The 56,365-nt window shown below is 48.6% G+C and carries 59 protein-coding genes and 1 riboswitch (1 of these 60 cut by a window edge); of the genes, 52 read left to right on the top strand and 7 right to left on the bottom strand.

Features of this window, described 5'->3' with window-relative positions:
• From ACJMM4_RS08530 to ACJMM4_RS08520, 3 genes are all read right to left on the bottom strand, one after another.
• On the bottom strand, nucleotides 1-1,159 hold the 5' portion of the coding sequence (locus ACJMM4_RS08530) for a sodium-dependent transporter (protein WP_405384011.1). 212 nt of this gene lie to the left of the window's left edge; the window shows 1,159 of its 1,371 coding nt (coding positions 1-1,159); its start codon is at nucleotides 1,157-1,159; its stop codon lies off the left edge, out of view.
• A gap of 134 nt (nucleotides 1,160-1,293) precedes the next feature.
• Complete coding sequence (locus ACJMM4_RS08525) at nucleotides 1,294-1,722, bottom strand: DUF3887 domain-containing protein (protein ID WP_405384009.1); 429 nt, start codon at nucleotides 1,720-1,722, stop codon at nucleotides 1,294-1,296.
• Between the two features lie 116 nt (nucleotides 1,723-1,838).
• Nucleotides 1,839-2,141, bottom strand: coding sequence for a hypothetical protein (locus tag ACJMM4_RS08520; protein WP_405378713.1), 303 nt, complete (start codon nucleotides 2,139-2,141; stop codon nucleotides 1,839-1,841).
• Between the two features lie 153 nt (nucleotides 2,142-2,294).
• Between ACJMM4_RS08520 and ACJMM4_RS08515 the strand changes: the two genes are divergently transcribed.
• From ACJMM4_RS08515 to ileS, 13 genes are all read left to right on the top strand, one after another.
• Nucleotides 2,295-2,489, top strand: a complete 195-nt coding sequence (locus tag ACJMM4_RS08515) for a hypothetical protein (protein WP_405378715.1) — start codon at nucleotides 2,295-2,297, stop codon at nucleotides 2,487-2,489.
• Nucleotides 2,490-2,504: 15 nt separating this feature from the next.
• Nucleotides 2,505-3,806, top strand: a complete 1,302-nt coding sequence (locus tag ACJMM4_RS08510) for an amidohydrolase (RefSeq protein ID WP_405378717.1) — start codon at nucleotides 2,505-2,507, stop codon at nucleotides 3,804-3,806.
• A 26-nt stretch (nucleotides 3,807-3,832) separates the two neighbouring features.
• Nucleotides 3,833-4,453 carry a hypothetical protein gene (locus tag ACJMM4_RS08505; RefSeq protein WP_405384007.1) on the top strand — a complete coding sequence of 207 codons (621 nt, stop codon included), beginning with the start codon at nucleotides 3,833-3,835 and terminating at the stop codon, nucleotides 4,451-4,453.
• Nucleotides 4,454-4,491: 38 nt separating this feature from the next.
• The gene (fsa, locus tag ACJMM4_RS08500) at nucleotides 4,492-5,139 is read left to right on the top strand and encodes a fructose-6-phosphate aldolase (RefSeq protein WP_405378721.1); all 648 of its coding nucleotides are present in this window, start codon (nucleotides 4,492-4,494) and stop codon (nucleotides 5,137-5,139) included.
• An 11-nt stretch (nucleotides 5,140-5,150) separates the two neighbouring features.
• On the top strand, nucleotides 5,151-6,188 hold the full coding sequence (locus ACJMM4_RS08495) for a copper amine oxidase (protein WP_405378723.1): 1,038 nt from the start codon (nucleotides 5,151-5,153) through the stop codon (nucleotides 6,186-6,188).
• 298 nt (nucleotides 6,189-6,486) lie between these two features.
• On the top strand, nucleotides 6,487-7,881 hold the full coding sequence (locus ACJMM4_RS08490) for an alanine/glycine:cation symporter family protein (RefSeq protein ID WP_405384005.1): 1,395 nt from the start codon (nucleotides 6,487-6,489) through the stop codon (nucleotides 7,879-7,881).
• 186 nt (nucleotides 7,882-8,067) lie between these two features.
• On the top strand, nucleotides 8,068-8,769 hold the full coding sequence (locus ACJMM4_RS08485; RefSeq protein WP_405378727.1) for a YggS family pyridoxal phosphate-dependent enzyme: 702 nt from the start codon (nucleotides 8,068-8,070) through the stop codon (nucleotides 8,767-8,769).
• Between the two features lie 22 nt (nucleotides 8,770-8,791).
• A complete protein-coding gene (locus ACJMM4_RS08480) occupies nucleotides 8,792-9,364 on the top strand; it encodes a cell division protein SepF (RefSeq protein WP_405378729.1) in 573 nt (190 codons plus the stop codon).
• Nucleotides 9,352-10,176: a pyrroline-5-carboxylate reductase gene (gene proC / locus ACJMM4_RS08475; protein WP_405378731.1), complete on the top strand. Its 825-nt coding sequence runs from the start codon at nucleotides 9,352-9,354 to the stop codon at nucleotides 10,174-10,176. Before ACJMM4_RS08480 ends, proC begins: the two co-directional genes overlap by 13 nt.
• Before the next feature lie 5 nt (nucleotides 10,177-10,181).
• On the top strand, nucleotides 10,182-10,967 hold the full coding sequence (locus ACJMM4_RS08470) for an RNA-binding protein (RefSeq protein WP_405378733.1): 786 nt from the start codon (nucleotides 10,182-10,184) through the stop codon (nucleotides 10,965-10,967).
• 11 nt (nucleotides 10,968-10,978) lie between these two features.
• Entirely contained in the window at nucleotides 10,979-11,800 is an 822-nt protein-coding gene (locus ACJMM4_RS08465) for a DivIVA domain-containing protein (protein ID WP_405378735.1), read from the top strand.
• 15 nt (nucleotides 11,801-11,815) lie between these two features.
• Nucleotides 11,816-12,487, top strand: coding sequence for a histidine phosphatase family protein (locus ACJMM4_RS08460; protein ID WP_405384003.1), 672 nt, complete (start codon nucleotides 11,816-11,818; stop codon nucleotides 12,485-12,487).
• A gap of 356 nt (nucleotides 12,488-12,843) precedes the next feature.
• Nucleotides 12,844-15,633, top strand: a complete 2,790-nt coding sequence (ileS, locus tag ACJMM4_RS08455) for an isoleucine--tRNA ligase (protein WP_405384001.1) — start codon at nucleotides 12,844-12,846, stop codon at nucleotides 15,631-15,633.
• A gap of 418 nt (nucleotides 15,634-16,051) precedes the next feature.
• On the opposite strand, the gene ilvA is transcribed toward ileS, so the two are convergent.
• Nucleotides 16,052-17,266 carry a threonine ammonia-lyase gene (gene ilvA, locus ACJMM4_RS08450; RefSeq protein ID WP_405383998.1) on the bottom strand — a complete coding sequence of 405 codons (1,215 nt, stop codon included), beginning with the start codon at nucleotides 17,264-17,266 and terminating at the stop codon, nucleotides 16,052-16,054.
• 340 nt (nucleotides 17,267-17,606) lie between these two features.
• On the opposite strand from ilvA, the gene prmA reads away from it, so the two are divergent.
• The 11 genes from prmA to pgeF all read left to right on the top strand — a co-directional run bounded on the left by prmA (nucleotide 17,607) and on the right by pgeF (nucleotide 27,671).
• Entirely contained in the window at nucleotides 17,607-18,545 is a 939-nt protein-coding gene (gene prmA, locus ACJMM4_RS08445) for a 50S ribosomal protein L11 methyltransferase (protein ID WP_405383996.1), read from the top strand.
• Entirely contained in the window at nucleotides 18,546-19,289 is a 744-nt protein-coding gene (locus ACJMM4_RS08440; protein ID WP_405383994.1) for a 16S rRNA (uracil(1498)-N(3))-methyltransferase, read from the top strand.
• A 6-nt stretch (nucleotides 19,290-19,295) separates the two neighbouring features.
• Nucleotides 19,296-20,609, top strand: a complete 1,314-nt coding sequence (mtaB, locus tag ACJMM4_RS08435) for a tRNA (N(6)-L-threonylcarbamoyladenosine(37)-C(2))-methylthiotransferase MtaB (RefSeq protein ID WP_405383992.1) — start codon at nucleotides 19,296-19,298, stop codon at nucleotides 20,607-20,609.
• A 92-nt stretch (nucleotides 20,610-20,701) separates the two neighbouring features.
• Nucleotides 20,702-21,040 (top strand): histidine triad nucleotide-binding protein, encoded by a 339-nt coding sequence (locus tag ACJMM4_RS08430; RefSeq protein WP_405378751.1) that lies wholly within the window; start codon nucleotides 20,702-20,704, stop codon nucleotides 21,038-21,040.
• 130 nt (nucleotides 21,041-21,170) lie between these two features.
• The gene (gene rpsU / locus ACJMM4_RS08425; RefSeq protein WP_021720854.1) at nucleotides 21,171-21,347 is read left to right on the top strand and encodes a 30S ribosomal protein S21; all 177 of its coding nucleotides are present in this window, start codon (nucleotides 21,171-21,173) and stop codon (nucleotides 21,345-21,347) included.
• Nucleotides 21,348-21,362: 15 nt separating this feature from the next.
• Entirely contained in the window at nucleotides 21,363-21,812 is a 450-nt protein-coding gene (locus tag ACJMM4_RS08420; RefSeq protein WP_405378754.1) for a GatB/YqeY domain-containing protein, read from the top strand.
• A 97-nt stretch (nucleotides 21,813-21,909) separates the two neighbouring features.
• Nucleotides 21,910-22,923: a flotillin-like protein FloA gene (gene floA / locus ACJMM4_RS08415; RefSeq protein ID WP_405383991.1), complete on the top strand. Its 1,014-nt coding sequence runs from the start codon at nucleotides 21,910-21,912 to the stop codon at nucleotides 22,921-22,923.
• A gap of 12 nt (nucleotides 22,924-22,935) precedes the next feature.
• Complete coding sequence (locus ACJMM4_RS08410) at nucleotides 22,936-23,613, top strand: hypothetical protein (RefSeq protein ID WP_405383989.1); 678 nt, start codon at nucleotides 22,936-22,938, stop codon at nucleotides 23,611-23,613.
• Nucleotides 23,614-23,646: 33 nt separating this feature from the next.
• A complete protein-coding gene (gene pap, locus ACJMM4_RS08405; RefSeq protein ID WP_405383987.1) occupies nucleotides 23,647-25,122 on the top strand; it encodes a polyphosphate:AMP phosphotransferase in 1,476 nt (491 codons plus the stop codon).
• Between the two features lie 9 nt (nucleotides 25,123-25,131).
• Nucleotides 25,132-26,856: a radical SAM protein gene (locus tag ACJMM4_RS08400; protein WP_405383985.1), complete on the top strand. Its 1,725-nt coding sequence runs from the start codon at nucleotides 25,132-25,134 to the stop codon at nucleotides 26,854-26,856.
• Nucleotides 26,856-27,671, top strand: a complete 816-nt coding sequence (gene pgeF, locus ACJMM4_RS08395) for a peptidoglycan editing factor PgeF (RefSeq protein ID WP_405383983.1) — start codon at nucleotides 26,856-26,858, stop codon at nucleotides 27,669-27,671. Before ACJMM4_RS08400 ends, pgeF begins: the two co-directional genes overlap by 1 nt.
• Before the next feature lie 175 nt (nucleotides 27,672-27,846).
• Here pgeF and ACJMM4_RS08390 read toward each other — a convergent pair whose 3' ends face one another.
• Nucleotides 27,847-28,065, bottom strand: coding sequence for a hypothetical protein (locus ACJMM4_RS08390; RefSeq protein WP_405383981.1), 219 nt, complete (start codon nucleotides 28,063-28,065; stop codon nucleotides 27,847-27,849).
• 173 nt (nucleotides 28,066-28,238) lie between these two features.
• Here ACJMM4_RS08390 and ppsA point away from each other — a divergent pair, with 173 nt between their 5' ends.
• From ppsA to dapA, 25 genes are all read left to right on the top strand, one after another.
• Nucleotides 28,239-30,623: a phosphoenolpyruvate synthase gene (gene ppsA, locus ACJMM4_RS08385; protein ID WP_405383979.1), complete on the top strand. Its 2,385-nt coding sequence runs from the start codon at nucleotides 28,239-28,241 to the stop codon at nucleotides 30,621-30,623.
• Nucleotides 30,624-30,798: 175 nt separating this feature from the next.
• Nucleotides 30,799-31,254: a prepilin peptidase gene (locus tag ACJMM4_RS08380; protein ID WP_405383977.1), complete on the top strand. Its 456-nt coding sequence runs from the start codon at nucleotides 30,799-30,801 to the stop codon at nucleotides 31,252-31,254.
• 16 nt (nucleotides 31,255-31,270) lie between these two features.
• Nucleotides 31,271-32,344, top strand: a complete 1,074-nt coding sequence (locus ACJMM4_RS08375; protein WP_405383975.1) for a hypothetical protein — start codon at nucleotides 31,271-31,273, stop codon at nucleotides 32,342-32,344.
• Complete coding sequence (locus ACJMM4_RS08370) at nucleotides 32,341-32,925, top strand: hypothetical protein (protein ID WP_405383973.1); 585 nt, start codon at nucleotides 32,341-32,343, stop codon at nucleotides 32,923-32,925. The genes ACJMM4_RS08375 and ACJMM4_RS08370 overlap by 4 nt, the downstream gene beginning before the upstream one ends.
• Nucleotides 32,926-33,032: 107 nt before the next feature.
• Nucleotides 33,033-34,157 carry a DNA recombination protein RmuC gene (locus ACJMM4_RS08365; RefSeq protein WP_405383971.1) on the top strand — a complete coding sequence of 375 codons (1,125 nt, stop codon included), beginning with the start codon at nucleotides 33,033-33,035 and terminating at the stop codon, nucleotides 34,155-34,157.
• Nucleotides 34,150-34,386: a hypothetical protein gene (locus ACJMM4_RS08360; protein WP_405383969.1), complete on the top strand. Its 237-nt coding sequence runs from the start codon at nucleotides 34,150-34,152 to the stop codon at nucleotides 34,384-34,386. The genes ACJMM4_RS08365 and ACJMM4_RS08360 overlap by 8 nt, the downstream gene beginning before the upstream one ends.
• 9 nt (nucleotides 34,387-34,395) lie before the next feature.
• On the top strand, nucleotides 34,396-34,899 hold the full coding sequence (locus ACJMM4_RS08355; RefSeq protein ID WP_405380656.1) for an NUDIX domain-containing protein: 504 nt from the start codon (nucleotides 34,396-34,398) through the stop codon (nucleotides 34,897-34,899).
• Between the two features lie 113 nt (nucleotides 34,900-35,012).
• Complete coding sequence (locus tag ACJMM4_RS08350) at nucleotides 35,013-35,753, top strand: YebC/PmpR family DNA-binding transcriptional regulator (protein WP_405380642.1); 741 nt, start codon at nucleotides 35,013-35,015, stop codon at nucleotides 35,751-35,753.
• 69 nt (nucleotides 35,754-35,822) lie between these two features.
• A complete protein-coding gene (gene ruvC / locus ACJMM4_RS08345) occupies nucleotides 35,823-36,317 on the top strand; it encodes a crossover junction endodeoxyribonuclease RuvC (RefSeq protein ID WP_405380639.1) in 495 nt (164 codons plus the stop codon).
• Nucleotides 36,318-36,923, top strand: coding sequence for a Holliday junction branch migration protein RuvA (gene ruvA / locus ACJMM4_RS08340; RefSeq protein WP_405380637.1), 606 nt, complete (start codon nucleotides 36,318-36,320; stop codon nucleotides 36,921-36,923).
• Nucleotides 36,924-36,950: 27 nt separating this feature from the next.
• Nucleotides 36,951-37,958, top strand: a complete 1,008-nt coding sequence (ruvB, locus tag ACJMM4_RS08335; RefSeq protein WP_405380635.1) for a Holliday junction branch migration DNA helicase RuvB — start codon at nucleotides 36,951-36,953, stop codon at nucleotides 37,956-37,958.
• 5 nt (nucleotides 37,959-37,963) lie between these two features.
• A complete protein-coding gene (locus ACJMM4_RS08330) occupies nucleotides 37,964-38,563 on the top strand; it encodes an epoxyqueuosine reductase QueH (RefSeq protein ID WP_405380633.1) in 600 nt (199 codons plus the stop codon).
• Nucleotides 38,563-39,840 (top strand): SpoIID/LytB domain-containing protein, encoded by a 1,278-nt coding sequence (locus ACJMM4_RS08325; RefSeq protein WP_405383967.1) that lies wholly within the window; start codon nucleotides 38,563-38,565, stop codon nucleotides 39,838-39,840. The genes ACJMM4_RS08330 and ACJMM4_RS08325 overlap by 1 nt, the downstream gene beginning before the upstream one ends.
• A 13-nt stretch (nucleotides 39,841-39,853) precedes the next feature.
• The gene (gene queA / locus ACJMM4_RS08320; protein WP_405380629.1) at nucleotides 39,854-40,882 is read left to right on the top strand and encodes a tRNA preQ1(34) S-adenosylmethionine ribosyltransferase-isomerase QueA; all 1,029 of its coding nucleotides are present in this window, start codon (nucleotides 39,854-39,856) and stop codon (nucleotides 40,880-40,882) included.
• Nucleotides 40,883-40,906: 24 nt separating this feature from the next.
• Nucleotides 40,907-42,022 (top strand): tRNA guanosine(34) transglycosylase Tgt, encoded by a 1,116-nt coding sequence (gene tgt / locus ACJMM4_RS08315; protein WP_405380627.1) that lies wholly within the window; start codon nucleotides 40,907-40,909, stop codon nucleotides 42,020-42,022.
• A 78-nt stretch (nucleotides 42,023-42,100) separates the two neighbouring features.
• Nucleotides 42,101-42,373 (top strand): preprotein translocase subunit YajC, encoded by a 273-nt coding sequence (gene yajC / locus ACJMM4_RS08310; protein WP_405380625.1) that lies wholly within the window; start codon nucleotides 42,101-42,103, stop codon nucleotides 42,371-42,373.
• A gap of 1 nt (nucleotide 42,374) precedes the next feature.
• Complete coding sequence (locus ACJMM4_RS08305) at nucleotides 42,375-42,953, top strand: 5-formyltetrahydrofolate cyclo-ligase (RefSeq protein ID WP_405380624.1); 579 nt, start codon at nucleotides 42,375-42,377, stop codon at nucleotides 42,951-42,953.
• A 37-nt stretch (nucleotides 42,954-42,990) separates the two neighbouring features.
• Nucleotides 42,991-44,235: a protein translocase subunit SecD gene (gene secD / locus ACJMM4_RS08300; RefSeq protein WP_405380622.1), complete on the top strand. Its 1,245-nt coding sequence runs from the start codon at nucleotides 42,991-42,993 to the stop codon at nucleotides 44,233-44,235.
• Nucleotides 44,235-45,119 (top strand): protein translocase subunit SecF, encoded by an 885-nt coding sequence (gene secF, locus ACJMM4_RS08295; protein WP_405380620.1) that lies wholly within the window; start codon nucleotides 44,235-44,237, stop codon nucleotides 45,117-45,119. The genes secD and secF overlap by 1 nt, the downstream gene beginning before the upstream one ends.
• A 313-nt stretch (nucleotides 45,120-45,432) precedes the next feature.
• On the top strand, nucleotides 45,433-47,520 hold the full coding sequence (locus ACJMM4_RS08290; RefSeq protein ID WP_405380618.1) for a polyribonucleotide nucleotidyltransferase: 2,088 nt from the start codon (nucleotides 45,433-45,435) through the stop codon (nucleotides 47,518-47,520).
• Between the two features lie 57 nt (nucleotides 47,521-47,577).
• Nucleotides 47,578-48,030: a dUTP diphosphatase gene (locus ACJMM4_RS08285; RefSeq protein WP_405380616.1), complete on the top strand. Its 453-nt coding sequence runs from the start codon at nucleotides 47,578-47,580 to the stop codon at nucleotides 48,028-48,030.
• Between the two features lie 147 nt (nucleotides 48,031-48,177).
• Nucleotides 48,178-48,342: riboswitch (Lysine riboswitch) on the top strand.
• A gap of 80 nt (nucleotides 48,343-48,422) precedes the next feature.
• Nucleotides 48,423-49,193, top strand: a complete 771-nt coding sequence (gene dapB, locus ACJMM4_RS08280) for a 4-hydroxy-tetrahydrodipicolinate reductase (RefSeq protein WP_405380614.1) — start codon at nucleotides 48,423-48,425, stop codon at nucleotides 49,191-49,193.
• A gap of 23 nt (nucleotides 49,194-49,216) precedes the next feature.
• A complete protein-coding gene (locus ACJMM4_RS08275) occupies nucleotides 49,217-50,248 on the top strand; it encodes an aspartate-semialdehyde dehydrogenase (RefSeq protein WP_405380612.1) in 1,032 nt (343 codons plus the stop codon).
• A gap of 35 nt (nucleotides 50,249-50,283) precedes the next feature.
• On the top strand, nucleotides 50,284-51,504 hold the full coding sequence (gene dapG / locus ACJMM4_RS08270) for an aspartate kinase (RefSeq protein ID WP_405380610.1): 1,221 nt from the start codon (nucleotides 50,284-50,286) through the stop codon (nucleotides 51,502-51,504).
• Between the two features lie 10 nt (nucleotides 51,505-51,514).
• Nucleotides 51,515-52,411 (top strand): 4-hydroxy-tetrahydrodipicolinate synthase, encoded by an 897-nt coding sequence (gene dapA / locus ACJMM4_RS08265; protein ID WP_405380609.1) that lies wholly within the window; start codon nucleotides 51,515-51,517, stop codon nucleotides 52,409-52,411.
• Nucleotides 52,412-52,482: 71 nt separating this feature from the next.
• Here the strand turns inward: dapA and ACJMM4_RS08260 are convergent, their stop codons facing one another.
• Entirely contained in the window at nucleotides 52,483-52,962 is a 480-nt protein-coding gene (locus ACJMM4_RS08260) for a YbaK/EbsC family protein (RefSeq protein WP_405380607.1), read from the bottom strand.
• 24 nt (nucleotides 52,963-52,986) lie between these two features.
• Nucleotides 52,987-54,726: an NFACT family protein gene (locus tag ACJMM4_RS08255; protein ID WP_405380605.1), complete on the bottom strand. Its 1,740-nt coding sequence runs from the start codon at nucleotides 54,724-54,726 to the stop codon at nucleotides 52,987-52,989.
• Between the two features lie 204 nt (nucleotides 54,727-54,930).
• Here ACJMM4_RS08255 and ACJMM4_RS08250 point away from each other — a divergent pair, with 204 nt between their 5' ends.
• From ACJMM4_RS08250 to ACJMM4_RS08240, 3 genes are all read left to right on the top strand, one after another.
• Nucleotides 54,931-55,830 carry a YicC/YloC family endoribonuclease gene (locus ACJMM4_RS08250; RefSeq protein ID WP_405380603.1) on the top strand — a complete coding sequence of 300 codons (900 nt, stop codon included), beginning with the start codon at nucleotides 54,931-54,933 and terminating at the stop codon, nucleotides 55,828-55,830.
• 14 nt (nucleotides 55,831-55,844) lie between these two features.
• Nucleotides 55,845-56,105, top strand: coding sequence for an extracellular matrix/biofilm regulator RemA (gene remA / locus ACJMM4_RS08245; RefSeq protein WP_405380601.1), 261 nt, complete (start codon nucleotides 55,845-55,847; stop codon nucleotides 56,103-56,105).
• 4 nt (nucleotides 56,106-56,109) lie between these two features.
• The coding region (locus tag ACJMM4_RS08240) for a guanylate kinase (RefSeq protein WP_405383965.1) at nucleotides 56,110-56,365 on the top strand (256 nt) is incomplete at its 3' end.

Below are 56,365 nucleotides of genomic sequence, written 5' to 3'. Positions count from 1 at the left end.
CGAGAAAGTCTTCCAAATCAAGGATGCAGCTGCCTTTGCCCATGGGCTGGATATTGCTCCACAGGTTGAAGCCCAATACGCAGGGCAAGGAAAGGACGATAATGCCTACGATGCACCAACGGATAACGCGACGGCGCTCCCAGCCGCTTAAATCGCACAGGCAGGAAGTAATATTTTCAAATACGGCGATAACCGTGGACATAGCGGCGAAGAGCATAAAGAGGAAGAACAGGGTGCCCCACAGTTGGCCGCCTGCCATAGCGTTGAATACGTTGGGCAGAGTTACGAACAGCAGGCCGGGACCACCACCGGGGGTGATGCCAAAGCTGAAGCAGGCAGGGAAGATAATGAGGCCGGAAATAATGGCAACAAAGGTATCCAGCGCCATAATCCACATAGCTTCGCCTGTCAAACGTTGTTCCTTGCCAATGTAGCTGCCAAAGATAGCCAAAGCACCGATACCCAAGCTGAGGGTGAAGAAGGCTTGACCCATAGCAGCGAAGATAACTTCTTGAATACCATGCTCTACAACTTTACTAAAGTCCGGGTACAAGTAATATTTAAGACCTGCAGCGCTGTTAGGCAGCATGATGGAGTTTACTGCCAATACCAGCATGAGGATGAGCAGGCAGGTCATCATGTTCTTGGTGATGCGCTCGACACCGTCTTTAATGCCAAGATAGCAAACACCGAAGCACATCAGGACAATAATCACCATATTGACGCCCATGGTTACAGGATCTGCCAACAGGCTGCCAAAGATATTAGCTACGCCGTTAGCATCGAGGCCTACAAAACCGCCTACAGCCATTTTGTACAGGTAGTACAGCATCCAACCGGAAACAGTGGTGTAGAACATCATCAAGATAACATTGCCGGCAATAGCACCGTATTTATACCAATGCCATTTGGTGCCTTTGGGTTCTAGCATGTCGAAGGATAACGCTGCGCTACGCACGCTGGCGCGGCCTACGGCGAACTCCGCTACCATAATGGGCAGGCCCAAAAGCAGCAGGAAGCACAGGTAGATGAGTACGAAGGAGGCACCACCATACTGACCTGTAATAAAGGGGAAACGCCATACATTGCCAAGCCCGATGGCGCAGCCCGCCGAAATTAAAATAAAACTGATTCGGGAAGAAAAACTTTCTCTTTCCACTAAATTCATCCTTTCCATCATAGGTACGTACCTATTGTGTAAATTATCTGTATTCTCATAATTATATAGGAAATAATAAGGATATTCAAGTATAAAAATAGCCTCGGAGCAAATCCGAGGCTAAAAGGTATCAATTATTTCTTTTCTTGGTTTTCTGCAGGTTTATTAGCATTGAAAGCGAAGTCGGTGAGTTTATTTTGTTTATCGAATTGGAAAATCATAACTACGCTTTTTTCTTTGGAGAAGGATGCCAAATAAATTACGCGGTCTGCTTGGTCAAAACGTTGGAAAGTGAAGAATTTTGCCTCTTTCAGGTTACCGAATTTTTCTTTTACCGCTTTTTGCAAAGCATCATAGCCTTTTTCTCCTAAAGTTTCATTAAGCTTAGCGCTGAGCAGAGGAGAAACAGCAGTGTAAGCGGGAACAGGCTCACCGTCAAAAGCATCAATGAAAGTAGTAGCAGCTTTTTGTTGTTTGTTCAGGTCGCTACCATCGCTAGCGAAGCACACGGTTGCACTTGCCAAGGTAAAGAGCATGGTTAAGAGTACGAGTAATTTTTTCATAGTTAAAATCTCCTTTAAAATATATTTTATGTGAGAGCTAACACATTATGACAATTTTGTAAATGACACAGGAAAAACACAGCTTGCCTAAAGTTTTATGCTATAATGCTAAAAACTTATTTTTTAGGCAGTTTGTAGTTTCGCAGTGCTTCCAGCAGTTCAGCGGAGTTTGCGGGATATTGTGCACATAAATTTTTCAGTGCGGCAAAATTTTTCAACTCCACGCCCCATAGGAAGCAGTCCGCATCATCATAGGCAGCTACAACGATGAAGTTTTTCTCATTGACAGGAGTTTTACCCAAATCATCAGTGAGCATAATGTAGTTCGTGCCAAAATCCATACCGTAGACGGTGATGTTTTCTTCAGGAGTAGTGTCCTCCCAAAAGCCCAATTTTTCGAAGTCAAGAGCGCTTAACATAATGCACCTCTTTCTTAATATGATTTCTATCCTACATTGTACCATACTTTTGGCAAAATTTGTGTAAGATTTTGTGAAAAAAAGGGAGCAAGCTGTTTTAGCAGTGGCTTTTGTGTTATAATTAGTTGTTGTTAAATATGCAGGAGGTGCGCTATGAAAAGAAAAGCAGAGCAACTGTTGCAGGTGGAGTTTATTTGTCCTGCCTGTGGCAAGCATCTGGCGTGGGCGTTGCCAACTGCTGCCATAAGCTGTCCGTACTGCGGAATGTGGGTTACTGATAAAAATAGGCACAAACCGCAGGGAGAAGTCTATCTGCCTGTGGACAGCGAGCAAACGGTACTTTTTTGAATGGGGGTTTTTGATATGTCAACTGTTTGGGAACAAGCACAAGCTATGAAAGAAGAGATGGTAGCACGCCGCAGAGATCTGCATACGCATCCGGAAACAGGTTGGACTGAGTTCCGCACTGCTGCCATGGTTATTAAAGAACTGCGCAGTTTGGGTTATGCAGTTACTTTTGGTGCAGATGTTATTGATGAAAAATCTATGATGGGCGTGCCCAGCGCTGCTGAATTGGAAAAATATATGGAACGCGCTATTGCTGAAGGTGCGGATGCAGAATTGGTTAAAGCAATGGCTGGTGGTAAGACCGGTGTAGTGGCAGTGCTTAAAACCGGCAAGCCGGGCAAAACTGTTGCTTTCCGCTTTGACATGGACTGCAACGATGTGGACGAAGATGACAGTGCAGATCACCGTCCTGCTAAGGAAGGTTTTGCTTCCCAACATCTCCATGCAATGCACGCTTGCGGCCATGACGGCCACGTAACCATTGGCTTGGCTGCTGCGAAGCTAATTGCAGAACATAAGGATGAACTTGCAGGTACCATTAAATTGATTTTCCAACCTGCGGAAGAAGGTGTACGTGGCGCTTACGCTATGGTAAACGCAGGTGTTGTTGATAATGTAGATTATTTATTCGGCGGTCACATCGGTTTCAAAGCTACTGCTGACAACGAACTAGTTACTATGACCGATGGTTTCCTTGCTACCACCAAACTGGATGCGGTGTTCAAAGGCGTATCTGCTCATGCAGGCGCAGCACCGGAGCAAGGCAAGAATGCTTTACTGGCGGCGGCACAGGCTGCAATTTCTTTGAGCACTATTTCCCGTCACAGCCAAGGCTCTAGCCGCATTAATGTAGGCGTGCTCAACGCAGGCACAGGTCGTAATGTAGTGCCCGATATTGCATCTTTGAAGTTGGAAACTCGTGGCGCTACTACCGAAATTAACAACTTTATGGTTAGCGAAGCTCGCCGTATGTTGCAGGCTTGCGCAGATATGTACGATGTTACCTTGGAAGTATCCATGGCTGGCGGTGCTCCTGCTTGCTTGGCTGATGCAGAACTTGGTCACGAAGTTGCAGAATTGGCGAAAGCTAAATGTCATTATGACGGTATTAGCGAATATGTGGATATGGGTGGCAGCGAAGACTGCGGTTACTTTATGGAACGCGTACAACAAAATGGTGGTCGAGCACTGTATATGATGTATGGTACTCATATTGCTGCAGGCCATCACAACCGCCACTTTGATTTCAATGAAGAATGTCTGTGGAAAGCAGCAGCTACTTTGACAGAGCTGGCTATCCACTATACCAACAAATAATTTACTGATTTACTGAGGAGGTACTCATGAAGCTTTATCAAAAAATAGCAATGTTTATGACCTGTATGTGCCTGATGGGCGTTGCTAATGCAGCAGGTCTTGCCCACGTACATCGCGGCGAAGCGGTGTCCCGCAGCGGGCTCTTGGTGAAGCCTGATGTGGTGCGTGCTCCCCAAATGCAAGTGTTATGCGGCACTATTGCCCAAGTGGAGGGCGACCGTGTTCTGGTGAAAGCGGAAGACGGCAACAGCGTGGAAGTGCTTTACGACCGTTCTACCTATATTGTGGACGGTGCTAGCGGTAAATTGCGCCTGCCCTTGGCGTTGCAGGCAGGGCAAAAAGTAGTTGCCTACCATTCTGCACGTATGACTCGCAGCCTGCCTCCCCAAGCACAAGGCTATGCACTGGTTTTGGGTGCGCAGGAAGAATATCTGCCCAAGTTTATGGTGGCGGATCAAGTGGAGCAAGGCGATGGCTTTGTGAAAGTGCTTAGCGCCAACCACGATATTATTGTAACTGTTACTCCGGAAGCTTGTGCTGCTTATGGCGAAATCAAGGCAGGGGACAAGCTGTTGGTGTGGAGCAAGATGATGACCATGAGCATCCCTGCTTACACTAATGGAGAAAAGGTTGTCGTATTGCCCTAAGATAAAGGGTAAATCATAATCGGAAAGAGGTTTTTGTGATGAAAATTTTCATGGATACTGCTAATGTGGAAGAAATTGCCCGCTTTGTAGATTGGGGCGTTGTTTATGGCGTAACCACCAACCCTAGCCTGATTGCTAAAAGCGGTCGTACCCAGGCGGAGGTTATTCCGGAAATTGCTGCTTTAGTGGAGGGCCCTGTTAGTGCCGAAGTTATCAGCACTGAATGTGCAGGCATGGTAGAGGAAGCACGCAAGCTAGTTAAAATTGCTAAGAATATCGTTATCAAGATTCCCTGCATTCCTGAAGGTTTGAAAGCAGTAAAGATTTTGGCTGCAGAAGGCATTAAGACCAATGTAACCTTAGTGTTCAGCATGTCCCAGGCTTTGATGGCTGCTCGTGCAGGTGCAACCTATGTAAGCCCCTTCATCGGTCGTTTAGATGATATTGGTGAAGATGGCGTACAATTGGTAGCAAATATTGTGAAAGCATTCAAACTTTACGGCATTGAAACCGAAGTTATTGCTGCCAGCATCCGCAATTTGGAACACGTGGACAAGGTTATGCTCACCGGTTGCCAGATCGCTACCATTCCTACCAAGGTTTTGGAACAGATGATTAAGCATCCTTTGACTGATAAGGGCTTGGCACAATTTATGGCTGATTATCAAAATAGCTTAAAAAAATAAGGTGACCTTGAATGTTTTTTATGAAATTGCTTGCTGCCTTGGGCATAGCTTGTGCCTTGGGCGGCAGTGCTTCTGCCCAAACACCTGTGACTATTCCCGAAGATTATCCTGCTAAGGAAGTGGATGCAGAGTTTACGGCAGATGGACCTACGTTGCTTTTTTCTGATAGCCCGGAAATGGTTTATAAGACGGGCGTGCTCTATCGTGATACGGTGAAGGGCAAGCTGCGCTTGTTCTTCCATCATGTGAACGCGGTGGAGCAGGATAAAAAATTGGCAGTGTTGGTTAAAAATGAAGACCAGTTGCGCCCTGCTGCCTATAAGATTACCCGTAGCGGCGTAGGAAATTTGTCCTACAACTATATGGAAGCAGGCAAGGAAGCGCAGCAGTTATACTTTGCTGATGCCCAAAAGACACAGCAGGGAAAGCTGGGCTTTGGAGAACAAGTAGAACTTTTAAGTGGCAAAGGCGTTGTTGTACCGCAAAATATGCTGCTGACAGGCACTGTGGACTTTGAACTAACGCGTCCTGCCCAAGTAACTGTGCTGATGGGCGAAAAAGCCAGCAATCTGGAGTTTTATAATGAAGCTGCACCGATTCAACCTATGGACGAACATCCCTTGCGCGGTACTTTCGCTAACAGCGATTGGCACTACAAGGTAAAGAAGGCAGTGAGCGTGAAAGGCGGTCCGCAAAAGCTGAAGCTGGCTGGCGCTGAAGAAGGCTATGCCCAAGGTGTGGATGCTACTACGGGAAAACCAGCGGAGAACTATGGTAATTACGGCGTTATTTATTACGTAGACTTTAAGGTGAAAGGCAAAAAGCCTGTAAGCTTTATTGTGAACCCCATTGGCGGCGAGTTCGCCGGCTATGGGGTGCTGGTAAGCAAGGAAGGACGTCATTTGGTGGCTATTCCCGAAAATGCTTTGTATTTAGGTGCGAATATTGAGGAAGCAGTGGAGCTGGGCAAGCTGTCAAAAGGGGAGTACACTTTTATCTGGTCTCCGCCCGGTGCCTCCAATTTACCGATTGAACTTATTTGGCGTTAAAAGTAAATAATGCATTTAAAAAGGCGTATGTGGATTTTGGGTCTGCATACGCTTTTGTTTTATAATGAAATATAGGGTAAGAAACGTAATTTATAGAAGTTGCAGATGATTTACGTCAAGAAATTCTTCACACAATTCTCTTAAATAGTGTAGCATAATACAGAAAAGTATATCCGTATACGTGTATACAATTGCTTGGAAGTATTGTGTTTGCCATGAGCATGTGTTACAATAATGAACGTGTTCTGATGGAAAAGACACAACTAGTGTTAAATTATTTTTTGAGGGGGATTTACACATGCTAGAATTTTTGAATGCTTTTAACAGTTTCGTCTGGGGCCCGCCCCTAATGATTCTTTTGATTGGTACGGGCATTATGCTCACCATCCGCTTGGGTTTGCTGCAAGTTGTCAAGCTGCCTAAAGCGTTGTCCTTGATCTTCTCCGCCCGCAACAACGGCAGCGGTGACGTAAGCAGCTTCCAAGCTCTGTGCACTGCTTTGGCTGCTACCGTAGGTACCGGCAACATCGTTGGTGTTGCTACCGCAGTTAAACTGGGTGGTCCCGGTGCACTGTTCTGGATGTGGATTGCCGCTTTCTTCGGTATGGCTACCAAATATGCTGAAGGTGTACTTGCTGTAAAATACCGTACCATGGATGCTAACGGCAATGCTTCCGGCGGTCCCATGTACTACATTGAACAAGGCTTGGGCAAAAGCTACAAACCCTTGGCAGTAATGTTCGCTATCTTCGGTGCTATGACTGCGGCTCTGGGCAGCGGTACCTTCACTCAAGTAAACGCTATTACTTCCATCGTTAATGTATCCTTCGACGTTCCTGTATACTATACTGCAGCAGTACTCACTGTACTGGTTGCTGTAATCACCATCGGCGGCCTGCAATCCATTGCTAAGGTTGCCAGCAAAATCGTTCCTTTCATGGCTGCCCTGTATGTAATCAGTGCTATCAGCATTCTGGTTATGTATGCAGATGTTCTGCCTGCAGCTATTAAACTGGTTATCGACAGCGCTTTCAATACCACTGCTGCTAGCGGCGGTTTCTTGGGCGCATCCGTAATGTTGGCTATGCGCAGCGGTATTGCCCGCGGTATTTACTCCAACGAAGCAGGCTTGGGTTCCGCTCCCATCGTTGCAGCTGCTGCTAAAACCAAATGGCCTGCAGAACAAGGCTTGATTTCCATGACCGGTACTTTTATTGATACCATCATCATCTGCACCATGACCGGTTTGACCTTGATTGTTTCCGGCGTGTGGTGTGGCGATGTTAACGGTGCTGCTATGACCGAGGCTGCTTTCGCTAGCGCTTTCCCCAGCATTGCTAAATATCTGCTGACCGGTGGTTTGGTACTCTTCGCTTTCAGCACTATCATTGGCTGGTGCTACTACGGCGAACGCTGCATCGAATACCTCTTCGGTGTTAAAGGCATTATGCCCTACCGTCTGGTTTACATCGGTCTGGTTGGCGCAGGCGTATTCCTGAAATTGGAAACCATTTGGGTTATCGCTGATATCGTAAACGGCCTGATGGCAATTCCTAACTTGATTGCTTTGGTTGGCCTGAGCGGCGTAGTTGTGGCTGAAACCAAACGTTACTTTGAATATTTTGAAAGAGTTAACGCTCGTAAATACAGCATTGAACACGCTCATGAAGAAGTTGGCGTTGTTGCAGAGTAATCCCTAAAATATAATAGATAGAAAAAGAAAGGCCATCCCTGTCGCTTGCTCGATGAGGATGGTCTTTTAGATATGAAAAGAGTTGTAGTAATCTTCTAAGATAAAGTTCCCTTTGCATAGACAAGGGACGCTTTTTTGTGCTAAAATAAAGTGATAGATTATATTTTACTGAAAGTGGTGAAGTATATGTTAGCTGATAATTTAAAAGTAGTGCGTGAGCATATTGCCAATGCTGTTGCACTGCGTAAGGATAAAGCTATGCTTACAGGCGACACTGTAACGCTAGTGGCAGTAACGAAGAATCATCCGCCACAAGTGATTACGGATATCCAAGCTTTGGGCGTGCCCAACGTAGGTGAGAACAGAGTGCAGGAGGCTAAGCATAAGCAGGAAGATTTAGGCAAGCAAGGAACATGGCATTTGATTGGCCATTTGCAAAGCAACAAGGCACGCCAGGCAGTGGCATTGTTTGATTTGATTGAATCCATCGACAGCGAGCATTTGCTGGCTACAGTGGATAAGGAAGCTGCCCGTATTGGCAAAGTGCAGGATATTTTGCTGCAGTTAAATATTGCCCACGAGGAGCAAAAAAGCGGTTTGGACCGAGAGGACTACTTGGCTCTGCTGCCCAAGCTGGAGCAATATAAAAATGTGCGCTTGCGTGGGTTGATGGTTATTGCGCAAAAATGTGATAATGTGGAAGAAACACGTCCTGTATTCGCGGCAGGCTATCGCGCTTTTGTACGTCTCAAAGCTGTGCGACCGGAAGTGGATGTGCTCTCTATGGGTATGAGCAATGACTATATGATTGCGGTAGAAGAAGGCGCTAATATTGTACGCGTTGGTACCGCTCTTTTTGGTGCAAGGGATTATAGTTATCAATACTAAATTATAGAAATGTGGTGGATGTATGAAACTTATTGACAAGATTATGGACGCATTGAGCTTGTATGACGAAGAAGAAATGGATGAGGAATTGGAGCTGAAGAAGCCTCTGCCGGCAAAAGAGACTGCTGCCCGTCCTTCTATGTTCCGTAACAAGGGTGTAACCCCCAACCGTACGGATATGCCTAAAACTGATGCAGAAGCGGCCGATAAGACAAAAAAACCTGTTTTCAGTTTTAAAAAGCCGGGAGCGGAAGTGCCTAAACCACAAGATAATATTATGGGCAAGCGCACTTTGAGCCTGCCTGTAGCCAACAAATTGGTCAGCGTAGTGGTGTTAGAGCCCGTAAGCTTCGACGATTCCCAAAAGGTTGCTGATTATCTCCGTGGCAGTCAGCCTGTGGTAGTCAATTTCCAAAATACTGACAACATTGTAGCAAAACGTATGACGGATTTTGTTAGCGGTACTATTTATGCCTTGGGTGGCAGTATGAAAAAGTTAGGTCGCAACATCTTGATCTGCGCTCCTAAGAACGTTGACATCGACGCAGGTGAAGAACTGTACGATGAAGGAGGCGAACAGCCGTGGAAGAAGTAAAGCTGGCTGTGCAAAAAATTGCTTTCGTTGGCGGTGGCGCTATGGCGGAGGCTATTATTAAAGGAATTATCGGAGGCGGACTACTACCTGCGGACGCTATTTACGTGGGCAACCGTACCCAAAAGCGTTGCGATTATTTAAACGCGAACTATGGGGTGCACGCTATGACTGATAACTGCGTTGCTGTAGCTGATGCAGATTTGGTAATTTTCGCTGTGAAGCCTCAAGTTGCACCTGTGGCTTTAACTGCGGAGCTAATCGCTTCCATGAAAAAATCTGCTTGGGTGTTGAGCATTATGGGCAGCGTTTCTATCGAGCAACTGCACAAGTATGCGCCCAATTTCCCCGTAATCCGCACTATGCCTAACACTCCCTTGGCTTGCGGTGCAGGCATGACAGCAATCTGCTGTGATGAAAATATTACGGAAACTATGAAGAGTGACGCTGCAGCAATTTTCAATAGCTGTGGTGAAACAGAATTTGTAGACGAAAAAGCTATTGAAGCTATTACTGCTATCAGCGGTTGTGGTCCCGGTTACTGCTTTGTGATTATTGATGCACTGGCTGATGCGGGTGTCCGTGCAGGTTTGCCCCGCGCTTTGGCTATTAAACTGGCTGCTCAGACTATGGCAGGCAGCGGCAAGCTGTGCATTGAAAGCGGTCTGCATCCTGCCCAACTGCGCGACCAAGTTACCAGTCCCGGCGGTACTACTATCGCCGGTATTCATGCGTTGGAAAACCATGGAGTGCGTGGTGCTTTTTATGATGCGGTACAGGCAGTGCTGGCACGTAGCAAAGAATTACAGGGGTAAAGCCTATGGCAGATAGAGAGAAAATTTTACGATATTTTAAAGCAGGCGGTGACGAACAGTTGGCAGCTAAACTGCTGGACTTGGCAGAAGGCGCTAATAAAAGCCGTAAGTTCCGCGTCAGCGAGTTCCTCGACCCCCACGCCTGCAATGTGGCGGAAATCATTGCCGCTAACTTTGACAATGTCAAACTGGTGACTGACGGTGGTTTTGCCAATGCGGAACGGGTGAAGGCTGCTTATGTGGCAGAAGATTTTTACGGTCAGCCTGATTTTGGCATGGCATACTTTTTGGCAGCTTGGGATAAGCGTTATTACGATTTATCCCACCGCGATGTGTTGGGCGCTTTTATGGGCGCAGGCTGCAAACGTGAAGCCTTGGGCGATATTGTCTTTGTGCCTGAAGGGGCGCAGTTTGTAGTGGAGAAGGCGCTGGTTAATTATCTTACCGGTAATCTGACCCAGATTGGCGCTGCTCCCGTTACCTTGACGGAAATTGCCAAAGAAGACTTGCTGCAGAAGGAAGAAAAGGTGAAGGTCATCAACGCTACTGTTGCTGATTTGCGCCTAGATGCCGTTGCTGCTGCAGGCTATGGCGTATCCAGAAGCAGAATGGCGGACGAGATTAAAAGTCTGAATGTGAAGGTTAATTGGCAGGAGGCCAAGAAGCCTGCCCAAGCTGTTAACGAAGGCGATGTCCTCTCTTTCCGCGGCCGTGGTCGTGTGGAAGTGGCGGAGATTCGTGGTACTACGAAAAAGGGACGCATCAGCGTGACCTTAAAAAGATATATATAGGGAGGAAAAAGATGCTGACTCCTGATGATTTGAAGAAGAAGAGTTTTTCTAAAGGCTTCCGCGGTTACGAAACTGAAGAAGTGGACAAGTTCATGGCGGAGCTGATTAAGGAATACCAATATCTGTATCTGGATAACCTGGAACAGAAGGAAACCATTGAAAGAGTAAGCTCTAAGCTGGAATACTACCAACAAATGGAAGCGACTATGCAGAGCACTTTGACGGTAGCACAGGAAACTGCTGATGAAGTAAAGGCTGCCAGCGAAAAGAAGGCTGCTTTGCTGGAGCAGGAAACCCAAGTGAAGTGCGACAAGCAGTTGGCGGAAGCCAAAGCTGCTGCCCAAAAGCTTCACGAAGAAACCATGGCTCATGCGGAAGACCTGTACAACCAGACCAAGGCGAAAACCGACAATATGCTGCAGGCTACTATGGCAGAGTGCAATAAACTGCGCGAGGAAGCAAAAGCCTATGCAGAGAAGCTGCGCCATGCTGCCGAAGTTGACGCGGATAAACTGCGTTTGAATACAGAAGATACTTGCAAAAAACGTGCTAATTCTGCAGCGGCAGAGGCAAGCCAGCTTTTGGACAACGCCCGCAGTGAAGCAGGCAAGCTGGTGCTGGAGGCGAATACCAAGTACCGCCAATTGGTTGGGGATGCGGAGGAACGCAGCCGTAAGATTATTTTTGAGGCTGAATCCCGTGCTTCCGTAGCGGAGCAGAACTATAACAACCAAATGAAGAAATCTTTGCTACACTGCAAAAACATGCAGCATTTGTTGGAAACACAGCTAGAGCTGGTGAAAAATTTTGCGAAACAGAATCAGGAAGAGTAAGACGGAGGATGCAGGATGATTATTTTGGTGCGACATGGTGAAGCGACCCACCACACCCAGCATTTGACCGGCGGTTGGACTGATTCCACCCTGACCGACAAGGGCAGGGCGCAGCTACGGGCTGCAGCCGTAAAATTGGCTCTTGATTTTGACGGACGCAAGGAAAAACTGCGTATTCTTGCTAGCGATCTGAAGCGCGCGGCGGAGTCTGCAGAGATTATTTCGACCGCCCTTGATTTTCGTGGAGACATCGAATATTGTCCGTTCCTGCGGGAGAAGAATAACGGCGTAGCAGCGGGCATGACGGAAGAAGCAGCCAAGGAATTCTTCTGCAAGCCTGCTACGGAGCAGGAACTGGATCATCGCAATTATCCCGGCGGTGAGACCCGCAGGGAGTTTTACGAGCGTAACGCAGGCGGTTTGTGGGCTGCTGCCGACGTGGAGAAGGAAAACCTGCTTGTTGTGGCGCATAAGGGTACTATTCAAAATATTATCTTCAAATGGCTGGGGATGGATATGGAGCAGGTGGTAAAGTTCAACTACTCTGTTGATATTGCTCCTGCCAGCGTTACGGTGCTGGGCATCAACAAATGGCATGAGCATACTATTTTCCGTTTGAACGATGTGAGCCATTTGAATCATAGCGAAGGCTTTGGCGTTTTCAACTTCAAATACGAAAAGAAGTAAGAAAAATCCTGCCTTTGCTTGACTAATCCAGTGCCATAATATATAATGTATGTTGTTTTGAATATTGGAACACCGTGATGAAGAGAGTAACTTGTGGTGCGGGTTAAGCGAATCGGGGAGGGTGGAAGCCCGGTCGGTAGCAGTGCAGGTGAAAATCACTTCGGAGTGGACGGGGCGAAAGCAGTAGCCTCGTACGGGAGCGCCCGATAAAGCGCACACGAGTGTCGGGAAATATCCCGTCATGAGGGTGGTACCACGGAGTATCTATGTAAATTTTAGCTTCGTCCCTTGTTGGGACGGAGCTTTTTTAATGCTATGCGTTAATAAGTTTGATGTATTTTTGGAGGTTATGAGTAATGGATTATGGTAAAACACTGAATCTGCCCGAAACAGAGTTCCCCATGCGCGCAGGCTTGCCGCAACGCGAACCTGACTTTTTGAAATTCTGGCAGGAAAATGATATCTACAATAAAAAAGAAGCTCTGCGTGCAGGTGCTCCTAAATTTGTATTGCATGACGGCCCTCCCTATGCCAACGGCAAAATCCACATGGGTCACGCGCTGAACAAAATTCTGAAAGATATCATCATGAAATATAAATATGCTCAAGGTTTTGGCACTCCTTATGTTCCCGGTTGGGATACTCACGGTATGCCTATCGAGCATGCTTGCATTAAAGAATTGGGCTTGAACCGCAAAGAGTTGGATGTTCTGACTCTGCGCAACAAATGCCATGATTTCGCTTTGAAGTGGATTGACGTACAACGTGAAGACTTCAAACGTCTGGGTGTACTGGGCGATTGGGATCATCCCTATGTAACCCTGCATCACAGCTTTGAAGCAGAACAAATCCGCGTATTCGGCACTATGGCTAACAAAGGCTATATCTATAAAGGTAAGAAAACCGTTTACTGGTGCCCCCATTGCGAAACCGCTCTGGCTGAAGCAGAAATTGAATATGGCGAGCAAAAGACTCCGACCATCTTCGTAAAAATGCCTTTGGTAAAAGACAATGGCCAAACTCCGGAAGCTGCTAAAGGCAAAAAAGCTTACATGGTAATTTGGACCACCACCCCGTGGACCATGCCTGCTAACGTTGCAGTCTGCCTGAATCCTAATCTGGAATACGCTTGGGTTGAATGTGAAGGCGAAGTGCTCTTCATGGCTAAAGATTTGCTGGAAACAGTAGGTCAAAAATGCCATAAAGACCTTTCCAACATCCTGGGCACCACCATGGGCAAGGATATGGAATATGCAGAATGCGAGCACCCCTTCCCCGAATATAACCATCGTCGTTCCTTAGTAGTACTGGCTGACTACGTAACCTTGGAAGCTGGTACCGGTTGCGTACACACTGCTCCCGGTCATGGCGATGTCGACTTTGAAACCGGTCTGAAATACAAGCTGCCCATCCTGTGCCCTGTTGATTCCCAAGGTAAACTGACCGAAGAAGCAGGCGAACAGTTCAAAGGCCTCTTTGTATTCGACGCTAATATCCCCATCCTGAAATATCTGGCAAGCTTGAACATGCTGCTGGGCAAAGAAAATATCAAGCACCAATATGCACACTGCTGGCGCTGCAAAAACCCCATCATTTTCCGTGCAACCAGCCAATGGTTTGCTTCCGTTGATGGTTTCCGTGATGACGCATTGAAAGCTATTGCTAACGATGTAAAATGGATTCCTTCCTGGGGCGAGCAACGTATCCATAACATGGTTAGCGACCGTCATGACTGGTGCATCAGCCGTCAGCGCGTATGGGGCGTACCCATCCCCGTATTCTACTGCGACCATTGCGGCGAGCATCTGATCAACGAAGCTACCATCGAATCCGTTGCCAACTGGTTCGAAAAAGAAGGCAGTAATGCATGGTGGGCTCACTCTGCAGAAGAACTGCTGCCTGCAGGCACTGTCTGCCCCAAATGCGGTCACAACCACTTCCATAAAGAATCCGATATTATGGACGTATGGTTCGACAGCGGTTCCTCCCACATGGCAGTTGCCAACAAACGTCCGGAACTGGGCTGGCCTGTTGATATGTACCTGGAAGGCAGCGACCAACATCGCGGCTGGTTCCAATCTTCCCTGCTGACTAGCGTTGCTGTAACCGGCAAAGCTCCTTATAAACAAGTTCTGACCCACGGTTATGTTGTTGACGGCGAAGGCCGTAAGATGTCCAAATCCGTAGGCAACGTAGTTGTTCCTCAAGATGTAATCAAACAATACGGTGCTGATATCATCCGTCTGTGGGTTGCTTCCAGTGATTACAAGGCAGATATCCGTATCTCCCCCAAAATCTTGAAACAATTGGCAGAAGTATACCGCAAAATCCGTAACACCATCCGTTACATTTTAGGCAATACCAATGATTTCAATTACGAAACCGATGCAGTTCCCTTCAACGAAATGATGGAACTGGATCAATGGGCATTGATGCATCTGCAATTGCTGAAGAAGGAAGTTACCGCTGCTTATGAAGCTTATGACTTCCATGTACTGTACCATGCAATCCACAATTTCTGCACCGTGGAAATGTCCAGCTACTATCTGGATATTATCAAGGATCGCCTGTATGCTTACAAAGCAGACAGCAAGGAACGTCGTAGCGCTCAAACTGCTATGCACGAAATCCTGATGGATCTGATGGTTATGCTGTCTCCGGTACTGAGCTTCACTATGGAAGAAGTATGGCAGTTCATGAAGAAACCTGCTAATGCTCCTGAATCCGTACAAATGCTGCCTTGGCCTGCAGTTAAGGAAGAATATATTGACGAAGTACTGGAAACCAAATGGGATAACTTTATTGAAATTCGTAGCGAAATCACTAAAGTGCTGGAGCTGGCTCGTCGCGACAAGAAGATTGGTCACTCCCTGGATGCTAGCGTAGAATTGTACGCTGAAGGCGAAGCACTGGATATCCTGCGCTCTGTAGAAAGCGATTTGGCAACTCTGCTGATCGTTTCCCAAGCTAAGGTTGTAGAGGGTGCTGCTGCAGGTGCAGAAGCTACCGGTCGCGAAGACTTGAAGGTAACTGTGAACGCTGCTTCCGGTCATAAGTGCGAACGTTGCTGGATCTACAGCGACGAAGTTGGCACTGATGCCGAACATCCTACTCTGTGCAAACGTTGCGCAGAAGCTGTAAAATAAGCAGTAATTTCATAACTAATATAAGAGAAGGCTGAGCATAACGCTCAGCCTTCTTTGCATATCTATGTAGTATTTATAAAAACAAAAAAGCTGTGACATGTATTGTCATTTATCATATCCCCGCCTCACTCGCGATTTTTACGCTTATTTTTAACCCCTCAGGCAACCATACCACTGCGGTATGGTTGCCAGCTCCCCTAGTAGGGTAGCCAAGACACTTTGGCTTTACTATCGAATGGTTACTAGATATTCTAAGTAGCCTAAAGAAAAAAATACTAAAGTGCCTCGTTCCCCCTTTTTTAGGGGGATGTCATCGATGCGTAGCGAGATGACAGGGGGTTATCTATATAAGCTAAAATCGCTAATGATTCGTCTGGGGATATGATAGTAATGACTACTGTCACAGCCTTAAATTTTTTTAGTATTGAACTGTTTTGTCGTTGAGCAGGTTGAAGCCTGCAGCACGCAGTTTAGTTTTGATTTCGTCGATTTGGGCTTGGTCGCGGGTCTCCAGCTCTAAAGTCAGGTAGCAACCGGTAATGGGCATGTTCACATCGCTACGGGTGTGCTGTACGCCTACAACGTTGGCACCGCAGTGGCTGACGATTTCGCTTACTTGGCGCAGTTGGCCGGGACGGTCGTCCAGGGCGATTACCAAGTCTACCTTGCGGCCGGTAGTGATTTGACCGCGGGTAATAACGCGGGAGAGAATGTTTACGTCGATATTGCCGCCGGAAACAAGACACACGGTCTTCTTACCTTGAATAGGCAGCTTGTCAAAGAGTGCTGCTGCTACCGGAGTTGCGCCTGCACCTTCGGAAATAAGCTTTTGCTTTTCCATCAGGGTGAGGATGGCAGTAGCAATTTCGTCTTCGCTGACAGTTACGATATCATCAACGTATTGGCTGATGATTTCATAGGTAGTTTCACCGGGGGTTTTTACAGCTATACCGTCGGCAAAGGTGTTGACCTTGTCCAAGGTTTCGTATTTATGATCGCGGAAAGCGTTGTACATGCTGGCTGCACCTGCTGCCTGTACGCCGTAGATTTTAACATCGGGACGCAGGCTTTTAATAGCGAAGGCTACACCGGAAATCAAACCACCGCCGCCGATGGGGACGATAACTGCTTCCACATCAGGCAGTTGGTCCAAAATTTCCAAGCCGATGCTGCCTTGACCTGCAATAACCAGTTCATCATCGTAGGGGTGGATGAAGGTCATGCCTGTTTCTTCCTGCAGCTGTACTGCACGGTCATGGGCTTCGTCATAAGCACCGGGAACAAGCTCTACTTGGGCGCCTAAGCGTTTAGTATTTTCTACCTTCATAATAGGTGCACCGTCAGGCATGCAGATAACGCTCTTAATGCCCATGCTGGTGGCTGCCAAAGCAACGCCTTGGGCATGGTTGCCGGCGCTGCAGGCGATAACGCCTTTTGCCGCTTCTTCTTTAGTCAGTTGGCTGATTTTGTAATAGGCGCCGCGCACTTTGAAACTACCGGTAACCTGCAGGTTCTCTGTCTTTAAATACAGGTCCAGTCCTTCGCAAAGGTGGGGTGCGGCAATGAGGTCTGTTTTACGCGCTACGCTTTTCAAAACGAAGGACGCGTGATAGATTTTGTCCAGAGTTAACATTGGAACACTTCCTTTTTTCCCTTATTTCGGAAGCAGTGAATAATGTGCTCATTACTTCCTTTTGTAAAACAAAACATACTAGAGCAGGTAGTAAAGATTACCTGCTATCATATTAGTATAAAGTTTTTGCGTAATGGCGTCAAGGGGGAGAGATAAAACGGAATGGACTCCGTTTTCATGCGAAAGTTGGGAGGAAAACGGAATAGACTCCGTTTTCATGCGAAAGTTGGGAGGAAAACGGAATGGACTCCATTTTATTAGAGTTTTTCTATACAATCCATAGCATTCTAGTGTATAATAATATGATAGGTTTTAGTATTTCACGGAAGGAGTTATAGATATGAGCAATTGGTTAGAGGTTAATGTGGCTGTTACTCATGAAGCAGTGGAGGCTGTGGCAGAGATTTTAACGGAGGCAGGCTCCAAGGGCGTTGCCATTGAGGATCCCCAGCTGATCAACGATCTGCGCAACAGCGGTACTTGGGAGCTGTGCGACATTCCCGAGCAGGAGAATACAGAAGTAGTAACTGTTAGCGGTTACTATGCAGATGATGAGGAACTGCAGGGACGTTTGGCACGTATTGATGCAGAGCTGGAAGCGGTGGAAGAACGCATCGGTAAATACCGCTTTGGCAATACCCGTTTCCGCAAGGTATCCGAGCAGGATTGGGCCAACGAATGGAAGCAATATTTCCATGTAACCCATGTGGGCAAGTCCCTTGTTATTAAACCTAGCTGGGAAGATTACACTGCCAAAGAAGGCGAACACGTTATTGAAATCGATCCCGGTATGGCTTTCGGCACGGGCACGCACCACACCACTAATATGATGATGGAGCGTTTGGAGAAGGTAATGCCTGCGGACGCTACTGTTTTCGATGTAGGCACCGGCAGCGGCATTCTGGCCATTGCTGCAGCTTTGTGCGGTGCGAAGGATGTCAAAGCAGTGGATATTGATGGTGTAGCAGTACGCGTTGCTAAAGAGAACGTAGAGCATAACAAGCTCAGCGACAAGATCGAAGTACGTCAAGGTGATCTGCTCCACGGTACCGATGGCACTGCTGATGTAATCATTGCTAATATTATTGCTGATATTATTATTATGCTGCTGAAGGATATTCCTGTGAAATTGAACGACGATGGTATCTTCCTCGCCAGCGGTATTATTGAAGAACGTGTACCGGATATTGAAGCAGAAGCTGCTAAGCAAGGCCTCAAGGTGGACGCTATCGACCACCGTGGCGGCTGGGTAGTTATGCAGATGAGCAAGGTGAAATAAATGCATCGTTTTTTTGTACCTCAACTTTATAACGAGTCCATGCGTATCGAAGGCGTGGATGCGCGCCATATTAGCAAGGTGCTGCGCATGCAGCCTGGGGACAAGCTGCAAATCGTCAGTGACGACGGCGTTAGCGCTGTGGCGGAAATCGCCGCTATTGACGGTGATGGTGTAGACGTGCGCTGCTTGGAAAAATTGGCGGAGAGCCACGAACCACGTGTGCGCCTGATTCTCGCCCAAGGCTTGGCGAAAGGCGAAAAAATGGAGTTCATCATCCAAAAGGCAGTGGAGATGGGCGCCTACAGCGTAGTACCCGTTGCTATGGAGCATTCCGTAGTGCGTCTTGATGGTGCTAAAGCTGATAAAAAGGTGGAGCGCTGGCAAAAAATTGCCGAAAGCGCAGCTAAGCAAAGCAAACGCGATATTATTCCCCAAGTGCAATCTGTGCAGAGTTTAAAGGAAGCATTGGCGAACAATCCTTGCACCACGAAGATTATTGCTTATGAATGTGAGGACCGCTTGAGCTTGAAGTCCGCTCTGCGTGCAGCGGAAGCGGCAGGGGGGATTACGGACTTACTGCTCATTATCGGACCTGAGGGCGGTATCAGCGAGCAGGAGCTGGAATTAGCGCGCAGTGCAGGGGCAGTGCCCGTAAGCTTAGGTCGCCGCATTCTGCGTGCGGAAACTGCAGGCTTAGTAGCCATCAGCGCTATTTTTTACGAAACAGGAGATTTAGGAGACTGACCATAGATGAAGAAAATCGCTTTTTATACCCTTGGCTGCAAGGTTAACCAAGCAGATACTGCCAGCATGGAAGGTATCTTCCGTGCTGCAGGCTATGAGGTAGTGCCTTTCGACAGTCAAGCGGATATTTATCTGATTAACACCTGCGTAGTGACCAACACCGGACAACGCCGCTCCCGCCAGATTATCAATAGGGCGGTACGCCGCAGTCCCTTGTCACTGGTAGTAGTTACAGGCTGCTATCCCCAAACTGCGCCGGAAGAAGTGCGTGCTATTGCGGGCGTTGATGTCATCATCGGCAACCAAGAGCGTGGGCGCATTGTGGAACTGGTGGAGCAGGCTTTGGCGCATAAGCAGACGGAGATTTTGGACAACGTCCAGCAGATGACGGTGGACACCAAGTTTGAAGAAATCGGCGTAGGTACGGAGACGGATAAAACCCGCGCCTTCCTGAAGATTCAAGAGGGTTGCAACCAATACTGTACCTATTGCATTATTCCTTTTGCCCGTGGTCCCTTGCGCAGTCGCAGCTTGGAAGGTATCAAGGAAGAGGTTGCCAAACTGGTGGCTGCAGGCTACAAGGAGGTAGTCCTCATCGGTATTCATTTGGGCTGCTATGGTAAGGAGCTGCGTAAAGAGGGCAAGGATGTTTCCCTTTACGATGCGGTGCAGGCAGCTCTTTCTGTGCCCGGGGTGCAGCGTTTGCGCTTAGGCTCTTTGGAATCCGTAGAGGCGGAACCCCGTCTGCTGCAGCTTTTGGCAACGGAGCCCAGATTGTGCAAGCATCTGCATCTGCCTTTGCAAAGCGGCTGCGACAAAATTTTAAAGGCTATGCACCGTCCCTACGACACAGCAAAATTTGCCCAATTGCTGGACGAGATCAGAGCCCAAGTGCCGGATGTTGCCATTACTACGGACGTTATCGTGGGCTTCCCCGGGGAAACGGAAGCGGACTTTGCGGAAACCATGGCTTTTGCCGAGCGTTGCGGTTTTGCTAAAATGCACATCTTCCCCTACTCCAAGCGTAAGGGTACCCCTGCTGCGTCCATGCCGGAGCAGGTGACGGAGGCAGTGAAGTCTGAGCGTGCGGCACGTTTGGCAGAGGTAGATGAAAAGCTGCATCAGCGTACTTTACAAGCTATGGTGGGCAAAACTGTAGAAGTGCTGTTTGAGCAGCCTGTGGATGCAGAGCACATGGAAGGTTTGTGCGGACCGTATCTGCGTACGGTGGTAGCAGGTACGGAAGAGCTGGCAGGAGAAATCCGCAAGGTAAAAATTACCGGTATTGTTGATGATTGGCTGACCGGTGAATTGCTGTAATTTATAGGAAGATATTCTGCATTTTTAGCAGGACTTACTAATTTTGTATAGAATAATAGTAGGATAAACAGTAACGAGAGGAGGGACACCCAATGGCTGAAGATTGTATTTTTTGCAAAATCATTAAAGGAGATATCCCGTCTGCCAGAGTTTATGAAGATGATAAGATGATCGCCATCAACGATGTAGCTCCTGCTGCACCGGTGCATGTGCTGCTGCTCCCCAAGGAGCACACTCCTAACATCACTACCGCCGATCCGGAATTGGTGGCTTATATGTTGGGCAAGGTAAAGCTTATTGCTGAGAAAACCGGTATTGCAGAGAAGGGTTTCCGTGTGGTAATCAACACCGGTGATGATGGCGGCCAAACCGTTAAACATCTGCATATCCATGTAATTGGCGGTAAAGAATTAGGCTGGCCTCCCTGCTAAATAACGGTAAATTTCTTGACAATATTTGCCTTTTCCTGTATAATAGTTCAGTAAGTGTTTTTAGGTGGTAACACCGAAGAACGTACTATGTATATACACTTCCCTAAGTGTGTGGAGGGAGGGAGATCAGATGGCAGAAATTAAAGTTGGCAAGAATGAAACTTTAGACAGCGCACTGCGCAGATTTAAAAGAGCAACCCAAAAGGCAGGCATTCTTTCTGAGGTACGCAAACGCGAGCACTATGAAAAGCCTAGCGTAGCACGTAAGAAAAAATCCGAAGCAGCCCGTAAACGTAAAACCAGATAATTGGAGGTGGACGATATGTCTATAAAGGACCAATTAACTGCTGATATGAAGCAGGCTATGAAGGATAGGGAAGCAGGCAAATTACGCCTTTCCGTTATCCGCATGGTGCGTGCTAATATTAAAAACGTTGAAATCAATGACAAAAGGGAACTCAGCGATGATGAGGTTCTGGCTGTCTTGATGAAAGAGGTAAAAATGCGTCAAGACTCTTTGGAAGAATTCCAAAAGGCAGGTCGTGACGAGTTGGTTGCCCAAGCTAAGGAAGAGATTGATATCCTGAAAAAATATCTTCCCGAAGCTCTTGGTGATGACGAACTGAAAGCCATCGTAGCTGAAGTAATTGCCGCTGTCGGTGCTACCAGTCCTAAGGATATGGGTAAGGTAATGCCGGCCGTTATGGCCAAAACCAAAGGCCGTGCGGATGGCAAACGCATTAACGCTATAGTTCGTGAATTGCTCAAATAATTATGATAACCGCATCAGAGAAATCTGATGCGGTTATTTTATTTGCAGATGCTTTTATGCTATAATGGTAATATAAAGTTTTTAGGAGGTTTATTCAATGGATTTATTAATCAGCGCCATTTTTGGCAGCGGTATGATGTTCATTCTAGTTGTAGTGGGCATTGCCGTATTTTTAAATTTCGTACCCTTGGGCTTGTGGATTAGCGCCATGGCTTCCGGTGTCAATGTGGGTATTTTGAACCTGATTGGTATGCGTCTGCGCCGTGTGCCTGCGTCCCAAATCGTTCTGCCGTTGATCAAGGCGAACAAAGCAGGCTTGGACTTAAACGTTAACCAATTGGAAGCACACTATTTGGCAGGGGGCAACGTGGACCGCGTTATTGATGCGTTGATTGCTGCCCATCGCGCAGAAATCGATTTAAGCTTCGAACGTGGCTGCGCCATCGACCTTGCAGGCCGTAATGTGCTGGAAGCAGTACAGATGAGCGTTAACCCGGAAGTTATTGAAACCCCCGTTGTCAGCGCTGTGGCTAAAGATGGTATCGAGCTGAAGGTAAAGGCGCGCGTAACCGTTCGCGCTAACATTGACCGTTTGGTAGGCGGTGCAGGTGAGGCTACTATTATTGCCCGCGTCGGCGAAGGTATCGTTACTAACGTTGGTTCCAGCGATGACCACAGCAAGGTATTGGAAAACCCTGATTTTATTTCTAAAACTGTTTTGGACAAAGGCTTGGATGCAGGCACTGCTTTTGAAATCCTGTCCATTGATATTGCGGATGTAGACGTAGGCCGTAACATTGGTGCTGCCTTGATGACCGACCAAGCGGAAGCGGATAAACGCATTGCTCAAGCCCGTGCGGAAGAACGTCGTGCTATGGCTGTAGCGAAAGAGCAGGAAATGAAGGCTTATACCCAGGAAATGCAGGCTAAGGTTGTGGAAGCACAGGCGAAAGTGCCTGCTGCTATGGCTGCAGCTTTGGAAAGTGGTCGTTTGGGCGTTATGGACTACTACCGTTTGAATAATATCCAGGCTGATACTCAAATGCGCCAAACCATTGCCGAAGTAAGTCCGGAAAATGCTGAAGGAGCAGATAAGTCCGGCGGTAAATAAAGAGGGTTGCTTATGTTTTGGTTTATGGAACACGTATTTCCCTTAATCGTCATCTTTTTGCTCTTTCGCGGTATTTTGCAGACGATTTTAGGTAAGGGGCAGCGACGGAGGCGTGAACCCATGCCTGAAGACCTGCCGGAGGAAGAGGAGCCTGTGGAAATGGAGCCTCAAGAGCCGCCTAAGCAGTCTAAGGAAGAGGATTGGGCTGCGGAGTTTGACCGCCGTTTGCAAAAAACAACGGAAGCAAGCGAAACCAAGCGCGCTCGGGACCGTGTCTACACGGATAGGGAAACCTACGACAGTGGGCGAGATAAGGTGCGCCGCGATGTGGAAACCTATGACGCTGCCCGCGATAAGGTGCGCCGCGATACCCAAACCTATGATGTTGCCCGTGACCGCGTCCACCGCGATGACGAAAAGCACCATGATACTAAAGGGCGTATTCATTACGATAACGAAGGCTTGCAGCACGATAAAGGGCGTGTGTATAAGGATCCCTATGGTGATTACAGCTATAACGAGGCGGAGTTCAACCGTCAGGTAGCAGCATCCAGACTGCACCCCACAGCAGCTGCTACAGGTAGCTCTAAAGTCAAGCTGAAACACGCTGCTTTGGTACAAGGATTCATTATGTCCCAAGTTTTGGCAAAGCCCAGAGCTTTGGATCCCTATGATGGAGAAATAAAATAAGAGCCAATGAGCTTTTGAGGAGATGAACGGAGTATGCTGGAGAGACTCGATTTAAAACGGAAGATTTCCAAAGACGACTACAATAAGGTGATGGATACATTAGGGGTGCGTCTGGGACAGGCACAGCGTATGGCTAGGGATGCGAAAAAGCCTATCATCATCGTGTTTGAAGGTTGGCGTGGCGCCCGCCGCAGTGCCATCATCAACACCATGATGCAGGAAATGGATGCCCGTGGTTTTAATGTTTATTCCACTGTCTTGCTGACGGACGAAGAAAAGAAACAGCCTTTCTTTACCTTCTACTGGAAGCATCTGCCTGCTTTGGGGCATATTGCTGTTTACCACCGCAGCTGGTACTACAGCAAGCTTGCCCATTCCCGTGATGAGGATGATGTGCAGTATGAATGCTCCCGTCATGTCTCCTACGACCGCATTAACAAGTTCGAAAAAATGCTTACGGATGACGGCTATATCATCTTGAAATATTTCCTGCATTTGTCCGAAAAGCAGCAAGAGGAGAATGTGGCGAAAAACGCTAAGACTTTGGGCAAGGCTTGGCGTGATGTGAGCCCTGCTTTAGACGAAAGCGGTCATTACGATGAATATCTTGATGTTTATGAAAAGATGCTGGAGGCTACGGATAAAGCCAACGCACCATGGCATCTTATTGCTGCCGACGACCGCCGTAGTGCGGAAATTGAAATCATTACTTCCATTGTGGAAAGCGTGGAACATGCCGTTAATGCGCCTGCACCCGTCAGTGTGCCGTCCATCCGTCCTGCAGCACAGTATGATGTGTTGAGCAAGATTGATGCTTCCATGGAGATGTCCAAGGAAGAGTATAAGGAGAAATTGGACAAATACCAAAAGCGTTTGCGCCAGCTGCAGATTGATATGTTCAAAGCGCGCATACCTACAGTTATTGCTTTTGAAGGCTGGGATGCTGCCGGTAAGGGCGGCGCTATCCGCCGTTTGACTGCAGCACTGGATCCCTTGGGCTTTGCCGTGCATCCTGTGGCTGCCCCCAATGTGGTGGAGCGCCAGTTCCACTATTTGTGGCGCTTTTGGATGAACCTGCCTGCTCCCGGTGGCACTGCCATCTTCGACCGTTCCTGGTACGGACGCGTAATGGTGGAGCGTATCGAAGGCTTTGCCAAGGATTACGAATGGCAGCGTGCTTATGATGAAATCAAAGAAATGGAAGCCCAGTGGGCGGAACATGGCTTTGCTATTGCTAAGTTCTGGCTGCAGATTGATAAAGAGGAGCAGATGCGCCGCTTTGCAGCCCGCCAGAACGACCCCATGAAGCAGTGGAAGATTACGGACGAAGATTGGCGTAACCGTGAAAAATGGGATGCTTATGAAACTGCTATTAATGAAATGCTGGTACGTACGGATACTTCCTACGCGCCTTGGACTATTGTTAAAGGCAACAATAAATATTACGCACGTTTGACAGTTTTGAAGACAGTAGTAGATTTGTTTGAGAAGATGTTGGCGAAAAAGTGAGGAAGCACCTTGTCCTGGAAGATTAAAAATTATTTACAGGAAACAAGAGCAAACGAATGGGGCGCCCAGGTTTATCCGCCTGGGCTGCGCCATCCCGTAGCCTTTGTTTATCCTAACAGTTATCATCTGGGCATGTCCAATTTGGGCATGCATATTTTGTATCAAATGATTAACGCACGCGGGGACAGCGCCTGCGAGCGTTTCTTTTTGCCTGACCGTAAAATGCAGGAGGAGCACCTTAAAAGCAGAACGCCCTTGCTGAGTATTGAAAGCGGTCGTCCTTTGTCCGATTGCAGCGTAATCTTCGTGATGCTGTCCTTCGAACTGGATTACGATAATCTTTTGACCGTTCTGGATTTGGGCAATATTAAATTGCGGGCTGCGGAGCGTAACGAAAGGGAGCCTTTGGTTATCATCGGCGGACCCTGCGCTACCTTTAATCCGGAGCCCTTGACTGCGGTGGCGGATGCTTTCGTAATCGGCGAAGGGGAGGAGACCGTCCAAAAAATTCTTGACGTTATTTATGCTTCTTCCTCCAAAGCGGAGCGCTTGCAACGCCTTGCCCATGTGGACGGGGTGTACGTTCCTTCCTTTTACGAGGCGGAGTACGATGCAGAGGGCGAGTTTAAGGCACTACTGCCTGTTGGTGATGCGCCTGCTACCGTTAAGCGCCAATGGGTGCGCGATATCGATGCTTATCCCCATACCAGCGCTATTGTTACCAGTGGCACGGAGTTTGAGGATATGTACATTGTAGAGGTTGCCCGCGGCTGCGGTCGTCATTGCCGTTTCTGCATGGCAGGCTATTGCTTCCGCAAACCCCGTCCCCGTAAACTGGAAAATATTATTGCCGATATTGCTAAACGTCCTGAACGTACCAAGAAAGTGGGGCTGATGGGCGCAGCGGTTAGTGACCATCCGCAAATGGCGGAACTGACTACCTACCTGACGGAAAACCATATTTCCTTTAGCGTTGCCTCCATGCGTGCGGATATGCTGACGGAGCAGATTGCCCATGCTTTGGCAGGCAGCGGCCAACGGACTATGACTGTAGCTCCGGAAGCAGGCAGCGAGCGTATGCGGGCTGCTATTAACAAGGGCATTACGGAAGACCACGTGTATAACGCTATTGAATTGGCTGCAGCTGCAGGTATGCGCAATATTAAGCTGTACTATATGATTGGTCTGCCTGGGGAAGAAGACGTGGACATTGAAGAAACAGTGGCGATGATTCTGCGGATTAGAGAAAAAATGGATGCACTGGGCAATAAGGGCGAGCTAGTTATCAGCGTCAACGGCTTTGTGCCCAAACCCTTTACTCCCTACCAATGGGCGCCTTTGTGCTCTACCCGTACTTTGAAAAAGCGCTTTAAAATGTTGGGTGATGGCTTGAAAAAGAATAAGCGCATCAAGCTGATTACGGAATCCTTGAAGGAGACCGTGGTACAGGCGGTGCTGGCGCGTGGCAACCGCCGTATGGGCGAAGTGCTTTTAGAAGCGCATACCAGTGGGCAGAACCTCAAGAGCGTACTGCGCCAGCAGGGCGTGGATATTGATGCTTTGGCAGAGCGTGAGCTGGATGTGGCAGCGCCCTTGCCGTGGCAGCATCTTGACATGGGCGTGACCAAGGAATATATGCTGCGGGAACTGGAGAACAGTAATAAAGGAAAATTTACGCCTATGTGTTTTGATAACTGCAGACGTTGCGGTGTGTGCAGAACCGAGGAAGTATAATGAAGGATTTTATTATTACCCAAAAGGATGGGCTGTGGTTTGGCAGTTTTCCTTTGCTGACGGAGGCAGGCTTTACTAACGCCTGCAGCTGTCGTCTGCACGGGGAAAGCGCAGTAGTGGCAGGAACGCTGAATTTGGCGCTCCATGTGGGGGATGACCCTGCTCTGGTGCTGCGTAACCGCCAACGTTTTGCTGCTGCCTTTGGAGTGGATGCCCAGCGCTTTACTACTTGCCAGCAGGTGCACGGTAGCAAGGTGGCAGTGGTTGATGCTGATTTGGCGGGGTCAGGAGCCCTTGCTTTGGCAGATACTGTGGCTGGGACGGATGCCTTGGTAACTACTTTGGCAGATGTGCCCTTGCTACTTTTTTACGCTGATTGTACGCCTGTACTGCTGGCGGATAAGGTGAATGGGGCCATTGGCCTAGCCCACGCCGGTTGGCGGGGGACTGTAGCAAATATTGCTGCGAAAACAGTGGAGGCTATGGCGGAGAACTTCGGTAGCAGGCCGGAAAATATTGTGGCGGCCATTGGCCCTGCCATTGGACAGTGCTGTTACGAAGTGGATGATTTCGTCCGCGACCGGGCTGCAGGCTATGAGCAGTTCTTTGTACCTGTAGCAGGGAAGCCAGGGCACTACCTGCTGGACCTGTGGGGGTATAATAAGCAGGTGCTGCTGGACGCAGGCGTGCTTCCCGAGCATATTGCTGTGGCGGAAGTGTGCACTAACTGCAACCACGAACTGTTCTGCTCCTACCGTGCGGAAACAGGCAGAACTGGGCGTATGGGCGTGTGCCTGTGTAGAAAAAGTAAATAAGGAAATGCATGAAAAGAAGGGTGTCGTAAGACATCCTTCTTTTATACTTTAAGCTCAGTGTAGCATTATTGCAGGTTTGCAAGGGGAAGAAAGGCTAAAAACCTCCGGGAGAACGTGTTCGTTCTCTCGGAGGTTCTTCGTAGAGCTTTACAAAAAGCATTACCTTCGCATATGCTCAGTCCCAACGCTTGAGCATATCTTCAATAATCTCTTTATTGGTCTTGCGGCGTTTCTTTTCAAAGTTGCGGAAATTGTTGTCACGGTGGTCCGTGGAGTAGTCCGCATAATCAAAATCGTCATCGTTACGCTCGTAGCTACGGTTATAGTCCCCGTGGCCATCGTCTGCCTGCAGGGGGAGGTAGGGCGTGGCAGGGGGCAGGGTATAGGTGTACATGGCGGGTGCCTCCTTCATAAATTTTCCTTTTTTATATTGTAGCACGTTTTATTTTCTAATTGCAAAATTTATGTAAAAAGTCTTGAATAAGGGATTAAAATGTGATATAGTATACACTATATTAAGGAATTACCAAATTTAAAGTACAGCATATTGGTAAAGGAGATAATATCATGGACAAAGAAAAAGCCAACTTACTCTGGTTTGACCAATTGGAAAGAGAAGACGTTGCAATTGCAGGCGGTAAATCCTCCTCCTTGGGCGAAATGACTTCTAAAGTAGAGGTTCCCGTTCCCTATGGCTTTGCAACTACTGCTAATGCTTATAGATATTTCTTTAAAGCAACCGGTCTGGATAAAGAAATCAAGGCCTTGATTGCTGAACTGACTGACGTTGAAGATGGCGCACAGCTTCGCAGTGTTTGCAAACGCATTCGTGAAGCAATTCTGGCGAAAGATATGCCTGCAGATTTGCAAGCAGAAATCGCAGAGGCTTATGCTGAATTAGGTCGTCGTGTTAACCAAGCTGATCCCTTTGTTGCCGTACGCAGCAGCGCTACCGCAGAAGATTTGCCGGATGCTTCCTTTGCAGGCCAACAAGACACCTACCTGAACGTTAAAGGTGCAGAAACCATCGTTGCTAAAGTAAAGGAATGCTATGCTTCCTGCTTTACCGACCGTGCTGTATACTACCGTGAAAAACAAGGCTTTGACCATCTGGATGTTGCACTGAGCGCAGCAGTACAAATGATGGTATTCTCCAAAGCTGCAGGCGTAATGTTCACCGTAAACGTTGCTACCGGCGACGACAAGAACATCCTTATCGAAGGCGCTTGGGGCTTGGGCGAATACGTAGTACAAGGCACTGTAACTCCCGATAACTACACTGTAGAAAAAGCTAGCGGCAAGATTATCGAAAAGAACGTTAATGCACAGGACATCAAACTGGTTCGTAAAGAAACCGGTGACTGCGAAGAAGTTCGCGTTCCTGCTGAAGAAGAAAAAATGCAAAAACTGACCGATGCTCAAATCGAAGAATTGGCAGGCTATGCTAAGAAAATTGAAGAGCACTATGGTTGCTACATGGATATGGAATGGGGCGTTGACGAGCGCGATAACAAGATTTGGATCCTGCAAGCCCGTCCTGAAACTGTATGGAGCCGTCGCAACAAAGAAAACGGCGGTGCACCGAAAGAGGAGAAGAAAGTGACTGCCGATCGTAAAGTAATTGTTAAAGGTTTGCCTGCAAGCCCCGGTAATGTATCCGGCCGCGTACACGTAATTTTGGATCCTTCCCACATTGACGAGTTCAAGGAAGGCGAAATCCTGGTAACTGAAATGACCGCACCTGACTGGGTACCTGCTATGAAGAAAGCGAAAGCAATCGTAACTGATAGCGGCGGAATGACCTGCCACGCTTCCATCGTTAGCCGCGAACTGGGCATCCCCTGCATCGTTGGCACCAAGAGCCGTGGCGAAGCTGCAACCACCACCATTCCTGACGGTATCGATGTAACCATTGATGCTACCCATGGTGTTGTATACGAAGGCATTATCGAAGAACCTAAAGCTGCACAACCTGCTGTTCAACAAGTTGTCGCTGCTGCAGAATATTTCCCGCCCACCGGCACTAAGATTTACATGAACTTGGGCGATCCGGAATTGGCAGAAAAATACAGCTCCCTGCCTTGCGATGGTATCGGCTTGATGCGTGAAGAGTTCATTTGGACCACCTATATCCATGAACATCCTCTGTATCTGATTAAGACCGGTCATCCGGAAAAAGTTGTAGACCAATTGGCTGAAGGCATCCGTCAAGTTTGCCAAGCTATGGCTCCGAGACCTGTAACCCTGCGTTTCTCCGACTTCAAATCCAGCGAATACCGCGATTTGAAGGGTGGCGATGAGTTCGAACCCTATGAACCTTCCGCTCTGTTGGGCTGGCGTGGTGCTTCCCGTTACTACGATCCCAAATACATCGAAGCATTCAAATTGGAATGCATGGCAGTACGCAAAGTACGTGAAGAGTTCGGTCTGAAGAACTTGAATGTAATGATTCCTTTCTGCCGCAACGTAGAAGAATGCGAAAAAGTTGTTAAGATTATGGCTGACTGCGGTCTGTCCCGTGGTAAAGACTTCAAAGTTTGGCTGATGGCAGAAATTCCGTCCAACATTATCTTGGCTGACCAATTCAACAAATTTGTTGATGGCTATTCCATCGGTTCCAATGACTTGACCATGCTGGTACTGGGTTGCGACCGTGATAACGACACCGTATCCCATATTTATGACGAACGTAATCTGGCAGTTCGCCGTGCAATCCGTCACCTGATCGAAGTTGCACATAAAGAAGGCAAGACCGTATCCATCTGCGGCCAAGCTCCCAGCGTATATCCTGAATTCTGCGAATTCCTGATTAAGAGCGGTATCGACAGCATGTCCGTAAATCCGGATACTGTTAAATTCACCAAGAAATTGGCTGCTCAAATCGAACAACGCATTATGATGGACGCTCTTACCGGTCGTGGTCGTCAAGAAGTAGAAGATCTGAACTGGTAAGCAACTTGACCATTAGGTCAAGAAGTGGTATACTGTCCACAACTGAATAGGTAGTAAAGAGTTCTTCGGAACTTGAAACGGAGTTTTAGGCTCCTGTATTGCAGTAAATTTTGTAATGCAGGAGCCTTTTTGTCGTTTTTAGAACCTTTTCAGAATATTTTTAGGGAGGATGGTTATGGAATTCTTGTTTTGCTGTTGTTTTCTGTTTTGCTTAGGGGTGCACGTCTATACGGATATTAAAGAGATGCTTCTTTATGACAAAGTGAGTTTAGCTTTGGCTGCTGTGGGACTGCTACGCTGTTTTTGGCAGGGGACTTTTTCTGCGGCAGTACTTGGAAGCGTAGTGTTAGGCGTTATGATGCTGGTAATTTATTACGCCAGCCATGGCGGTTTAGGAGAAGGTGATGTAAAGCTAGCGCCAGTGCTGGGGCTGTGGCTGGGGTGGCAGCAAGGCTTGGTCTGCCTCCTGCTAGCCTTCGTCAGCGGAGCCCTTTATGGCGTGCTTCTCTGGCTTATGGGAAAGGCGCAGAGCAAAAGTGCCTTGCCCTTCGGGCCTTTCCTTTGTGGTGGTGGCATTGCAGCCTATTTTTGTGGAGCTGAGCTAGTGGCTTGGTATTGTCAATATATTTAATAAGGAGTTGAAAAAGATGAACATGTCGGAAAAATTTACGGAATTATACAATAAGTTACGTAGCAAAAGGCGTAGGCGCAAGCAATTACTGCTGCTAGAAATAAAGCAGGAAGGGATTACCATGTCCTGTATGCTGGGGGAGAACCTTCTTTGGCGGGAATGGCGGGCGTTAGCAGTGCCAAAAGAACTTGACGCTACCTATTGGCGTGCTCTGGAAGATGTGTGCAGGGAAATACTTTTGTGGAGCAAGGTACAGGTCAATGCTCCCTGCCTAGGAGTTGTGGAGGAAACTTTGCTGTATAGTGAAAGCATTACTTTGCCTGCATTGGAAAAACGGGAACTGAAACAAGCAGTAGCTTGGGAAATAGAGCAGGCAGTGCCTTGGGCGCAGGGAACCTATGCTAGCGCGTATCTGGCGGAGGCAGTGGGGAAAGAACTGCAGGTAAAGTTTTGGGTTGCGCCTGAAGGGGTGGTTGCCGGTTTAGGAGACACTCTTAGCAGATTACAACTGTTGCCTATAGGCATAGTAGCAGATGCGGAGCAGGCTGTAGCAAAGTGGTATGCAGGAGAAACTCTGTACACTTTGAATCTGTACGGCAAAGAAAAAAGTTTGGCGTGGGCGCAAGTCTGCCGTTCTCCCTTACTGCGCAGTGGTGCGGTAGCCTGCCTGCTTTTGACCGCCTTAGTGTGCGGCGTGGGGCGGGGCGCGTGCTACCTGGCTGCCATAAATTTACAACAGGCAGAGCAGGATTTAGGGGCAATGCAGGTGTGGCAGCAACGTTACCGGGCAAGCCATCAGTTAGAACAGCAGTTAGCGAAGCTAAAGCAATTGCAGCAGGCTGCCAAGCCTACCCATGTAGGAACTACGATAGAAAAGGTAAGCAGTAAGCTGGGACGCGAGTGTTGGCTGCAGCTACTGGCCAAAAGCGGGGGGCAGTGGCAGGCTACAGGTGTCGCTGCAGGTCCGGAAGCACTGCAGGAGCTGCTAGAACGCATGCAAAGCAGTTTTAAGGAAGTGCGTTTAGAGCGCTCCGAAAGTAAGAGTGAAGGCGTACGCTTTGTGTTACAGTTTAAGGAGCAGCAGGCATGAAGAAATTTAAGAAAATGTGGAATCATCACTGGAAATTTTATGGCTGGCCCATTGTGCTTCTGCTAGCTCTGGCTTTACTTTTGTGGGCGGTAGCAGCAGTGGGCTTGCCCAGTTACAGGGAGTATTTGCAATTGCGGGGACGAGCGCAGTTGACTGCACAACAGGCAGAAAAACTGCAGAATTTTGCTTTGTTCCATAGTGATTATGATAACTATGTGGCAGAGAAAAGCAGGGAACTTGCTGGTTTAAGCAAAAAGCTACCCCAATGCAGGGACGGTACGGAGGCACAAACTATGGTGCAGCAGCTGGCGTTGGCGCAGGGGGTACAGCTAGACAGCCTGCAAGGTGATGAAGCTAAAGAAAAAACTTCGCCTGCAGGAAAGCAGACCGTTAAGGATGGTTTGCTAGTTTTTACGCTGCGAGGAGAAGCGCAGGGTGGTTATTACGCTGTACTGCGCTGGCTGCGGCAACTGGAGAATAAACAAGCACATATTCGCGAGCTAAAGCTGCAGGGAACGGCGGAAGGAATGGTGAAAGCACAGCTGGTAATCAATGTGTATGGTATAAATAAAATTATGTAAAAAGGCTACAATAAAAAGTTATCGTCGTATTAAAAGAAAATTCTGTTCGCAAATAGTTGGCATATTCGCTATTTTTTGCTATAATAAAGGAAATGGCGGAGGTGCCTATGGAAACCATAACGATAATTTTAATGATAGGGATTGTGGTGCTGCTGGCGTTAGTGCTTTTCATCCTGCTGCAGCGCAAGCCCCAAAACGATGCTAATCAACACTTGGAGCAGTTGGAAAGGCGCTTGAGCGAAGCTCTCCACGATTTGCGGGGGGAACAGAACGCTTTGGCGCGGGCAGCGCGGATGGAGAACCAGGCTGCCAGCGACAGGCTCAGCGAACAGATTGATAAACGTGTAGCCCGTTTGGCGGATGTTACGGACCAAAGCTTGGAGCGCATCCGCGTTACGGTGGACGAGCGTTTGAACGAAAGCTTGGAGCAGAAGTTCAGCCAGGTCAGCAAACGCTTGCAGGAGGTGCACGTAACCTTAGGGCAGGTGCAGACCTTGTCCGGAGGCGTGGACGAACTGCGCCGCATTTTAGCCAATGTTAAAGTACGCGGTACTTGGGGCGAAATGCAGTTGGGAAATATTTTAAGCGATATTCTTGATAAAGGTCGCTTTGTAGAAAATGCGGAAATCCGTCCGGGAAGCGGACTGCGGGTGGAGTACGCCCTGCGTCTGCCGGGGCAGGGGGAGCAGGAAGTGCTGCTGCCTGTGGACGCCAAATTTCCCCTGGAAGATTACCAGCGTTTGCAGCAGGCGCGGGAGAACGGCGACACTGCAGGAGCGGAAGCTGCTGCCAAGCAGCTGGAGCGCCGTTTGAAAAGTGAAGCTAAGGATATTTGCGAAAAGTACGTCTGCCCACCGTACTCTACGGATTTTGCCGTCATGTATCTGCCTTGCGAAGGACTTTTTGCCGAAGCTTTGAATATTGCAGGCTTGGCGGAAGAAGTGCAGACCAAGTACAGAGTGTGCATGGCAGGACCTAATACTCTTGCCGCCTTGGTCAACAGTCTGCAGCTGGGCTTCCGCACTTTGGCGGTGCAGCAGCGTACTACGGAGGTATGGCAGCTGCTGAATAAAGTAAAGCAGGATTTAGAAGGGCTGCAGCAGTATCTTGATAAAAGCGGTAAGAAATTGGACGAGGCCCATACTGCCCTGCAAAGCACAGGGCGCTACGTAAACCGTCTGCGCAAGCAGCTGGATGCAGTACAAGTTTTGGAGGACCACACCCATGGCTGAAATGCAGAATAATGAGCAGAACAATAACGGAACACCCTATAAGAAACCACCGTGGTATGTGCAGTTGTTTTTGGCAGCCTACGGATTTATCTGGATGAATATGATTTTTGTGGCAGGCTTGAACAGCTTGTACATGAAAACTATCGATTGGGACAGCTTCAGTCTTTGGGTTGCCATGACGGCAGGCTTTCCTTTGATCTTTAAATTTTTGCCGAAGATTTTGAAATGAGGGGTAAGGATGGAATTTTGGGATATTTACGATAGCAAGAAACAACCTACAGGACGCACCATGAAACGCAATGATTGGATTTTGCAGGATGGGGAGTACCACTTGACCGTGTTGGGCGTAGTGCGCCATGTGGACGGACGCTATTTGATTACCCGCCGCGTGCTCACCAAGGCGTGGGCTGCAGGCTGGTGGGAAGTTCCCGGTGGTGCCGTTATGGCGGGGGAAAGCAGCCGTGAAGCTGTTAACCGCGAAGTAATGGAAGAAACAGGTCTTGATGTTGCCAACGTTCCCGGCGAACCGCTCTTGACCTACCACCGCGAAAACCCGGGGGAGGGCGACAACTATTTTGTTGACTGCTACCGCTTTACTTTGGACTTTGCTCCCGAAGCTGTAAAGATCCGCCCTAACGAGGCGCTGGAGTTCAAGCTGGCTACTTTGGCGGAAATCAAAGAGCTGGCAGCCCAAGGGGTATTCCTACACTACGACAGCATTAAAGAAGTGTTTGAGAAGTAAGGAAAACCTAAATTTTTTATTGTAAAAACTCGCTGTGCGTGGTAAAATAGTACGGTGAATGCTTATGATTATATGTACAATTAGATGTAAAGCAAGTTTGGAGGAATTTAAGTATGTCAGGACATTCTAAATGGGCAAACATTAAACATAAAAAAGGTAAAGCAGACGCACTGCGTGGCAAAATCACTACTAAAATCAGCCGTGAAATTACCATTGCTGTTCGTATGGGCGGTGCTGACCCTACAGGTAACATGAAATTGAAATTGGCTTTGACCAAAGCTAAAGCTAACAACATTCCTAAGGACAACATTCAACGTGCTATCCAAAAGGGTGCAGGCGCTCTGGAAGGTCAAAACTTTGAAGAAATTACTTACGAAGGTTACGGTCCTGCAGGCGTTGCTATGATGGTTAGCTGCCTGACCGATAACCGTAACCGTACTGCTGCAGACGTTCGTCACGTATTCTCCAAATACGGCGGCAACTTGGGCGCTACTGGCTGCGTAGGCTACATGTTCCAACAAAAAGGCATTTTCGCAGTTAGCAAAGAAACCGGCGTTGATGAAGACGAACTGATGATGATTGCTCTGGAAGCAGGCGCAGAAGACATCAAAAACGAAGAAGAAGGCTTCGAAATCATTACCGCTCCCGATGCTTACGATGCTGTAGAAAAAGCTTTGGCTGATGCAGGCATTGAAGTTGCTATGGGCGAAATCACCATGGTTCCTGATACTATGGCTGAATTGTCCGCAGAAGATGCTGAAAAAGTTCAAAAGATGCTGGACGCACTGGATGACTGCGATGATGTACAAGATGTTTACACCAACGCTGACTTGCCGGACGACGACGAGGAATAATATTTAGGATGGATAATCCTTGGAAAGCAGGCAGGTTTTGTCTGCTTTCTGTTTTTGTGAGGACTTTTTATGCTGGCTTTAGGAATTGACCCGGGTACCGCTATCTGCGGCTATGGGCTGGTGGATATGACGGGAAACCGCCTGCGTCCTGTCTACTACGGCTCCGTGCTGACGGATAAGGATATGCTGCCGGAAATGCGCTTGAAAAAGATTTACGACGATTTAAGCGCCATTATCGAGCATTTCCACCCGGATTTTATGAGTATAGAAAAGCTGTTCTTCAACCGCAATGTGACGACGGCGATTCCTGTAGGCCAGGCGCGGGGCGTTGCTTTGCTGGCGGCGGCTAACCATGGGCTGCCGGTGCTGGAGTTTACCCCTATGCAGATCAAATTAAGCGTAGTGGGTACGGGCAGTGCTACCAAAGAGCAGGTTATCTACATGGTAATGCATTTGCTTAATATCCGCGAAAAGATTAAACCCGATGATACGGCGGATGCCCTGGCTGCAGCTATCTGCGGCTTGAATACGGCTTCCACCCGCCGTTGGCAGGAGGGCAGATAAATGATTGGCTCCTTAAAAGGTAACGTGGCGTATCTGGCTACGGACTATTGCATAATTGATACTGCAGGCGGCGTGGGCTACAGAGTGTTTATGCCTGCCGCTCATCTTGCCCAGCTGGCGCTGGGCGCTTCCGTGCGGGTGCACGTGCACACTGCCGTGCGGGAGGACGCCATCACCCTCTACGGCTTTTTAAGCCAAGAGTATTACGATATGTTCCAGCTTCTATTAGGCGTTAGCGGTGTAGGCCCCAAGCTGGCTTTGGGAGTGCTTAGCGCAGTAAAGCCGGAGGCCTTCTATTTGGCGGTGCAGAGCCGTGATATGAAGGTGCTGACCAAGCTGCCGGGCATTGGCAAAAAAACGGCGGAACGTCTGCTGCTGGAGCTAAAGGATAAAGTTGGCGGCATCAGCGGCGAAGTGGGCGCGGACTTTACGGAAAGCGTAGCTGCCGGAGGCAGCGGAGCTGTGGCAGAAGCTATGGAAGCACTTGTTTCCTTGGGCTACACCAACAGCGAGATTATGCCCGTCTTGAAACAGATTTCCAACGTGGAAACTTTGAAGGGTGAGGAAATTTTGCGGCAAGCCTTGAAATTGTTTGCCAAAAGATAAAGGATTATGATATAAGGGAGGGCAATAATGGAATTCGATGAGCGAATTATTGCCGGTGCGGAGCAGGAAGCCGATGGCTGGCAGTACAGCCTGCGCCCGCGGCTTTTAAATGAATATATCGGCCAAAGCCAAGTGAAGGACAACCTGTCCATCTTCATCAAGGCTGCGGCAGCCCGCCATGAGGCACTGGACCATGTATTGCTCTTCGGTCCCCCGGGTTTGGGCAAAACCACCTTGGCTAACATTATTGCCAACGAGCTTAATGTCAACATTCGCGTAACCAGCGGTCCTGCTATTGAAAGGCAGGGGGATCTGGCAGCGATTCTGACTAACTTGGGCGATAATGATGTGCTGTTTATTGACGAAATTCATCGTCTGTCTAAAACGGTGGAAGAAATTTTGTACTCTGCCATGGAGGACTTTGCTTTAGATATTATTATTGGCAAGGGGCCTGCTGCCCGCAGTGTGCGGTTGGACTTGCCTAAGTTTACCCTGATTGGCGCTACTACCCGCTTGGGCGCCATTGCTGCGCCTTTGCGTGACCGTTTCGGTGTGCAATGCCGTTTGGAGTTCTATAAGCCGGAGGAGCTGCAGTTTATCATTACCCGTGCTGCGGAAATCCTGGGCGTAAAGATCGACGAAGGCGGTGCTGCCGAGATTGCCCGCCGCAGCAGGGGTACGCCCCGTATTGCTAACCGTCTCTTGAAACGTGTCCGCGACTTCGCCCAAGTATTGGGCATCGAAGTGATCAACAAACAGTTGGCTGATGAAGCATTGGCGAAACTGGAGGTGGATCGCAGCGGCCTGGACCGTAATGACAGGCGTATCCTGCAGACCGTGGTGAAAACTTTCGGCGGTGGCCCTGTAGGCATTGAAACTATTGCTGCAGCAGTAAGCGAAGAGTCCACTACTATTGAGGACGTTATCGAGCCTTATCTGATGCAGCTGGGGTTGCTCCAGCGTACTCCCCGGGGGCGCATTGCCACCCGTGAGGCGTATCGCTATTTGGGCGTACCCTTTCCGGAAAGCAGGTGAGCGGAATGAAATTATTGCTTCATGCCTGCTGCGGACCTTGCGCCTGCTACCCGACGGAAAAGTTGAGCGGTGCAGGCATTGATTTTGACATTTTGTTCTTCAACCCTAACATTCATCCCTATAAGGAGTTCAAGCACCGTTTGAGTACCTTGCGGGAGTTCTGTGAAAAGAAGCAGTATGGGTTGATTATTGATAAAAGCTATCCTATAGAGGATTGCATCCGGGGAATGTTGGCAGAAAAAGTGCGTTGCGCTTTCTGCTACCGCGTGCGCCTGCGTTATGCAGCCAAGTTCGCTAAAGAAAACGGCTACGACGCTTTCAGCACTACCTTATTGGTTAGTCCTTACCAAAAGCATGAACTGATTATTAAGGAAGCGGAGGCTGCTGCAGCGGAGTTCGGCGTTCCCTTCTACTACGAGGATTTCCGCGTAGGCTACCAACGTGGCGTGGACATCAGCCTGGAAATGGGTTTGTACCGCCAGCAGTATTGCGGCTGCGTATTTAGTGAGCGCGACCGTTACGAAATCCGTAAAAAGCCCAAGGGTGACGCGCCCCAAGGCAAATTTACGGTAGTAAGCAAGAATATTAAAATGGTTAACAATTGATGAGAAAAGCAATTTTTTTCCTAATACTTATATTGTGCTTAGCATCTTGCTCCCTTGCCGGCGCCTATACTTTGCGCGTAGGCGTAGTGGAGCAGCAAAGTACGGTGGAGCTGAGCTGCGAAGGTGATTTTACTGTTATTGCCAACGGTGAAGTTACCACCATGCCCAAGGGCAAGTATTTTATCCATAATGATGGCGGACGTTTACGCTTTGATGATGACCGCGTTTTTAGCGGCAGTGTGGAAGTGCGTTCCGTTACAGGCAAGCCTTTGCCACAACTGAACAAGCGTAGTTACAAGGGAAACTTGCGCCTTACCTTGACAGGCGATAAGCTGACTGCAGTTAACTACGTGGATTTGGAAGATTATTTAGCCAGCGTGCTGCCTGCCAAAACCATGGTGGTTTGGCCCGATGAAGGCATTAAGGCGCAGGCAGTGGCTGCCCGTTCCTATGCCATGTATATGGCGGAGCAGAACCGCTACAAGGCTTTCGACATCTCTGCTAATGACAAGGAGCTGGACTACAAAGGTACAGGGCCGCGCATTGAAAAGACAGCGGTGACGAAGCTGATTGCGGCGACGGCAGGACGTTATTTAGTGGACTACTACGGCAACGCTGTTATGGCGGTGTCTACATCTTCCACCGGTGGACGTACGGAGTCCGCAAGGGAGCTGTGGGGTAGGGACGTGCCCTGCCTGCAGTCAGTGGAGGATTATGACAGTGACAGTCCCGACTATACTTGGGAACAAATGGCGACGCCTGCACTGTTGGAAGCACGCTTAGCCCAACGAGGTTACGTGGTAGGCAAGCTGACCGGTGTACGCCTTTCACCCTTAGATGCGCCCGGTGCCGATAGAACGGCTACAGGCAGAGTGAAGACCATGGTCCTTACCGGTGAGGCGGGCAGCGCCACGCTGAGCGGTGAAGAACTAGCGGAGCTGGTAGGCTTGCCGGGGACGCTTTTCGACGTGGAAACAGGCACGCCTGCTCCCGAAGTTTTAAAGGTGCCCATTGAAGACCGTTATGGCTACCAAGTAGGCAGCAAGGATATCGGCATCAAAGTTAAGGAAGAAGAAAAACCTGTGTGGAACACTTTCCTGCGCAGCTACCACATGCTCAGCGGCGGTAATGCGGAAAAGCTGATTTTCCGTGGTAAAGGCCGTGGCAGCGGGCTGGGGCTTTCTGCCTGGGGGGCTCGCGGTATGTGCATCGCACGGGAACATATCACTTATCAAGAAATATTAGCGCATTATTATCCACATACGGAGTTAAGATAAAGGAAGTAAGAAAATGTTAGTTACAGATTTTAATTACGATTTGCCCCAGGAGCTGATTGCTCAGCATCCTATGGAGCCTAGGGACCATTCCCGACTGTTAGTGGTTGACAAAACCACCGGTGAAATTGAACATAAGCATTTCTATGATCTGCCTGACTACCTACGTCCCGGCGACCTGTTGGTGTTCAATGATACCCGTGTTATTCCCGCCCGTCTCCATGGCACCAAGGACACCGGCGCCCATGTAGAAGTTTTCCTGCTGACCCGTAAGGATGCTACGGATTGGGAAGTATTGGTTCGTCCCGGTAAAAAGCTGCAGGTTGGTGCTAAAATCAATTTCAGCGACGAGCTGAGCTGCGAAGTTATTGCTCACACTGATTTCGGTGGTCGTATTGTCCGCTTTAAGTACGAGGGTATTTTTGAAGAGATTCTGGACCGCTTGGGCGAAACACCACTGCCTCCTTATATTACTGCTCCTTTGGAAGATAAGGAACGCTACCAGACCGTGTACAACCGCGAACGCGGTAGCGCTGCTGCGCCTACTGCAGGCTTGCACTTTACCAAAGAACTGCTGCAGAAGATTAAGGATATGGGATGCGAGGAAGTTTTCGTTACTTTGCACGTTGGCCTTGGCACCTTCCGCCCGGTAAGCGAAGCGAATATTGAAGACCACAAGATGCACCGCGAGTTCTACACTGTTTCTCAGGAAGCAGCTGACGCCATCAACAAGGCTAAAGCGGAAGGACGTCGTATTATTGCTGTAGGCACTACGGCAGTGCGCACTTTGGAATCCGCAGGTGCGGACGGCGTAATGCGCGCAGGTGGCAATTGGACTCAGATCTTTATCTACCCCGGTTACAAGTTCCGTTTTGTAGACGCCTTGGTAACTAATTTCCATCTGCCCCAAAGCACTTTGCTGATGCTTGTTTCCGCATTATCCACCCGTGAGATTATGCTGGACACTTATAAAGTTGCTGTAGAAGAAAAATATCGTTTCTTCTCCTTTGGCGATGCCATGTTTATTGTTGATAAGAATAAGTAAGCTTTGACTACGTAAGGAGTTATTATGACACACGCAGTTACTTATGAATTAATTAAAGAATGCAGCCGCAGCGGTGCCCGTTTAGGCAGACTGCATACTCCCCACGGCACTTTTGAAACTCCCATGTTCATGCCCGTAGGTACCCAGGCCACCGTTAAGACTTTGGCACCGGAAGAACTGTATGATATGGGCAGCCAAGTAATTTTGTCCAACACCTACCATCTCTTCCTGCGCCCCGGTCACGAGCTGGTGCGCAAGGCAGGCGGTTTGCACAAATTTATGAATTACGAGCGCGGTATGCTTACCGATAGCGGCGGTTTCCAAGTGTTCAGCTTGGGCGCTATGCGCAAGATTACGGAAGAAGGCGTAATGTTCCGCTCCCACATCGACGGCAGCAAGCAGTTCCTTTCTCCCGAAGTGAGTACCCAGGTGCAGGAAGCCTTGGGCGCAGATATTGCCATGGCTTTTGATGAATGCATCCCTTATCCTGCGGATTTTGACTACGCTAAACGCTCTACGGAGCGTACTACCCGTTGGGCAAAGCGCTGCCTGGACACCCACACCCGTGAGGATCAGTCCATGTTCGGTATCGTCCAAGGCGGTATGTATCCTGAGCTGCGCAAGCTGAGCGTAGAGCAGCTGACGGAGCTGGACTTTGCAGGCTATGGTATCGGCGGTTTATCCGTAGGCGAGCCCAAGCCCATGATGTACGATATTTTGAACGAAACCACCCATCTGATGCCTAAGGATAAGGCACGCTATCTTATGGGCGTAGGTACGGCGGACTGCATTGTGGAAGCGGTAAATCTGGGCGTGGATATGTTTGACTGCGTATTCCCCACTCGTGTAGCGCGCAACGGCACCGCTATGACCCACACCGGTCGTTTGGTAGTACGCAATGCCACTTATGCGGAAGATTTCCGTCCCATTGAAGAAGGCTGCCAATGCTATGCTTGCCGCAACTTCAGCAGAGCCTATATCCGTCATCTTTTCAAAGCAGAAGAGATTTTCGGCCTGCGTCTGCTGTCCATCCACAACTTGTATTTCCTGTTGCAATTTACTCGTGAAATCCGTCAGGCTATTGCTAACGATACTTTCCCCGAATTCCGGGAAAAATTCTTGCAAAATTATCGCGGATAACAGGATTTTAGGGTATAATAGAGAATATAACACTATTACGTTTATTATGGAGGTGCGAATATGCAAGGCGGAGATACAATGGCCTTACTTAATTCCCTGTGGCCCTTTTTCCTTATGGGCGGCATTTTCTACTTTATGCTGTGGCGCCCGCAAAAGAAGGAACAACAAAAACGCCAAGAGTTGTTGAACAGCTTAAAAGAAGGCGATGAAATTATTACTATTGGTGGTATCTATGGTAAGATTACCGCTATTTCCGAAAAAAGAGTAAAAATCCAGGTTGCTGAAGGCGTGGAGATTGAAATGGCCCGCAATGCTGTCAGCGGTCATCAAAACCCCGCAAAGAATGCCTGATATGAGTCCTGAGGCTGAGAAGATAGAGCTGCGCAAGTCTCTCAAGAAGCTGCGCAACACTTTTTCTCTGGAGCAGGCCGCATACAGCAGCCTGCAGGCTTCCCGCCATATTCTGGCCTGTGATGCGTACCGCAAGGCACGTTGCATCATGGGCTTTTTGGCATTTGGCAGGGAGTTGTCCGTGGATGAGGTGCTAAGGCAGGCTTTGGCGGATGGCAAGCAGGTGGCAGTGCCCTTTATTATTTCTGCGACGGAGTTTGTGCCGGCGCTGATTCAAAATCTTGATGATTTTGTTTTAGACCGCTACGGCATTCGTACTGTACGGCAACCGCTAGTGCAGGTAGCTCCGGAAGGGATAGACCTAGTGCTGGTGCCCGGCGTAGCTTTCGGGCGCGACGGCAGCAGGATGGGGATGGGGGCAGGTTATTATGACCGCTTTTTGACGGCAGTTCCCGGGGCTGTGACTATGGGCGTAGCCTATGACGGACTGCTGCAGGAAGCGTTGCCCTGCGATGCTCACGATGTGCCTATGGACTATATAGTTAGTGAAAGCGGAATCTTGATTCCTAAACCGCTTTAACTATAGACTAAACTCAAATATTAAGGAGGAATTTATTTTGCGTTGGAATGAATTCGGGAAATTCCTGATTATCGCTTTGGCAATAATCGGTGGTTTCTGCGTATACATCAATCCCTTAGCGAACTCCATCAAACAGGGCCTGGACTTACAGGGCGGTACCCACGTTGTCCTGCAGGCGGTGGATACACCTGAACTGAAGGTGGATGATGATGCGGTTAACCGCAGTGTAAAAATTATTGAACGTCGTGTCAACGAACTGGGCCTGACCGAGCCTGTTATTCAACGTCAAGGCAAGGACCGCATTATTGTTGAACTGCCCGGCGTAAAGGATCCGGAAAAAGCAATTGCTATGTTAGGTCGTACTGCTATGCTGCAGTTTAAAGATGTTAACGGCAAGGTTGTCATGACCGGTAGTGATTTAAAAGATGCACGTGCACAGGTAAGCCAAGGCAATCAGGCTGTAGTTGGCTTGGAGTTCAGCGATGAGGGCGGCAAAAAGTTTGCTGACCTGACTGCCCGTAACGTGGGCAAGCAGATCGCCATCGTTCTTGATGGTCAGGTGCTGACTGCTCCCGTAGTTCAAGAAGCTATCACCGGCGGCAGAGCCCAAATTTCCGGCTCCCGCAGTGTGGAAGAGGCTGAACATCTGGCAATCCTGCTGCGTAGCGGCAGCCTGCCCGTAAAGATTGAAGTCTTAGAAAATCGTACCGTTGGTCCTACCTTAGGCCAAGACTCCAAGGATAAGAGCATCAAAGCTTTTGCCATCGGTATTGCAGGCGTATTTGTCTTCATGCTGCTGTTCTACCGTTTGAGCGGTATTGTAGCAGACATTGCGCTGTTGCTGTACGTAATGCTGTTGCTGCTGGTAATGCGTTATTTGGGCGCAACTTTGACTCTGCCGGGTATTGCAGGTATCATCCTGTCCGTTGGTATGGCGGTTGACGCTAACGTATTGATTTTTGAACGTTTCAAGGAAGAAGTTAAGAAGGGTAAAACTTTGCGCAGCGCTATGGACGCAGGTTTCAGCCGTGCAATTATCACCATCCTTGACTCCAATATTACCACTTTGATGGCAGCAGCCGTACTGTTCTATCTGGGCACCGGTCCTATCAAGGGCTTTGCTGTTACCTTGGCTTTAGGTACTTTGCTCAGTATGTTCACTGCAGTAACTGTAACTAAGTTCCTGCTGCGTTTCCTGGTATACTCCAATTTCACTAAAAATCCCGCCTTCTTTGGTGCCAGCGCGCCCAAACCGGCTGATACTCAGGGGGTGGCTAAATAATGCGTAAATTCTCCATTGTTAAGAATTATAAACTGTTCTTTGCTATTACCATTATCTTCTTGCTGGTAGGCTTCGGCTCCATGATTGTCCGTGGTTTCAATCTGGGCATTGACTTTACCGGCGGCAGTATTATGGACTTGAACTTCCAACGTCCTGTAGCTGTTGCTGAAGTTCGTGATGTGTTGAAGGAACATAATCTGGGCAACAGCATTATCCAATTGGAAAGCAGCGATGCTAATGTTAAAGAGGCTAAGGGCGTGCTTATCCGTACCGGTGTTATTGATGACGAACAACGTCGTGCGGTAATGGATAATTTGAAGGGCAAGCTGGGCGAGTTTGAAATCCAACGTGTAGAAAACGTTGGCGCAACTGTTGGTGGCGAGCTGATTCAACAGGCAGTGCTGGCAATCGTTCTTTCTTGGTTCCTGATGATTGCTTATATCACCATGCGTTTTGAGTTCAAGTTTGCTATTGCAGCGATTATCGCTTTGATTATTGACGTTAGCGTAACTTTGAGCTATTTCTCCCTGTTCCACATGGAACTGGATTCTTCTTTCGTAGCAGCGCTTTTGACGGTAGTAGGCTACTCCATTAACGGTACCATCGTTATTTTCGACCGTATCCGCGAGAACCTGAAGATTCATCGTCGTAGCGAAAGCCTCACTGATATGATCGACAACAGTATTTGGCAGACCATGGCCCGCAGCATCTACACTGTAGGTACCTCTCTGTTTGCTATTGTCGCTATCTTCCTGTGGGGCGGCGAAACCATCCGCAACTTCTCCTTTGCGATGTTGGTTGGCTTCTCTAGCGGTGCCTATACTTCCACTTTCTTGGCAGGTCCCTTGTGGCTCTTCCTTCGTGGCAAAAAGGCTGGCGAATAACTGTATAGCTAAAAAAATTACCCCCGTACACCAATGGTGTGCGGGGGTTTTGTTTTGCAGTTCTCCTTTTTCTATGCAAAACTATCTGTTTTTGCTATACTGAAGGTGAAACGTAAAGTGGGTTCACTTCACTGTGGGCGGGTGCCTTTGTATTTATATTGTAGCATAATCGGCACATTTTGCAAGGTACGTCAACTGCATCTCTAAGTTAAGTCCATGAAAATTTTTTGTTAAAAATCGTGCAATTTTACTACGCTTGTGATAGAATATACGGGTACACAATGTGTGAAAAAAGAATAGGAGGCATAAAGATATGCATAGCTACAGCATGAACCTTGGCGGCAGAACCTTGACCATTGAAGCCGGCAAGATTGCAAAACAAGCAAATGGCGCTGTATTAGTACGCTATGGCGACACTGCCGTAGTAGTTGCCGTAACCGGCACCAAGACACCGCGTGAGGGTGTAGACTTCTTCCCTTTGACCGTTGACTTTGAAGAAAAAATGTACGCTGTGGGCAAAATCCCCGGCGGCTTTATTAAACGTGAAGGCCGTCCCAGCGAGCAGGCAATCCTGACCAGCCGCTTGATCGACCGTCCTATCCGTCCTATGTTCCCCGAAGGCTACCACAACGACGTACAAATCGTTGCTACCGCCGTTTCCGTTGACCCGGACAACGCTCCCGACATGCCCGCTATGTTGGGCGCATCCTGCGCACTGTCCATTTCCGATATTCCTTTTGAAGGCCCCATCGCCGGCGTTCGCGTTGGTTTGATTGATGGCGAATTCATCATCAACCCCACCGTTGAACAAGCAAAGGTAAGCGAACTGAACCTGGCTGTTGCAGGTACCAAGGACGCAATCCTGATGGTAGAAGCAGGTGCTAAGGAAGTATCCGAAGAAACCATGCTGGACGCAATCTGGTTCGGCCATGGCGTAATCAAGGAATTGGTAGAATTCCAAGAAAAAATCGTTGCTGAAATCGGCAAAGAAAAAATGGAAGTTCCTTTCTACGCTCCTCCTGCAGAACTGGTTGAAGAAATCGAAGCTTACGGCGCTCAAAAGCTGAAAGACGCTCTGATGGATGCTAACAAACTGGAACGTGAAGAAAACGTTGCTAAAGTTAAAGCTGAAATCGCCGAAGTATTCCTGGAGAAATATCCTGACAACGCTAAAGACGTTGCTTATGTTACCCAAAAACTGGTTAAGAAGATCGTTCGCCGTACCATTTCCGTTGACAAGATCCGTCCTGACGGCCGTCAACTGGACGAAGTACGTCCTGTAACCTGCGAAGTTGGCCTGCTGGCTCGTCCCCATGGCAGCTCCTTGTTCACCCGTGGTCAAACCCAAATCCTGAACGTTTTGGCTTTGGCTCCCCTGCGTGAAGCACAAATCCTGGACGGCCTTGGTGCAGAAGAAACCAAACGCTATATCCACCACTATAACTTCCCGCCTTATTCCGTAGGCGAAACCAAACCTCTGCGCAGCCCCGGCCGTCGTGAAATCGGTCATGGCGCATTGGCAGAACGCGCTTTGAAACCCGTTATTCCTTCCGAAGAAGAGTTCCCGTACGCAATCCGTCTGGTATCCGAAGTTTTGGAATCCAACGGTTCTTCCTCCATGGGCTCCGTATGCGCAAGCACCCTGTCCTTGATGGATGCAGGCGTGCCCATTAAAGCTCCTGTAGCAGGCGTTGCTATGGGCTTGGTAAAAGATGGCGACTACTTCACCATTCTGACCGATATCCAAGGCTTGGAAGATGCTCTCGGCGATATGGACTTTAAAGTAGCAGGTACTGAACACGGTATCACCGCTATCCAAATGGATATTAAGATTGACGGTATCAACAAAGATATCTTCACCCAAGCTTTGGCACAAGCTAAACGCGGTCGCGAATTCATCATGGGCAAAATGATGGAATGCATCAGTGAACCTCGCAAAGAGCTGTCCAAATATGCTCCCAAGATTACTACCATCCATGTTGATCCCGATAAGATCGCTAAGGTTATCGGCCCTGGCGGCAAAACCATCAAGAAGATTGTTGATGAAACCGGCGCTAAGATCGATATTGACGATACCGGCCGCATCTTTATCGCTGCTGTAAACAGCGACGCTGCTTACAAAGCAATCGACATGATCAACGGCATTACCGCTGAAGCAGAAGTTGGCAAAGTTTACACCGGTAAAGTTACCCGCCTGATGAACTTTGGCGCATTTGTGGAAATTCTGCCCGGCAAGGAAGGCTTGGTACATATTTCCCAACTGTCCACCGAACGTGTAGAAAAAGTTGAAGACGTAGTTTCCGTTGGCGACGAAATCGTTGTTAAGGTTACCGAAATCGACAACAAAGGCCGCATCAACCTGTCCCGCAAAGCAGTGCTGATGAAAGGTATGCAAAAATAAGCTTTAAAATAAAAAGGCTCTCCGCAGGGAGAGCCTTTTTTGTAAAGGAGATACATTATGCGAACTAGAGGTTTTGAAAAAATTACGAAATATATGGATGTCGATTTCCCCATGCCGGAGCGTAAGACCCAGCTTAGCGCAGGCTACGACTTCTGCCTGCCGGAAGCAGTGACACTGGAGCCGGGCAAGCTGCAGCTGGTACCCACAGGCGTAAAAGCGTACATGCAGGGCGGCGAGTACCTGGGTATGCACATCCGCAGCAGCATGGCAGTGAAGAAGCACATTATGCTGGTGAACAATGTGGGCATTATCGATGCGGACTATTACAATAACGAGGACAACGAAGGCCACATTATGCTGGCGCTGCTGAACATGGGCGAAGCACCCATTACCCTGCCCAAAGGGGAACGCGTTGCCCAAGGCATTTTCTACAACTACTTGGTAGCAGATGGCGACGGCGATACGGAAAAGGCAGTACGTGGCGGCGGTTTCGGCAGCACTAGCAAGTAAAAATGTACGCTTTGACAAGAAATATGTAAATACCTTTACATTTTGTAAAGTTTAAATGCATGTTAAAGATTTTTGTTTGACAAAGTGAGATAATAGTAATAGAATAATGCTTAATAACAAGCCATTAGGAAGTACGACGGTGTGCTTCCCGAGGATAGAGGCGCGGAAGGCATCAGTAATCTGTGGAGCGGGAGCGAGGAAGCAGAGGAAAGGGCTTACGCCGAAGTGCAGTGGCAGCCATGCTGCTGTGCTGGGCCGTCAGTGAAAGCTGCCGGACTGTCGCTGCAGTCGCAGCGGAGAGCTATCTCAGCTATGGTATGTATTGACATGCTTGCCGTTGAGATATCTAGAGCTATCTCAACGGTTTTTTTATAATGTAAGGAGTGGATTTCATGATTCGTGTTCTGGTAAACGGCGCATTGGGCCGTATGGGCAGCGAAGTTTGCAAAAAAGTTTGGTCCGAAGCGGACTTGGAACTGGTAGGCGCTGTAGATATTAAAGAGGGCGTAGTTCCCTTGGGCGAAGGCGTAAAGGTTAGCACCGATCTGGTAGCAGCTATTGAAGCAACTAAACCCCAGGTTGTAGTGGACTTTACCCGTCCGGACGTAGTAATGGGCAGCCTGCGCAAAATGCTTCCCTTGGGCGTGCACGCTGTAGTTGGCACCACCGGTTTCAGCGATGCAGACTTGGCGGAGCTGGATGAATTGGCAAAAGCCAACAATACTTCTCTCCTCATTGCTCCCAACTTCGCACTGGGCGCAGTAGTAATGATGAAGCTGGCTTGCGAAGCTGCTAAATACTTCCCCAATGTAGAAATCATCGAAAAACATCACGATAATAAACTGGATGCACCTTCCGGTACTGCCATCATCACCGCTCAAAAGATTGCGGAAGTACGCAAGGCTATGCACCAAGGCCATCCCGATGAAAAAGAAACTATGGCGGGCGCACGCGGCGCTGATTTTGAAGGCATGAAGATTCACAGCATCCGCCTTCCGGGCTACGTTGCTTCCCAAGAAGTTATCTTCGGTGGTCAGGGCGAAACACTGCACATCAGCACCGACCCTGTAAACCGTGAATGCTATATGCCCGGTGTGGCACTGGGCTGCCGTAAGATTATCGACAGAACCGGTCTGGTATACGGCCTGGACCAATTACTCTAAGGCTGAATGAGGGGGACGAGATTATGAAAAAGTATAATGTAGCAATTTTAGGCGCAACCGGTGCAGTTGGTACCGAATTCTTAAAATTGATTGAAGAACGTAATTTCCCGTTCGCAGAACTGCGCCTGCTGGCTTCCAAACGCAGTGCAGGCAAAGAAATCCCGTTCATGGGTAAAACCTACGTAGTCCAAGAAGCTACGAAGGACTCCTTTGAAGGCATCGACATCGCCCTGTTTGCAGGTGGCAGCATTTCCAAGGAATTTGCTCCCTACGCTGTTAAAGCAGGCGCCGTAGTAATTGATAACTCCAGCACCTTCCGTATGGACCCGGAAGTTCCCCTGGTTGTTCCCGAAGTTAACCCGGAAGATATCCTGAAACATAAAGGCATTATCGCTAACCCCAACTGCTCCACCATCATCATGGTTATGGCGCTGAAACCGTTGTACGATTTGGCACGTATCAAACGTATCGTAGTAAGCACCTACCAAGCTGTTTCCGGTGCAGGCAAGGAAGGTATCGACGAGCTGACCAACCAAGCTAAAGCTTACAGCGAAGGTCGCGAAATGGAAGCCCATATTCTGCCTTCCGCATCCTTGGCTAAGCATTATCCCATCGCTTTCAACCTGATTCCCCAAATCGACGTCTTCTTGGACAACCTGTATACTAAGGAAGAAATGAAGATGGTTAACGAAACCAAGAAGATTATGCATGATGACGAAATGCGTATTACTGCAACCACCGTCCGTGTGCCTGTATACCGCAGCCACAGCGAATCCGTCAACATCGAATTCGAGCATGATCTGGATTTGGCAGAAATGGCTAAAGCTATCGACGCTTTCCCGGGCGTACAAATGATGGATGACCCGCAAAACCAGGTTTATCCCATGCCTTTGTACACTTCTGAAAAATACGATTGCTATGTAGGCCGTCTCCGCCGCGACGAATCCAACCCCAACACCTTCAACCTGTGGGTAGTTGGCGACCAGATCCGTAAGGGCGCAGCCTTGAACACTCTGCAGATTGCAGAAGTTATGATTAAAAACGGCTGGATTTGATCCACTGCCGAGCCAATAGAGAAGGGGAGATTTCCATGAAGATTATAGTCCAAAAATTCGGCGGCACCTCCGTTGCCAGCGAAGAAGCCCGCATTGCCGTAAAAAACAAAGTGCAGCAGGCCATCCGCAACGGTTATTCCCCGGTGGTAGTCGTATCTGCTATGGGGCGCAAGGGCGCACCTTATGCTACCGACACTTTGATTGATACTTTAAAATCCGTAAACCTGTCCGTCAATGTACGTGAGATGGATATGCTCATGTGCTGCGGTGAAATTATTTCCTCCTGCGTAATGGCAGCAACCTTGCAAAAATACGGCATCAACGCTATGGCGCTTACCGGTGGCCAGGCAGGCATTATGACCGACTCCCAATTTGGTGCAGCACGCATTAAGAACATCAATGTTTCCAATCTGATGCACCTGCTGGAGTCCGGCATTATCCCCGTAGTTTGCGGCTTCCAAGGTATGACGGAAAACAACTTTAAGTTTACTACCTTAGGCCGCGGCGGCAGCGACACTTCTGCAGCAGCTTTGGGCGCAGCCCTGAAGGCTGAATTTGTAGAGATTTATACCGACGTGGAAGGCATTATGACTGCTGACCCGCGCTTGGTCAAAGAAGCCAATATTTTGGAGCAGATTTCCTATGCGGAGGTTTGCCAAATGGCATACAACGGTGCTAAGGTTATCCACCCCCGCGCTGTAGAAATCGCCATGGGCAGCAACATTCCCATGTACGTAAAATCCACCTTTAGCGATTGCCCCGGCACTCTTATCACCAGCGAAAGCGGTGGCCGCCGCAACGGCAGCGAGGTTGCTATTCACGAAAACTGCGCCAGCGGCGTAGCTAACCTGAACGATTTGGCACAATTCCGCATTGAGTTGAATCCCAGCGAATTTGCTGCAGGCCGCAACCTGTTTGAAGATTTGGCAGATGCAGGCATCAGCGTAGGCTGCCTCAACCTGTCCGAAAAGGAAGCTATGTTTGCCGTATTCACTCCGGACGTAGAGCATACCCGCAAAGTATTGGAAGAAACCGGTTTTAAATACGTCTGCAACGAAGGCTGCGCTAAGGTTTCCGTAGTAGGCAGCGCTATGCGCGGTGTGCCTGGCATTATGGCTAATTTCGTAGCTGCTTTGGCCGCTAAGAACATCGCCATCCTGCAAACTGTAGACTCCGATACCACAATTTCTGCAATTATTAAAGAAGAACATTTGGTAGAAGCAGTTACTGCTCTCCATCAAGCTTTCAAATTATAAAGAGGTGTATATGATGAAACCCTATTTTGGTAGACTTTTAACTGCAATGGTAACTCCCTTCTGCGAGGACGGCAGTGTTAATTACGAAGCTGGCTGCAAGCTGGCAGATTGGCTCTTGGCTAACGGCACCGATGCTTTGGTTATTGAAGGTTCCACCGGCGAAGCTGCCACCATGGACATGGACGAAAAAATCAAATTTATGGAAACCATCGTTAAGCATATTGATGGTCGTGCTCCCATCGTAGCAGGCGCAGGCACCAACTGCACCGCCAGCACCGTTGATTTGGCGAAGAAGATGGAAGCTTGCGGCGTAGACGGTCTTTTGGTTGTAGGCCCTTATTACAACAAACCTACCCAAGAAGGCTACTACGAACACTTTGCAGCAGTTGCTAAAGCTGTAAAGATTCCTATCATTGTATATAATGTTCCCGGACGTACCGGTTCCAACATCGCTCCTGCAACTATTGCCCGTTTGGCTAATGATTTTGACAATATCGTAGCTGTAAAAGAAGCTGCAGGCAGTGTTGCTCAGGCTGCAGAGCTGTACCGCGTTCTGCCGGAGCGTGTATCTCTGTACAGCGGCGATGACGGTTTGATTCTGCCTTTTATGGCCGTAGGCGCTTGCGGTTTGATTTCCGTACTGGCTAACTGCAACGGCCGTATCCTGCAAGATTTGATGCAGGCGTACAGCGAAGGCCGCGTCCATGATGCCGCAGAGCTGAATAAGAAGATGGTTCCGCTGGCAAAATGTGTATTTGTAGAATCTAATCCCATTCCCATCAAAGCTGCTGTAACCAAAGTTACCGGTATTGATGTTGGCGATCCCCGCCTGCCTCTGACCCGCATTAGCGCAGAGGACGAAGCAGAGCTGGACGAAGTGCTGAAAGCATATGGCATGGTAAAATAAAATTTTGCGCAAAAGAAAAGCTTACGTAGATCTAAAAAGTCTGCGTAAGCTTTTTTGTATGTTAATGTATTTTATTCCTGCCAACCTTTGCACAAGTCTACCCAGCCTTGGCAGTTGGAGGAATACTGCTCCAGTTCTTCCGGGGTGACTTCAATGGCGCTGTTATGGCTACCGCAGGCAGGGAAGAAGGTGGTAAAGCGTTTTAAGGAAATATCCAAATAAGTCTTGACGTTTTCGTTAATACCGAAGGGGCACACACCGCCAATGGCGTGGCCAATCAGGGGCTCCACTTCTTCTGCACTGAGCATTTTGGCTTTGCAGCCGAAGAAATGCTTGTATTTGCTGTTATCCACTTTGGCGTCGCCTGCTGCCACAATGAGGATGCAGCTGTCATCGTGGAGCTTGAAGGAAAGGGTTTTGGCAATGCGGGCAGGTTCGCAGCCTGCAGCTTGGGCTGCCAGTTCTACGGTAGCACTGCTGGTGGCAAATTCGATAATGCGGTCTTGGGCGTTAAATTGGCGCATATAGGCGCGTACTTTTTCTATGGACATAATATTTTTAGAGCCTCCTTGAATTTATGGTAAATAGGGTGCCAGTTTTTGGGCATCGGGAGTGGTGTAATAAGTTTTTTGGTTAGTGAAGATGACGAAACCGGGCTTGCTGCCTGCAGGCTTTTTCACGTAACGGCGTTGGACGCAGTCCACAGGCACTTGGCTGCCTTCCCGTGCTTTGCTAAAGTAGGCGGCAATCTCCACTGCCAGCTGCAGGTCCTGCTCCGGTACTTCCGGCAGAGCGCATTTGATAATAACATGGGAGCCGGGGATATCTTTGGTGTGGAGCCATAAATCTTTAGGTCCGCCAATGGTAAAGGTAACGTAATCGTTCTGCTTATTGTTCTTGCCAATGTAGAGGTCCGTTTCTTCGCTGATGCGCAGGTGCAGAGGCTGGGACTTGGGCAGATTGCTTTTCAACTTCTTCTTGCCTACGACTTTAATAAGTCCGGCGCCAATCATTTCCTGACGGATTTCTTCCACCTCGTTTTTAGTGGTGGCAGTAAGCAGGGAGGAATCCAGGCTCGCCAGATATTGGAGCATTTCTTCCGTATTTTCCAGCTGCACCATAACTTCCTTTTGGGCGCGTTTATATTTATTGTAGCGCTTGTAGTAGGCTTGGGCGTTTTCCGTAGGGCTCAGAATGGGGTTCAAGGTGATGCGCACAGGTTCACCGTCATAAATATTGATTAGGTCAGCCTGTTGCTGGCCTTTTTTGATTTGGTAGATGTTGGCCATAATGGTGTCCGCCAGCATGCGCTGCTTTTCCGCATCGGCAGCGTTGTCCAAATCTTTCTCCAATGCCTGCTCCTTCTTCCGCAGTTTGGCAATCTCCGCCGTCACCAGCTTTTGCAGCAGTTCATGCTGGGGCAGTTGGATAGGGCGCAGGCTCATGGCAAAGCAGATGGCGCTGTTGATGTCGTCAAATTCCCGCACGGTCATGCCCTGCTCTAAAACATGGGGCGCCATGGTCAGAATAGTTTTGACTTGATTGGTTCTGCTGACGAGGGCATAAACTTTTTTGTCGCCGTCATCGGCCAAGTGCTTTTGTAGTTGGAAAATAACTTCTGTAAGCCCTTTGGCTTCGCCATCCTCCAAACGCACGGTTTGGGGCAGAATGTCCGCGGCGGCTAAAAGTTCGCTGCAGGTGGCTTTGCCGATGCCTGTGGTGGCGCTGACTAAAGCTTTGCTAAAGTTGGCGGCGGGGAGGGCGTTGGCAGTGGCGACGATGTCCGCAGGGACGGCGGTCAAAATATTCAAGCCGTCCTGAGGCGGGGGCGCCACGTACTCTTTGCCTGGGAGCACCACGCGGTAGCTGTTTTGGGTAGCACCAATGTGCTTTAAGCTATCCGTAATCACATCATCCTGGGCAAGAATAATATTGCTGTTCTTGCCCGTCAGTTCGAAAATAAGCTTTTTGGTAATAATCTTACTGGACTGGCCCAGCATATCGATTTCTAGTGTAATAATACGGTCCAAGCCGCTTTGGCTGATTTTGGTGATGCGTCCTTCCTCCAGATGCTTACGCAGCAGCATACAGAAACTGGGCGGCGTTTCCGGGTTCTCCGGCAGGCGTTCGGGGATGTACAGGGCAGGGCTGCCGCCGTTCATATCCGCTAACAATGCCGTGGTGTCTTGGGCGCGCTTGACCAAAAGCAGTACAGCGTGGGGCGTAGGCATAAAGACTTTGTAAATCTTGGAGCCTAACAGTTCACGGTTCAATTTATCGGTAACTAATTTTAGTGTAAGTCCTTCGAGATTCATAATGTACCTCCATTATGCTCTCTATTATACTCTAACATGGAGCGTTAGTACAGCAAAACGCAGAAAACTAAAGAAAAATGGTGAAATTGGTGGCGATTTGTGGTATAATAACTTTTCAAGATAAGAATTTAACTGTGTTGCTTATCTATTACTGAATATGATTTGTACAAAGTAATCCACTTTTGTGGAGACAGGAGGAAGCTTGTGTTAAAGAGCATGACCGGTTTTGGCCGTGGTGAATACGAAGATCAAGATTTTTCTATCACTGTGGAAATGAAAACCGTAAACCATCGTTATAACGAAGTCGCAATCCGTCTGCCCCGTTTCTTGAACCCGGTGGAGGACCGCATCCGCAAAACTATTTTGAAGACCGTCAACCGTGGCCGTATTGATGTGTTCATCAATGCTGATTACACCGTTAGCGGCAACTGCACTCTGAAAGTTGATAAAAATTTGGCTGCTGCCTATCACAAAGCATTGCTGGAGATTGGTGAAGCCATCGGCGCTAAGGATGCAGGCATCAACCCTGCTGCCGAAATTATGAATATTGCCCGTTGCCAAGACGTAATCAATGTTAAAGAAGGTTTCTTTGATGTAGAAAGCGTTTGGCCTAAGGTAGAAATCGCCCTGCAACAAGCATTGAAGAACTTGGTGGCTATGCGTGAGACCGAAGGCGGCAATATCTACGGCGACTTTATCTACCGTGCTGACCTGATTGCAGAAAAACTGGCGCTGATTGAAGAGCGTTCTCCCCAAGTGGTGGCTGAATACCAAGCTAAGCTAAGCGAGCGCCTGACCAACCTGCTGGCAGACCACAACATTACTGTGGAGCCGGAGCGCTTGCTGCAGGAAGTTGCTATTTTTGCTGACCGCACCAGCATTACTGAAGAAATCGTCCGCTTGAAGAGCCACATTAAGCAATTCAAGACTATTATCGCTTCCGACCAACCTGTAGGACGCAAGCTGGACTTCTTGATTCAAGAGTTCAACCGCGAAGCCAACACCATTGCTTCCAAGGCTAATGACTACACTTTGGCACAGATCGTGGTAGAAATTAAGGCGGAAATCGAAAAGATTAGAGAACAAATCCAGAACATTGAATAAAGGGGGCAAAGGCCGTGGACATCAAGCTTATTAATATCGGCTTCGGCAATGTGGTTGCCGCTAACCGCATTATTGCCATTATCAGCCCGGAATCAGCGCCTATTAAGCGCATTATCCAAGAGGCTCGCGACAAGGGACTGCTCATCGACGCCACCTATGGCCGTCGTACCCGTGCCGTCGTAGTGACCGATAGCGGTCATATCCTGCTGTCCGCGGTGCAACCGGAAACCGTTGCCAACCGTTTGACCCAAAATGATACAGAGGATGAGGAGTAGTAAAATGGCTAACCAAAAAGAAAATGTAACTCCCAAGGGAGTGCTTTTGGTCGTATCCGGACCTTCCGGCGCAGGCAAGGGCACTATCTGCCAAATGCTGCGTGACCGCCTGCCCGATTTGGGCTATTCCATTTCCGTAACCACCCGCCAACCTCGTAACGGCGAAGTGGACGGCGTTAACTATTTCTTCAAAACCGTTCCCGAAGTGCAGGATATGATTGCCAAAGGCGAACTTTTGGAGTACGCCGAAGTTTATGGCA

It is taken from the genome of Phascolarctobacterium sp., assembly GCF_045124115.1.
GTDB lineage: Bacteria > Bacillota > Negativicutes > Acidaminococcales > Acidaminococcaceae > Phascolarctobacterium_A.
This window is presented reverse-complemented; position numbering and strand designations above follow the sequence as displayed.

Excerpts from the sequence above, each read along its gene's own strand:
- ACJMM4_RS08510 (WP_405378717.1), top strand. The coding sequence starts at position 2,505 with ATGTCAACTGTTTGGGAACAAGCACAAGCTATGAAAGAAGAGATGGTA.
- queA (WP_405380629.1), top strand. The coding sequence starts at position 39,854 with ATGTTAGTTACAGATTTTAATTACGATTTGCCCCAGGAGCTGATTGCT.
- ACJMM4_RS08330 (WP_405380633.1), top strand. The coding sequence starts at position 37,964 with ATGAAATTATTGCTTCATGCCTGCTGCGGACCTTGCGCCTGCTACCCG.
- ACJMM4_RS08470 (WP_405378733.1), top strand. The coding sequence starts at position 10,182 with ATGGCAGATAGAGAGAAAATTTTACGATATTTTAAAGCAGGCGGTGAC.
- ACJMM4_RS08490 (WP_405384005.1), top strand. The coding sequence starts at position 6,487 with ATGCTAGAATTTTTGAATGCTTTTAACAGTTTCGTCTGGGGCCCGCCC.
- ACJMM4_RS08440 (WP_405383994.1), top strand. The coding sequence starts at position 18,546 with ATGCATCGTTTTTTTGTACCTCAACTTTATAACGAGTCCATGCGTATC.
- ACJMM4_RS08525 (WP_405384009.1), bottom strand. The coding sequence starts at position 1,722 with ATGAAAAAATTACTCGTACTCTTAACCATGCTCTTTACCTTGGCAAGT.
- ACJMM4_RS08505 (WP_405384007.1), top strand. The coding sequence starts at position 3,833 with ATGAAGCTTTATCAAAAAATAGCAATGTTTATGACCTGTATGTGCCTG.
- ACJMM4_RS08325 (WP_405383967.1), top strand. The coding sequence starts at position 38,563 with ATGAGAAAAGCAATTTTTTTCCTAATACTTATATTGTGCTTAGCATCT.
- floA (WP_405383991.1), top strand. The coding sequence starts at position 21,910 with ATGGATTTATTAATCAGCGCCATTTTTGGCAGCGGTATGATGTTCATT.
- dapA (WP_405380609.1), top strand. The coding sequence starts at position 51,515 with ATGATGAAACCCTATTTTGGTAGACTTTTAACTGCAATGGTAACTCCC.
- yajC (WP_405380625.1), top strand. The coding sequence starts at position 42,101 with ATGGCCTTACTTAATTCCCTGTGGCCCTTTTTCCTTATGGGCGGCATT.
- ACJMM4_RS08420 (WP_405378754.1), top strand. The coding sequence starts at position 21,363 with ATGTCTATAAAGGACCAATTAACTGCTGATATGAAGCAGGCTATGAAG.
- ACJMM4_RS08355 (WP_405380656.1), top strand. The coding sequence starts at position 34,396 with ATGGAATTTTGGGATATTTACGATAGCAAGAAACAACCTACAGGACGC.
- ACJMM4_RS08520 (WP_405378713.1), bottom strand. The coding sequence starts at position 2,141 with ATGTTAAGCGCTCTTGACTTCGAAAAATTGGGCTTTTGGGAGGACACT.
- ACJMM4_RS08260 (WP_405380607.1), bottom strand. The coding sequence starts at position 52,962 with ATGTCCATAGAAAAAGTACGCGCCTATATGCGCCAATTTAACGCCCAA.
- ACJMM4_RS08290 (WP_405380618.1), top strand. The coding sequence starts at position 45,433 with ATGCATAGCTACAGCATGAACCTTGGCGGCAGAACCTTGACCATTGAA.
- ppsA (WP_405383979.1), top strand. The coding sequence starts at position 28,239 with ATGGACAAAGAAAAAGCCAACTTACTCTGGTTTGACCAATTGGAAAGA.
- ileS (WP_405384001.1), top strand. The coding sequence starts at position 12,844 with ATGGATTATGGTAAAACACTGAATCTGCCCGAAACAGAGTTCCCCATG.
- ACJMM4_RS08380 (WP_405383977.1), top strand. The coding sequence starts at position 30,799 with ATGGAATTCTTGTTTTGCTGTTGTTTTCTGTTTTGCTTAGGGGTGCAC.
- prmA (WP_405383996.1), top strand. The coding sequence starts at position 17,607 with ATGAGCAATTGGTTAGAGGTTAATGTGGCTGTTACTCATGAAGCAGTG.
- secF (WP_405380620.1), top strand. The coding sequence starts at position 44,235 with ATGCGTAAATTCTCCATTGTTAAGAATTATAAACTGTTCTTTGCTATT.
- pap (WP_405383987.1), top strand. The coding sequence starts at position 23,647 with ATGCTGGAGAGACTCGATTTAAAACGGAAGATTTCCAAAGACGACTAC.
- rpsU (WP_021720854.1), top strand. The coding sequence starts at position 21,171 with ATGGCAGAAATTAAAGTTGGCAAGAATGAAACTTTAGACAGCGCACTG.
- ACJMM4_RS08430 (WP_405378751.1), top strand. The coding sequence starts at position 20,702 with ATGGCTGAAGATTGTATTTTTTGCAAAATCATTAAAGGAGATATCCCG.
- dapB (WP_405380614.1), top strand. The coding sequence starts at position 48,423 with ATGATTCGTGTTCTGGTAAACGGCGCATTGGGCCGTATGGGCAGCGAA.
- dapG (WP_405380610.1), top strand. The coding sequence starts at position 50,284 with ATGAAGATTATAGTCCAAAAATTCGGCGGCACCTCCGTTGCCAGCGAA.
- ACJMM4_RS08515 (WP_405378715.1), top strand. The coding sequence starts at position 2,295 with ATGAAAAGAAAAGCAGAGCAACTGTTGCAGGTGGAGTTTATTTGTCCT.
- ACJMM4_RS08370 (WP_405383973.1), top strand. The coding sequence starts at position 32,341 with ATGAAGAAATTTAAGAAAATGTGGAATCATCACTGGAAATTTTATGGC.
- ACJMM4_RS08285 (WP_405380616.1), top strand. The coding sequence starts at position 47,578 with ATGCGAACTAGAGGTTTTGAAAAAATTACGAAATATATGGATGTCGAT.
- ACJMM4_RS08465 (WP_405378735.1), top strand. The coding sequence starts at position 10,979 with ATGCTGACTCCTGATGATTTGAAGAAGAAGAGTTTTTCTAAAGGCTTC.
- ruvB (WP_405380635.1), top strand. The coding sequence starts at position 36,951 with ATGGAATTCGATGAGCGAATTATTGCCGGTGCGGAGCAGGAAGCCGAT.
- ACJMM4_RS08485 (WP_405378727.1), top strand. The coding sequence starts at position 8,068 with ATGTTAGCTGATAATTTAAAAGTAGTGCGTGAGCATATTGCCAATGCT.
- ACJMM4_RS08480 (WP_405378729.1), top strand. The coding sequence starts at position 8,792 with ATGAAACTTATTGACAAGATTATGGACGCATTGAGCTTGTATGACGAA.
- ACJMM4_RS08350 (WP_405380642.1), top strand. The coding sequence starts at position 35,013 with ATGTCAGGACATTCTAAATGGGCAAACATTAAACATAAAAAAGGTAAA.
- ruvC (WP_405380639.1), top strand. The coding sequence starts at position 35,823 with ATGCTGGCTTTAGGAATTGACCCGGGTACCGCTATCTGCGGCTATGGG.
- ilvA (WP_405383998.1), bottom strand. The coding sequence starts at position 17,266 with ATGTTAACTCTGGACAAAATCTATCACGCGTCCTTCGTTTTGAAAAGC.
- ruvA (WP_405380637.1), top strand. The coding sequence starts at position 36,318 with ATGATTGGCTCCTTAAAAGGTAACGTGGCGTATCTGGCTACGGACTAT.
- fsa (WP_405378721.1), top strand. The coding sequence starts at position 4,492 with ATGAAAATTTTCATGGATACTGCTAATGTGGAAGAAATTGCCCGCTTT.
- ACJMM4_RS08495 (WP_405378723.1), top strand. The coding sequence starts at position 5,151 with ATGTTTTTTATGAAATTGCTTGCTGCCTTGGGCATAGCTTGTGCCTTG.
- ACJMM4_RS08375 (WP_405383975.1), top strand. The coding sequence starts at position 31,271 with ATGAACATGTCGGAAAAATTTACGGAATTATACAATAAGTTACGTAGC.
- pgeF (WP_405383983.1), top strand. The coding sequence starts at position 26,856 with ATGAAGGATTTTATTATTACCCAAAAGGATGGGCTGTGGTTTGGCAGT.
- tgt (WP_405380627.1), top strand. The coding sequence starts at position 40,907 with ATGACACACGCAGTTACTTATGAATTAATTAAAGAATGCAGCCGCAGC.
- mtaB (WP_405383992.1), top strand. The coding sequence starts at position 19,296 with ATGAAGAAAATCGCTTTTTATACCCTTGGCTGCAAGGTTAACCAAGCA.
- ACJMM4_RS08410 (WP_405383989.1), top strand. The coding sequence starts at position 22,936 with ATGTTTTGGTTTATGGAACACGTATTTCCCTTAATCGTCATCTTTTTG.
- ACJMM4_RS08305 (WP_405380624.1), top strand. The coding sequence starts at position 42,375 with ATGAGTCCTGAGGCTGAGAAGATAGAGCTGCGCAAGTCTCTCAAGAAG.
- ACJMM4_RS08360 (WP_405383969.1), top strand. The coding sequence starts at position 34,150 with ATGGCTGAAATGCAGAATAATGAGCAGAACAATAACGGAACACCCTAT.
- ACJMM4_RS08275 (WP_405380612.1), top strand. The coding sequence starts at position 49,217 with ATGAAAAAGTATAATGTAGCAATTTTAGGCGCAACCGGTGCAGTTGGT.
- ACJMM4_RS08255 (WP_405380605.1), bottom strand. The coding sequence starts at position 54,726 with ATGAATCTCGAAGGACTTACACTAAAATTAGTTACCGATAAATTGAAC.
- ACJMM4_RS08390 (WP_405383981.1), bottom strand. The coding sequence starts at position 28,065 with ATGTACACCTATACCCTGCCCCCTGCCACGCCCTACCTCCCCCTGCAG.
- ACJMM4_RS08365 (WP_405383971.1), top strand. The coding sequence starts at position 33,033 with ATGGAAACCATAACGATAATTTTAATGATAGGGATTGTGGTGCTGCTG.
- ACJMM4_RS08460 (WP_405384003.1), top strand. The coding sequence starts at position 11,816 with ATGATTATTTTGGTGCGACATGGTGAAGCGACCCACCACACCCAGCAT.